The following is a 57,671-nucleotide window of genomic DNA, read 5'->3' on the forward strand; positions in this document are numbered from 1 at the left end:
AAGTACTATACCTCGAAAAATTAGTTTCTGAAACACTCAATAATTCAGAACTAAAAAATCAATTTGTTGATGACATTTTACGCGAAAGCAACGCAAATGTCAATGGTGCTGGAAAAGCATTAAAAGAATATTTATTGTCATTCTCAACCCCAGATATGGTTGATAAAATCATGAGCGGTGTCCTCAAAAAGGAAATCGAAACGAGCAAGAAGACCCGTTTATACGAGTTAATGGAAGACCATTATCCATTTTATTTGGATCCAATGCCAAACCTTTATTTCACTCGTGACCCTGCAGCAAGTATGGGCAATGGTTTAACGATTAATAAAATGCGTGAGCCTGCACGCCGCCGTGAATCTTTATTTATGGAATATATTATTAAACATCATCCAAGATTTGCCGGTCATGATGTTCCAGTTTGGCTAGATCGTGATTATGAATTCCCAATTGAAGGTGGAGACGAACTTATTTTAAGTAATGAAGTCATTGCTATTGGGGTTTCTGCACGTACATCTGCAAGAGCAATTGAAAAACTGGCTCTTAATCTATTTAAAAAGAACAGCTCCTTCAAGAAAGTTCTAGCTGTTGAGATTCCTAAGAGCCGTGCCTTCATGCACCTAGATACCGTCTTTACAATGGTAGACTATGACAAGTTTACGATTCACCCAGCTATTCAAGGACCAGAAGGCAACATGAACGTATACATCCTTGAAAAAGGTCCGGATGAAGACCATGTTAATATCACACATCGCAACAACCTTCAAGAAGCTTTAAAAGAAGCTCTTGGACTCAGCGAGCTGATCCTTATCCCTTGCGGTGGCGGTGATGAAATTGCTGCTGCCCGTGAACAATGGAATGACGGTTCCAACACATTGGCCATTGCCCCAGGTGTTGTTGTGACATATGACCGCAACTACATTTCGAATCAATTGTTACGTGAGCACGGAATTGAGGTCATTGAAGTCTTAAGCTCGGAATTATCCCGTGGCCGTGGGGGCCCTCGCTGCATGAGCATGCCAATTGTTCGTGAGGATCTTCGTAAGTAATTTGTTTGATAGGAGAGATTAAATATGGAAGCAACTGTATCTAAATTACACGGAAGAAGCTTTCTTCGTGAAATGGATTTTACAAAAGAAGAATTTGTATCTTTTATCGATTTAGCAATGAAATTAAAAGACGAGAAAAAACGGGGCATCAAACACCGTTATTTAGAAGGTAAAAATATTGCATTGTTATTTGAAAAACCATCTACTCGTACACGCTGTGCCTTCACAGTTGCTTGTATTGATCTTGGTGCACATCCTGAATATTTAGGAAAAGACGATATCCAATTAGGTAAAAAAGAATCAATCGAAGACACAGCAAAAGTATTAGGCCGCATGTTTGATGGGATTGAATTCCGTGGCTTTGAACACAAAAAGGTAGAAATGCTGGCTGAACATTCCGGCGTTCCGGTTTGGAATGGTTTGACTGACCAATGGCATCCAACCCAAACACTTGCTGACTTCTTAACAGTAAAAGAAAACTTTGGCCATCTTGAAGGCATCAAGTTTGTCTATGTTGGCGACGGCCGTAACAACGTTGCTAACAGCTTGCTTGTTGGCGGTGCCCTTGTTGGAATGGACGTACGGATTTGTTCTCCTGAGTCATTATTCCCAGCTAATGACATTGTGGAATTAGCAGAAAACTTAGCAAAACAATCTGGCGGTCGTGTAACCATCACCAGCGATGTTGCAGAAGGCGTTGCTGATGCCGATGTAATTTATACTGACGTATGGGTATCTATGGGTGAAGAAGATAAATTTGCTGAAAGAATTGCGCTTCTATCTCCATATCAAGTCAACATGGAAATGATCAAAAAGACAGGCAATGACAATGTAATTTTCTTACACTGCCTACCTGCTTTCCATGATCTAGAAACAAAGTATGGCCGTGATATTCATGAAAAACATGGTCTTCCTGAAATGGAAGTAACTGATGAAGTATTCCGCAGCAAACATTCAAAAGTATTTGACCAAGCTGAAAACAGAATGCATACCATCAAAGCCGTCATGGCCGCAACTCTTGGCAAATTAGATTAATTTCTTTAATGCAGGAGAAGGAGTCTGTCTCCCTCTCCTTTCTTTAGTTATCTATAAAATATTGTTTCTGAAGGAACATCCCTTCCTTCTTATCAGTATATTTACGACCCGGAGGTTTATACTATGAAAAATAAAAAAGTTGTTATTGCCTTAGGCGGAAATGCCATCCAATCCGGAGATGCAACCGCTGCTGCCCAACAACAGGCACTTGAAAAAACTGCGAGACAATTAGTTGATTTTATCGCTCAGGGAATTGATATCATTATTTCCCACGGTAACGGCCCTCAGGTCGGAAATATTTTACTACAGCAGGCTGCCGCTGATTCTGTTAAAAACCCAGCTATGCCGCTTGATACATGTGGTGCGATGAGCCAAGGCATGATTGGGTACTGGATGCAAAATGCAATGGAAAAAGCATTAAAAGAGCGCGGTATCCAAAAGGATGTAGCAACCGTTGTTACTCGTGTCGTTGTCGATCAAAAGGATCAGGCATTCAGCAATCCAACAAAGCCAATTGGGCCATTCTACAGTGAAGAAGAAGCTAAAAGAATTGCTGAAGAAACCGGTGCCAGCTTTAAAGAAGATGCCGGTCGCGGCTGGAGAAGAGTTGTTCCTTCACCTAAACCTGTCAGCATAAAAGAACATGCCGTTATCAATTCTCTCGTTGAACAGGGACATATTGTTATTTCTGTCGGCGGCGGCGGCATTCCTGTGATTGAAACGGAAGCTGGAGTTACTGGCGTTGAGGCTGTTATTGATAAAGACTTTGCTTCCGAAAAGCTTGCTGAGCTTGTTGGTGCAGATGCGTTAATCATTTTAACAGCAGTTGATAATGTTTATATCGATTTTAATAAACCAACTCAAAAGAAACTTGAAGATGTCACCATTGATGAATTAAATGCTTACATCGAGGCTGGTCATTTTGCAGCCGGCAGCATGCTTCCGAAGGTTGAAGCAGCGATCCAATTTGCGAAAACCAACCCTGAACGCAAAACCATCATTACTTCATTAGATCAAGCATTTAACGCGCTAAACGGCACAGCTGGAACAGTCGTTTCCATGCATGGGGCCCCAGTTATCGCTTAAAATTATTGATTTGGAGTAGTCATTCCAATCGAGCTCCATTTACTTCGGAGCTCCTTGGATACTCCTTTCCATAAACAAATATTATAATCATCAAAGCAGTAATAGCGGCTACGCTATCGTAAGCGCTGACTATTCCCTGTGGTATCAGACACCTTCAAATTGTCACAATAAATGAAAACTCGCCTATTGGCGGGCCCTTAAGGACGAAGACAGAGCACAATTGAATTTATCCATCCTATTAGCTTAAAGAAGGACAGACATCATGGGGATGGCAGCATAACTTCCTTAAAGAAATGAAGGTGTTCACTTGGAAAATGAAAAAAAACTTGGTTTGATTTCGCTCATTGCCTTGGTCATTGGTTCGATGATCGGCGGTGGAGCGTTTAATATCGCTTCTGATATGGCCTCAGGGGCCAGTGCCGGAGCGGTCATACTTGGCTGGATTATCACTGGAATCGGGATGATCACCTTAGGGTTTTCATTTCAGAATTTAACCAATAAACGGCCTGATTTAGAAGGCGGTGTCTTTAGTTATGCCAAAGCAGGTTTCGGTAATTATTGGGGATTCAATTCAGCCTGGGGGTATTGGTTGTCAGCATGGCTAGGTAATATTGCATTTTTAACACTTTTATTTAGTGGAATTGGCTATTTTATACCGATATTTAACGGAGGAAATGTTGCTTCGATTATCGGCGCTTCCATAATTCTTTGGCTCATGCACTTTCTCATCTTACGGGGCGTTCAATCAGCAGCACTGGTAAATCTAGTTGTTACCATTGGTAAGCTTGTGCCGATTTTCCTCTTCATCATCATTGTCATTTTTGCCTTTAATATCGATACCTTTAGCCTCGATTTCTGGGGGAAGAATGGTTTTCATCTTTCCGATGTATTGAGTCAAACAAAGAGTACCATGCTTGTTACCCTTTGGGTGTTTATTGGGATCGAAGGGGCAGTTGTTCTGTCAAGTAGAGCCCAGAATATGAAAGATGTCGGAAAAGCGACGGTCATTGGTTTACTTTCCACCTTGGTTATTTACGTGTTGATTTCCTTGTTATCCTATGGAATTATGTCACAGGCAGAACTGGCAAATTTAAAGAGCCCTTCTATGGCTTATGTATTAAAAGAAGTTGTCGGCCCTTGGGGAGCAGCGATCGTCAATTTAGGGTTAATCGTTTCCCTCTTAGGTGCTTTATTAGGGTGGACACTATTGGCTGCTGAGTTGCCTTATGTCGCAGCAAAAGATGGAATTTTACCAAAATATTTTGCTAAAGAAAATAAGAATAAGGCACCAGTAAATTCGTTAATTATTACCAATGTGTTGGTGCAATTATTCTTGCTTACTTTGTTAATTTCCGACAAACCATACCAATTCGCCTATTCGTTAGCCAGTTCGGCAATTTTAGTACCCTATCTTTTCTCTGCTCTCTATCAAGTGAAATATAGCAGCCAGCAAAAGGATACCAAGCAAATGGTCATTGGTATTATTGCTTCCATCTATGGGGTATGGCTGTTATATGCAGCAGGGCTTAGTTATTTAGTGCTAACTTCATTGTTGTATGCAATTGGAATCTTGGTCTTTCGATATGCCCAAAAGGAAAATGGCCAGAAGACATTTAAAACCTTTGAACTGGTCTGGGCGATTATTTTCATCATCCTTGCGATTGTCGCTATTATCATGTTAGCAACAGGACAAATCAATATTTAGGACCAGAAAAGCGGAAGCGCCTTGGTCAGCGGCGTATGGCCTCCTCGAAAAAGCTATCGCTTTTCCTTCGTGCGATGCAAATGCTGTCGAAGCCTTCCTTGTGGAGCGCTCCAACTGAGATAAAGGAAACACGAAGAGCCAAGTAACTACCTGAAAATGCTTCCTAGGCTTTGCGACGAGCTGAACATCAGCTTCGTTGAATAAGCTTTGGCGCAGAAGCAGGAGGCGATTCGATGTTGACTTATCGTAGGGCGGAGAGCGAAGGACACTAGCCGCTAGGCGCTGAAGCTGGACAATAAGAAAACCGGGCGAAAAACCGCCCGGTCCTTCTAGGATAAAGGAATTTCCTCTTTTACATAACACATCAAACAAACACCTAGCTGAGGAAAACCTTGGGTGATATATTTCCTTTCCTGCCATTAACATTCTGATTGAAATGGAGAGAAAATGGTAACCCTAAAAACATTACTTTCTTTTTTGCATATAACCTTTTGTTGTGAATTAAAAAAATATAGTGAATCCTTGAAATTATTAATTTTGCCATCGTGAGAATGTTCACAATTTATTCATGTGAATTATTAGATAGCTATACTAAAATGAAGGCGAATACGCAACTATATGAATGGAGAAATGTGATTACAGCTTATTACTCAATTGATCTCTTTCCTATCTTGAAGAAAACTCGCCGATTGGCGTGCCTCTAGACGAAGACAGAGACGTAGTTGCACTTATGCCTCATAGGAAAGATTATCCTTTCCTATCGGCTAAAAAAATTTTTCTAAAGGAGGCTGAAAGATCACAATGAGCTTAGATAACTTAATTCCTGAACTGCGCAAAGTTGAATCAGATTTTCATCAGGCACTGACAGAGCTAATCGCCATTCCTAGTGTTATTGATGAAAATGAAAGGGATTTCGCATTTGGAAAACAAATTGACCTAGCTCTTAAAAAAGCATTAGAGATCTGTCAGCAGTTAGGCTTTCGTACTTACTATGATCCAAAAGGTTATTACGGCTACGCTGAAATTGGTGAAGGAGAAGAAATGGTTGGCATCTTGGGTCACCTTGATGTTGTCCCGGCTGGAAGCCTCGATGAATGGCAGACATCACCATTTGAAGCGGTCATAAAAGACGGAATTATGTATGGGCGCGGTACCCAGGATGATAAGGGACCGACTCTTGCTGCCCTCTTTGCCGTAAAAGCGCTAATGAATCTCGGTGTTACCTTTAATAAGCGCGTTCGCTTCATTTTTGGAACCGATGAGGAAACCTTATGGCGCGACATGAAACGCTACTGCGAAATCGAAGAAATTCCGACAATGGGCTTTACACCGGACTCGACATTTCCATTAGTTTATGCCGAAAAAGGTCTGCTACAGCTTCATTTACAAGGAAAAAATGAAACAAGCTTGCGGCTGCAATCCGGCAGTGCCTTTAATGCGGTGCCTGACTCTGCCCACTATAGCGGTGAAAAGCAAACTGAATTAGCAGCTGCTTTGGATGAACTGGGATTTTCCTATGAACAAAAAGGCCAGGAAATTGTCGTTTTAGGGAAAGCGGTTCATGCTCAAGTAACCGAAGAAGGAATCAATGCGATTAACCGACTATTAATGGCATTGAAAAAAATCGGTTTTACATCAAAAACAATCGAATTTATTAATGATTTAGTTCAGAAAGATCCGTTTGCCGTGAAAATTTTCGGTGAATGTGAAGATGAAGTTTCCGGAAAACTGAAATTCAATGTTGGAAAGATTGCCATAACCGATGAGATGGAACAACTTTCGATTGATATGCGTATTCCTGTTACGGCTAACAAGGATGAGGTTGTCCGCCAATTAGCCGATGCAGCCAAGAAATATGGCTTGGAATACAAAGAATTTGACTTTTTACGTTCGATTTATGTTCCAAAAGATCATTTTCTAATTAAAACATTGATGAAGGTTTATCAGGAAGTTACTGGTGATCTCGTATCAGAGCCGATTTCTTCAGGTGGTGCCACTTATGCCCGAGCAATGGAAAACTTTGTGGCATTCGGTGCTATTTTCCCTAATCAAGCGAAAACTGAACATCAGCCAAACGAACATGTTGAATTAAAAGAATTGTTCAGGGCGATGGAGATTTACGCAAGAGCTGTTTACGAGTTAACCCACTAGATTTAAATATCTTATATAATGGGGGGAATTATCATGAAAAAAAAGTTTAAAATGCCCACAGCTTACACGTTATTATTCTTAATTATTGTTGTCATCGCCGCTTTAACCTGGGTTGTTCCAGGCGGTAAGTACGATACAAAAGTAGACAAAGCGACAGGTGAAGAAATTCCAATCGCTGGGACTTATCATCAGCTGCCCGTTGATAAGCAAACTCCGCAAGGACTCTGGGAGGTTCTCAATGCCCCAATCAATGGATTCTTTGATGCCGTCGATATTGCCTTATTCGTTCTTGTAATCGGAGGGTTCCTCGGTATTATTATGAAAACGGGTGCGATTGATGCCGGAATTACCAGAGTTATCCGGAAATTAAAAGGACGAGAGCAGTGGCTGATACCCATTTTGATGACGTTGTTTGCGATCGGCGGGACAACCTACGGTATGGCGGAAGAAACAATTGCTTTCTATCCAATCTTAATTCCAGTTCTAATTGCCGCTGGTTATGATGCATTAACAGCAGTCTCCATTATCGCCATCGGGGCTGGAATTGGCTGCTTAGGTTCAACCGTTAACCCGTTTGCTACAGGGATTGCTTCTGGATTTGCCGGCGTATCCATTGGTGATGGTATAGGATTACGTGTGATTATTCTGGTTGTTACCTTAATCATTTCGATCCTGTTTGTGATGCGCTATGCCAAAAAGGTGAAAGACGACCCTTCCAAATCACTGATTGCCAATATGAAAGAAGATAATGAAAAGCATTTCTTATCTCAACAAACAGGAGACGTTGAATTTACCAGCCGTCATAAAGCTGTTTTAACAGTGTTTGGCTTAACCTTTGTGGTCATGATTTTAGGGGTTATTCCATGGGCTGCAAAATTCCACGTTACCATTTTTGAAGATTTGGTCAATTGGCTTGGAAAGATTCCGTTCATCGGAAAATTATTGGGCGGGATGATTCCGCTTGGCGACTGGTGGTTTGGTGAATTAACGATGTTATTCCTCGTTTCTTCGATCATCATTGCCTTTATCTATAAAATGGGCGAGGAAGAATATACCAGCACGTTTATGAGAGGCGCTGCTGATTTATTAGGTGTAGCCATTATTATCGGTATTTCCCGCGGGATTACCGTTGTTATGAATGCTGGTGGAATGACAGCAACTGTGCTTCACTGGGGCGAAGGTGCACTGGAACATTTAGGTTCAGTGGCGTTTACGAATATTTCATTCTTATTCTACCTGCCGTTATCTTTCTTGGTACCTTCAACATCCGGTTTGGCAACCTTATCAATGCCAATTATGGCACCTTTAGCAGACTTTGCTCATGTCGGCCGCGACTTGGTGATCACTGCTTATCAAAGTGCCTCAGGTGTCATCAACTTAGTTACACCAACGAGTGCTGTTATCATGGGTGCTCTGGCAATTGCCCGGATTCCATACAGCACCTATCTAAGACATGTTTGGAAATTAGTTGTCGTCATTTCCGTTGTGATCATGGTTATTTTAAGTGCTGCAGCAATGATGAGCTAATAAAGGCGATTATTTGTTCAAAGACCGCTGTCATATGAAGCATTAAACCGTAAATTAGCTATCCTTTCAGCAAGAAGGGATAGCTAATTTATTTTTTGTATTTCTTCTTCCATCCAAGCTCAAAGGTAAATTCAAAACGCTGAATGACTCCGTCAAAGTATCTAGGTTGATTTTGTATTAGTATTACCTATTACCAGGAGCGGCTTTATCTACGCCTGTTACATGATGGCGGTGGCCGTCGTCCTCACTTGTATAAAAGTCATAATAATGGACATGCATCCCATTTCCTACAGGAATGGCCGGCCCCGAGTAGGCTTTGTAATGATGAGTATGGCCGTCTTCAAACACAACATAGCCCTCCGTATAATGAATATGACTGCCATCCTGTGTCGGTATCGGTGGAGACGTTACATCTAAACATTGATGAACATGCCCTGCTTCCATTGAAGTGTAATCCACCGAACCGTGATTATGATGCGGTACAAACCCAGTAACAAAATCATCCTTCCCAACCTTCGCCAAATCCCTTCACTCCTTGTCATTTTATCTTTGATGGATTCCCTTCCCTGTCTCTTACTGAACAGACGCTGCGAGTCCCCCGGCTTTATTACCATGATATTAATGAGGAGTAAAAATATGTTAGGAAACAGACAGCTTCCGTAAACTCATCCAAAAATACAAGAAGATTGATCTATTGATACTTGATGAATGGTTATTAACTGAGCTTTTAGAGGAGAATGCCCTTCACGTCTTGGAAATTATTGAGGCAAAAATAAAGAGAACTTCTACTATATTCTGTTCCCAATTCTCGCCCGAACGGTGGCACTCTAGGCTGGGACAGGCACAGATAGCAGATGCGATTCTTGACCGCATTGTTCGCCATGCTCAAAAATTATGACAGCACAAATGCTGTCATAATTGCGCATATAATCACAAATAAAATATGCAGACGAAAGTAAGCTAATACAACTGCAACAAACCCACCAATTAATCCTACGAAAGGTTTGTGTTCATTTACTGTAAGTATTCCAGGATAGATTAAGGCAGCCAAAGCTGCATAAGGAACGCATTTTAACCAATTTTCAAGCCAATTGGGTATAGTAAACCGCCCTATAATAAATGCAGGGGCAAGGCGAGAAATGTACGTAACAATGGCCATTCCTATAATAGTAATCATTACCCACATCTTTTAATCCTCCTCCATTTTAAAAACCATTCCTAATGCGCTTCCTAAAATTGTAGCAATAACTATTGGCCACCCACCCTTTAAAAACAAACCAAATAAATAACTTAATAGAGCACTAGGTATTACAATTAAAATAAGCTTCCAAGAGTTACGAATTGCTGGAACTAATAATCCGATAAACATGGCATACAAAGAGATTGACATTATGGAACTAATCGATAAAGGTATAAAATGGGCTAACAATTCTCCAATTAAAGTACCTAAAACCCAAGTTGCATAGGAAGTAAACATAAGCCCACGCTAATTTGAATAAAAAGCCGATATTCCCTAAGGTATTATCGGACTGTTATGGATTTTATTCCTTAATAACTTCATAATAAAAAAGTCGATTTCTTATATCCTTAGCGTACGATTTTTTAAAATGCTGACGGGTTCCCAACATCTGAAGATCATGGTGGTTTTAATCTTTTGCTGGGAGTTCAAAATTCCGTAATAGACGTTTTTGCAAGATTCCCCCATTTCTTGCAAAAGCCGGTTACATAGAGAAAGGAGCGTTTAGATGCCGAACCAGCTAATTTAAACCCTGTTATTCACTTAAATTTGAGTAAATAATGGGGGATTGGCATGTTTAAAAATAAAAACTATTTACGTCTGTTACTCGGGCAAACAGCAGCAAATTTAGGAGATATCTTTTATATTGTTGCAATCATCAGCCTTGTTTATAATACAACCGGTTCGGCCTTCTATGCTTCATGGATACCTTTTGTCATGACCTTTTCACTTTTTGCGGCCGGGGTAGTGACACCACTTGTTTTGGCAAAAATTCACATCAATTTGTTGTTAACGATCACTCAGTTCGTTAAAACAATCTTATTAACGATGGTTTGGCTGATTGTCATCATGACTCATCATCCATCGATCTTCGTTCTGCTGCTTTTCATTATTTGTATTTCTTTCTTGGATGGGTTTGCGAATCCACTAAAGCAAAGTATGATTCCGCAGTATGTAGCTGAATTGGAGCTTATGAAGGCGAATAGTATAGCCGAATCCATTGACCAGGTAATGCAAATTGCCAGCTGGATGATCGGAGGTTCCCTGCTGCTTTGGCTTTCAGCTGAAAATGTTATCTTGTTCTCCGTTTGCCTATATGGAATTGCAGCTACTGCCTTTTTCTTTTTGGCTAAAATTCAAGTTGAAAAAGAAGAAAATCGTTCTCTTTTCAAACAAGTAACCGAAGGATTTCAGATTATTTTTCAAAGTAAGCTGCAAAGAAGCTTTTTATGGATTGATCTGTTTGAAAGTGCGGCATCAGCTGTCTGGGTATCAGCGATTTTACTTGTCTATGTGAAAGAAGTATTAGGACAATCAAGCGCTTGGTGGGGCTTCATTAATGCGGCATTTTTTGCGGGAATGATCGGAATCAGTTTATTAATGATTCGCTTTGATGCTTGGGTACAGCAACGAATGAAGGATGTCGTATTGGGCGGGGCGATACTATCAGCTGGAGCAACATTCATATTTGGTTATACAAGTGTAGGACTGATCGCACTTGTATGTTCCTTCTTTGTCGGGGTTGGTTCTCAGTTGAAAGGGATACCGTTGCAAACCTTGTTCCAAAAAGTAACCCCCAAAGAACAGTTAGCCATTGTCTATGCTGCTTTTCATACGATTTATACCCCAGTTTTCGGGATCTCGACCTTGGTTGTTGGTTTTTTATCGGAACAAATGGGTGTTTCTTCAGTGTTTTTCTTCTCTGCAGCTTGTTTACTTGTCGTTTGTATTTTATCCAAGCGCCTTTTACGAATAAGTCATGGAGTAGAAACTAGATGTTCCAGTAAGTAAATTTATAAGGGCTGTCCAAAAATACACTTTTGGCAGCCCTTTACTTTATACTTAGTGTTTTCATATAGTTTATTATCCTTTTTAAGTACCTTTGGACACCTCTTAATGATCTTTCCCTGGTCTATAGTAATAAGGATTATGTTGATGCTCTTGAATCTCATTATGATCAATAAATAGCTTGCCGTTTTCTTGAAAGGTGGCCAAGATAATATTTTCTACCTTTTGCCCTGCTGTTTTAACCTCCTGTAAAAGCCAGTCTAAGTCCAGGTTGAGGTATTTTAAATTATGAGAGATAATTTGTCCGTCCATGATTAAGGGAATCGGCAGATATTCTTGCTTTACTTGTAATTGAAGATCATTCGGTTGCACCGGTCTGTATTCAGACTTAGGAATGACACTGATCTCCCCTGTCTCCTCCATCACCGCCAGAGCAATATTTTGCGTATCGGAATACCCTTTGACCCGTAAATGCCCCAATAATTCAGCCACCGGCATCCGCACCGTTTTCAGTCCCTTCCGATCAATGTCCCCATTGCGAATCAAGACCGTAGGACTGTCATACATAATCCATCTAAGTTTGTTATGTAAAGATAAACGAACGATTAGTTTATAAATCATCACGGTGATGGCAGCATACATAATCGCTTTTCCAAGGCTAGCGACCTCCACCGGCGTACTAATAATATTCGTAAGAACAAAAATATACAATAAGTCGAAAGAGTGCATTTCGGCTACGGCTTTTTTTCCTGTCAGCCGCAAAAATAAAAATCCGACCATAAAGACGGTTACTGCACGGTAAATCAGTTCCAAACGGGTTTCACCTCTGAGAAGATTCCAATTCGCAATATTTGCTATCGTTAGTATGGGAATGATCAGCTATATCTAAACCAAGGGAAATACGTTTGTTAAAAAAAGTGAAAATTATGTAAAACGTATCACAATGTTGTCCGGTTTCTTTTTTTGGTAATAATAGTATGTTAAGATGTTTAATTGTAAGCTCAATTTTCGAAAATAAAAACACAAAGGATTAACAGAGAGATTCCCTTGTGTTGTATCAAATTTATATCTTATTAAAATGTCATTATTGAGTAATTTTTTTCTTTTGTTGATATAGATTAATTTCAACCTTCTGCTTGCGTTCCGCCGATGATTTTATCGCTGTTATCACTTTTAATGTTTCAAGTCCATCTTCTCCAGTCACAAATGGCTCTGCCTTTCCATTTAATATATTTATAAAATGCAGCAGTTCAGCCATCATTGGGTCATTATCAACTACTTCAACTTTACTCTTCTGTAATTTATGTTCCCAGCCAAAATGATTTTCATCATAAGTGTAAATTTCAAAACTTGGGAAGGCGATGCTTGCCTTTGTCCCAAATATTTTATAACAATTTTCTTCATACTGGGCAAATTTAGGATTTTCCTTAGCGGTTGAGTCATATGACCACGGGGAAGGTGTTCCGTCAGAGAGGAAATAATTAATAATTGGCCCTTCTACTGTTTCGAGTATAATCGCAGCAGTATCCTCTACAGGATTATTTCTAATTTTGTTTTGCATAACTGTATAGGCACTTTTAATCGTTAAACCTGTCACAAATAATAAAGTGTCAATATCATGAATCCCATTAATCAGCATCGGACCTCCCCCTTGGGTCAGCCTCCATTTTTCGGAAAAGTAAGAATGATCCTTTGCAAGCATATATAACATATTGACACCCGTTAATTCTCCGAGAGCGCCTGATGAAATAATCTCTCTTAACTTTATTAATTTGTTCGAAAAACGGCGGTGATGGCCGACGAGCAATTTAATTTGATTTTTTCTCGCTGCATTTACCATTGCCTCCGCATCCTCAACAGTTGCAGCAATCGGTTTTTCCACTAAAACATGAATCCCCTTTTCTGCGCATAGTTCAACTACTTCACGATGTAAACCATTTGGAAGGGTAATGATTATACCATCTAAGTCCTGGCATTCTTCAATCAGCTCTTGATAATTTTTATAAAGCGGGACCTCCAGTTCTTGTGCTCTCCTTTCGGCCTGCTCATTATTCCCTGCCACAGCGACAAGTTCAACCCCTGGAATGGTTAAGGCATCCTTGGCAAATTTATATCCTTGATTCATTCCTAAAACGGCAATTCTAATATTTTTCACTTTTTTTCCTCCAATAATTTAAGAAACATGATAATTGTTTAAAAAATGAAAGATCCCATTATCTTCATTTGACGAAGTAGAATATTTACTTACTTGTTTAAGAATGGGGAGGGCATTCTCCATTGCCACTCCTATGCCAACATTTTTTATTAAATCAATATCATTTACACCGTCCCCGAACGCAATCACGTCTCTTACATGAATCCCATATTGTTTGATAACCGAATGGAAACTGGTCCACTTTGTGACAGACTGGCTTGTCACTTCAAACCAATCCCCCCAGTTTGAAACCTGTAAGACCGGGGTAAACTTGTTCACTATGTACGAGGCAAAGCTTTTACTGTTGAACATGATTTTCATTTTTAGAAATGGTTCGTCATTTCCCGGCATGACCCCTGCTTTTTCCACAGGCCAATATCGTTCGATCTGTTCACCAATTAAGTTTATAAGCTGATAATTTGATTGAAAAGTTTGACAAACCATTGCTTTTGCATTATCCATTACGGTCTCTTTTACAAGATTGATAAGTTCAAATGAAATAGGGGCCTGGCTTAATACCTTTTGTTTTAAGCGATCATAAACAACAGCCCCGTTTAAACAAATCAGCGGTGTTTCCAAATCAAGTTCTTGGTGGTATGGTAAAGAAGTACTAATTGGGCGCCCTGTTGCCAAGAAGATTTTTATCCCCTTATCTTTTAATTTCAGCAGAATGTTTTTCGTTTTGTTTGAGATTTTTCCATCTTTTGTTAACAGTGTACCATCCATATCAAGTACAATTGCTTTAAATGTTTGCATGTATTTCATTCTCTCCTAATTTGTGAAGGGATATAAAGCCCTGTAGCTCCAAACATGTACTACACCTTTTTTGAATTACATTCCAAGATAGATTTCCCTAACCTGATTATTGTTTTTCAGCTCCTGTTCACTGCCCTCAAGTGCTATTCTTCCTGTTTCTAGGACATATGCACGATCAGATATGGTTAAAGCATGAAAAGCATTCTGCTCAACCAAAAGAATGGTCATCCCTTCCTTCCGTAACTGCCCAATAATCTGAAAAATCTGACCCACCACACTTGGCGCCAGACCCATAGAGGGCTCATCCAAAATAAGGAACTTGGGTTTTGTCATCAGTGCCCTGCCGATTGCCAGCATTTGCTGCTGTCCCCCGCTAAGATTTCCTCCCAATACTTTACTTTTCGTTTTTAAAATAGGAAAGTACTCATAGATCCGTTCCAAATCCGCAGCAATTCCTGCCCGATCTTTACGATGATAAGCACCCGCCATTAGGTTTTCCTTTACGGTTAAAAGCGGATAAATTTTCCGTCCTTCAGGAACATACCCTAATCCTTGTTTGACTAGTTTATGGGGCTTCATATTCAAAATATCCTTGCTATTTAAATAAATTTGTCCTCCCGCTGCCTTTGTAATACCGCAGATTGCCTTAAGAATGCTGGTTTTACCAGCCCCATTGGCCCCTAATATGGAGACAAGTTCACCCTCTTCTACTGATAAATTAACCCCTTTAACAGCATGGACTTTCCCATAATAAATGTCCAAATCTCGGATATCCAGCATATTACCATTCCCCCCCTAAATAGGCCGAGATGACTTGTTTATCGTTCGAAACGACTTCCGGTGTACCCTCTATTAACAGATGACCTTCATTAAGGACCGTTATCGTTTCACAAATCGACATAACCATTTTCATATCATGTTCAATTAAGACAACCGTAATGCCTAAATCATCCCGGATATGTTTAATAATACCTGATAATTCATCAGTTTCTGTATGATTTAAACCGGCCGCCGGCTCATCCAGCAAGAGCAATTTCGGATTTGTTGCAAGTGCCCTTGCAATTTCCATTCTTTTTTGAACCCCATAGGGTAGACTATCTGCTTGGACATTCCACCATTCACTTAAATTAAAATCCTCCAACAACTTCTCGGCCTTTAAGACCGTTTCCTTTTCAATCCGCAAAACCCGATTTAGAAAAAGGAAATAATCCAAAATACGAACCCCTGATGATTCGTCCAAAACGGCACAAATATTTTCTAGAACCGTCATTTGTTTAAACAGTCGCAGATTTTGAAAGGTCCGGGCTAGACCGGCTCTACAGATTTTATATGGTGGCAGCTTATGGATTGGCTTATTTTCAAACCACACTTCACCGCTGGTCGGTTTATAGTGACCGCTGACTACGTTGAAAAGAGTTGTTTTTCCGGAACCATTTGGGCCAATTACCCCATGAATCGCTCCTTTTTTAACAGAAAAAGACACATCATCTATAGCCTTCAGTCCCCCAAATTCTCTGGAAACCTTGGCGATTTTTAGTAGTTCCATCGGCTATCTCCTTTTAAGTTTTGTGTAAATTTATTATTTGCATTAGGACGAACCTGCCTTTTTTCGTCTCTGAAAAAGCGATTTAATACTAACTAATCCGCCTGGCATAAATACCACTAAAGCCACAATCATTGCCCCGTATAAAACCTGCTGCCAATTTTCAAATTGTAGCAACCATTCCCGCAAGATTAGCAGAATAACAGCACCTGCAATGGAACCGTAAATATTACCGAGTCCGCCAATAACGACAATGGTTAAAATGAACATCATTTCATTAAATGTAAACGTATCCGGGCTGACATATGAAAGCATGTGAGCATATAAAACCCCGCCAACCCCGGCAAATAAACCGGAAAAAGCAAAGGCCAAAATTTGTTGTTTGGCAACATTTATTCCTAGGGATTGGGCGGCAATATGATCATCACGTACAGCTCTGAAACTGCGTCCGATACCATGTTTCACGACCAGCCTTGAGAATAAGAACAACAGTAGTGTAAAAGCAAAAACTAAATAATAGTAACTATATTCGGTGATAAGCAAAATACCGAAAAAAGAAGGCTTCGGGATTCCTGTAATTCCTACGGGCCCGCCTGTGATAGTATCCAAATTCACTATGGTTTCATTCACCGCAATGGAAAGACCTAACGTAGCAATCGCCAAATAATGCGTTCGAACCCTTAATGAGGGAAGGCCAATTAATACACCTAAAAACACGCTGACTAAAATTGATATCGGTAAAGCTAACCAAAAATTAAATTGGTAGGTAGTTGTAAGAATCGCTGATGTATAAGCGCCTGCAGCATAAAAGGCAACATGTGCCAGATTTAATTGTCCGCAATAGCCCATTGTTAAATTCAATCCAATGGCCAGCATAATATATAAAACTACCAAATTAAGTATATGAATTTGGTAAGTATTCGCTGCAAATGGCAACAAAAGTCCCACGCCAACTGCAAATGCAATCCAATAATTGGCTTTGCTTTTGGAATTAGTTAGCTTCCGTTCGTTTAAACTAAAGGTTAATTCAGCCTGGTTATCCATTCGCTCGTTTGCTGTTTTATCTACAGCCACTTTGTTTAAGGTCAAATTTTATCCACCACTCTTTCTCCAACGATGCCAGATGGCTTAATGATTAAGACAAAAACAAAAATAACAAAGGCAATTACTTGACTCCACTCTGAAACCTGGGTTGCCACCATTGTTTGCAGGACACCAAACGTGAGTCCACCAATAATGGCCCCTGGTATACTTCCAAATCCACCCAAAATGGCTGCAGCAAAACCAATTATTCCTACGGAACTACTCATATCCGGGCTTACATAGAAAACTGGACCTACCATCACCCCCGCTATTGCAGCTAGTACCGATCCCAAACCTAGGGTTAATGCGTTCATCAGGTTTACATTCATTCCTAAGACTAACGACATTTCCTTTTCTTGGGCAGATGAACGCATTGCTAAACCGAGTTTTGTCTTATGGAGGAAAAACTGCAACGCTAATACTACTGTTGCTGAAGCACAAATAATAACTAGCGTATAAGGAGAAATGGAAATGTTTCCAATAACCCAGGGCTCATTTTTAATTGGGTATTGAACAGCAATTCCATCAGTTCCCCAAATAATGATGGCTAAATTTTGCAACACAATCCCGATCCCTAATGTCCCAAGCATCATATAGATAAGATCCATTTTGCCGAGTGGCCTAAGTATTCTTTCCATTACCATTCCTAGAATACCTATTAAAATGGAGGAGATAATAATGGCGATAATAAAGTTGGTATGCATCGAGACATAAAAAACTGTCCCGATGTACGCCCCAACCATCAGAATATTTCCATGAGCAAAATTTGCTAATCCCATTGTCCGATAAACTAGAGAGTAGCCGATAGCAACTAATGCATAGATACTGCCAATACCTAATCCGCCAATTAAACTTTGAATCAATACTGTTCCATTCATCGGTTGGCTCCTTTTTTATCGTTTATTGAAGTAGTGTAGCTTTGCCGTCCTTAATAACAGCCATTTGTGCTTTATCCGTACCTTCTCCTGTTTCATCAAATTTGTAGTCTCCAGTAATTCCGCTATAGTTTAATTTTCTTAATTCTTTAGCAACTGTTTCTCCATCTAAATTGGGGTAGGCGTTTTTTAAGGCTTCTACAAGCATCATTGCTCCATCGTAAGCCTTGGCAATATGAAACTCTCCTTCAATTCCATATTTCGCCTTAACTGCTTCGTTAAATTCTTTCGTTTTTTCATCTGCATCTGGAATATATTGAGTTGTAAAAATGGTTCCTTCGGCATTTTCGACACCGGCTGTTTTTACGAAAATCGGGTCTGCAGCAGATCCCCCAGCCCTTTGAGCTTTTAATCCTAAGGCGATAGCTTGCTTGGTTATTAAGCCCATTTGAATATTTTCTGTCCCCATATAGAGTACTTCCGGATTCTTTGCCTTAATGTTAGTTAACTGTGCCGTAAAGTCTTTTGCATCTGGAGTTACGACTTCATCTGCTATAGGTTCAACACCAAACTCTTTTAAAGCTTTTGTGAAAGAATCTCTTTCCCCTTTACCATAAGCACCGGAATTCGTTATGATAGCTATTTTTTTCTTTCCTAATTTGTTAACAATATAGTCTGCGGCTGTTTTTGTATAAGCAGCACTGTTGGCATTATAACGGAAAATATACTTGCTTCCTTTTGTCGTAATGGACGTATCCTGCCCAGCTGTCAATTGTGGAATCTTTGCTTGATCAAATACTTGCAATGTAGCAAGAGTGCCGGTGCTCAATGGAGTGGCAAATGCAGCTACAATATTTTGATTGACAACTTTTTGTGCGGCATTAACAGCAACCGTTGGATTAGCTTGATCATCAATCTTGATTACTTCAATTTTCTTTCCATGGATACCGCCATTTTTATTCACTTCATCCACTACCAACATAATTCCTTGGTTATCCCAATTTCCAAATGATGCAGCATTTCCACTAAAAGGTCCAATTTGAGCAATTTTGATCACCTTACTGTCCTTTGTAGACGATCCAGAACTTTTTGAAGTGTTGCTTTTACCCTGAGAATTACATGCCGTCAATGCTAATACTGCAAGCGTACTTAGAATCATTCCTTTAAAAATGCTTTTTCTTTTATTTTTCATATACTTGACCACCTTTATATCATTTTTAATTGTTAGCGGTTGCAAAAATTTGCTGTTTCACATCTTCTATCGGCATTTCCTGTCCTGTCCAAATTCTGAACTGTTCTGCCCCCTGCCATAACAGCATTCCTAGTCCGTTAATGGTTTTACAGCCAATAGCTATGGCCTGCTCCAGCAGTTTTGTTCTGTCAGGAAAATAAATAATATCTGTCACTATCTGACTTGGGTGTAACCACGATGGATCGGGCAGCAGGCTCTGACCTTCTAAGTGTTTCATTCCTACATCTGTTGCATTTGTAAGTATCTGGCTTGTGGTAATTTCCTCTTTCAATCTAGCTAAATCTTCAAGAGGATAAACTCTTGCAATACAATTAGTATCCTTCATTTTTTTATTAATGATTTCAGCATTCCTTAAAGCATTGGGAAAAAACTGGTCTTCACGATTAAAAATAGAAATTTCAGCTACTCCTTCTAAGGCGGCTTGAATGGTAATCGCTGTAGCTGCACCGCCTGCCCCTAAAATGGTCATCTTTTTTCCTTTATAATTCACGCCTGCTGCAGCTAAAGAATGCATATAGCCAATTCCATCTGTGTTATACCCAATCAATTGACCGTTATGATTCACTACTGTATTTACCGCGCCAATTAATTCTGCTGCAGGCGATAACCCGTCTAAAAGAGGCAAGATATCTATTTTGTTCGGCATGGATACACTAAAGCCTTGAATATTTAATGCTCGAATACCTGTTATTGCATCAGCAAGTTGTTCATTTCCCACCTCAAACGCCATAAACGCATAATTAAGATTCAGCTTTCGGAAGGCGGCATTATGAATGGCTGGAGACTTAGAATGTCCAGCAGGCTTTGCTAAAAAACCAATTAACTTCGTTTTACCATCAATACGTCCTAAATCAGCCATTTTCCTCACATCCTCTGTGATTTTACAATGTAAAACTTATAAAACCCTATCCTCTTAATCTGGAATCAATATTCTCATAATTAAGAATGTGGAAACTAAACGTGTTCTAAAAATCGTTTTTTGACAACTTCTAAAACTTCATCGCCAGGTTGATCCCATAATTGTTGATTAAAGATTTCTACTTCAATCGGCCCGGTATACCCGGCAGCATCTACCGCTTTTCTAATCCGGCGAATCTCAATTATGCCATCACCCATCATCCCTCTTCCTTTGAGCATATCCGGAGTTGGTATAAGCCAATCAGATACATGAAAACCTATAATATGCTCTCCTGTGTAAGAAATTTGATTATATAAATCCGGATCCCACCAAACATGGTAAACATCTATAACCACGCCTACATCGTTAGGATGGTAGGATTTAGCTATCTCATTCGCCTGAGCTAATGTCACAACAACTGATCTATCGGCTGCAAACATTGGATGAAGCGGCTCAATCCCTAACTTAACTCCATGGGTTTGTGCGAAAGGTACCAATTCTGCGATACCCTCTTTAAACTGTTTTCTGGCGTAATCCAGGTCTTTATTAGGTAACCCACCGCCGACCATCACAAGTGCGTTGGCACCTAATTCTGCCGTTTCCTCGATAGCACGCCGATTCTCATCGATGATCCTTTGCCACTCTCCGACTGAAGCGGATGGGAACATGCCCCCTTTAATGATGCCGGACACTTTTAATCCAACATCCCGAACCAGTTTACTGCTCTCTTTCAGGCCTATTTCGGCAATCTTATCACGCCATAATCCAATCCAAGGAATTTCAGCGCGGGCGCAGCCATCAACTGCCTCCCGAAGGTTCCATCTCTGTGTTGTCGCTTGGTTTAAACTTAAACGATCAAATGATTGGAAGTTTTCCATTATTCTCCTCCACTAGAATGAGGTAATGCGATTGCTTGTAAAGCCATTTCATACCCAAATGCCCCAAAACCGGTAATTTGACCAATGGCAATGTCAGCCATAACTGAAATTCGAAAGCTTTCCCTTGCATGTAGATTGGATAAATGAACCTCTATAAAAGGTATATTTATTGAAGACAATGCATCCCTTATGGCATAGCTGTAATGGGTAAAAGCACCAGGATTAATGATGATACCATCAATCACATCTTTTGCTTCATGAATACAATCAATCAGACTTCCTTCGTGATTGGATTGAAAAAATTCTATTGAAATTCCTAAATCTTTAGCCAATTTCTTTAGCCTATTTTCAATTTCATCAAGTGTTACTGTCCCATAGATTTCTGGCTCACGAGTTCCCAACAGATTTAAATTAGGTCCATTTATAACCAAATATTTCCTCATCATCCACCAACCTATTTAATTTCCATTTAGAGATTTCTATTGTTTCATTAAGATGCTGCCAATCAGCATACGTTGTACCTGATTTGTACCATCGACAATTTGATAAATTTTCGCGTCTCTCATTAATCGTTCGACTGGATAATCTTTTATATATCCATATCCCCCAAAGATTTGAACAGCATCAGTTGTCACTTTCATGGCTACATCGGTTGCAAAACACTTTGACATCGATACCATAGCAGAGGTATATGCTGAAATGTTGGGGTACTCCTCGTCAACCCTTTTATTTGTTTCATAGACTAGGCAGCGGGCGGCTTCTAATTGGGTAGCACAATCGGCCAGCATAAAACGGATTCCTTGAAAATCCCCAATTCGTTTATTAAATTGTTTGCGTTCCTTTGCATATTCAACCGCATGATCTAAGGCGCTTTGAGCAATTCCTAATCCAATAGCAGCGGCGCCCCAGGAACGCAGCATACTGGTTCCAACTTTAGTTAACATTTCCCAGCCTTCTCCTGGTTTCCCCAGTAAGGAATCATCATCAACCCAGCAATCTTCCAAAATTACGTCCCCTGTAGAGCTTCCATGGAGCCCCATTTTATCTTCAATTTTTCCGAATCTTAATCCGGGACTGTCTTTATGGACAAGAAATGCTGAAATTTCATCTGCTTCTGTCTTCGCAAAAACTAGATAGTATTCAGACACTTGAGACAGTGTGGCAAAAATCTTTGTTCCGTTCAAAATATAACCACCATTAGGATCCTTTTTCGCTGTTGTACTTAATGCCTTGGCATCAGACCCGGCATTTGATTCTGTTAAACAAAAACAGCAAAGCTTATGACCGTTGGCTAAATTCGAATAAAATTTATCCAATTGAGTAGGATTTGCCAACAATGCAACCATACGTATTACAGAATGCGTAGATAATAATGTCGTTCCTATGGTGGCCATTCCTTTGCTGACTTCCTCTATCACTTTTGCCAGCAATAAGCTATTCGCTTCTATACCACCATATTTTTCTGGTAAAGTCATTGTTAATAGACCATTTTCACCTAATATCTTTACGATATCATGCGGAAATTCATCTGTACGGTCTATTTCAGCCGCACGCGGCATAATTTGTTCCTTTGTAATCCGTTTTACTATCTGAAGTAATTCATCATGGAATGTAAGTGTCTCAACCATTTTTTTCATCCTTTATAATTAATTTCATCAAACTTAATTCCGATTATTTAAAATTAACAGAAAATACTTTTGAGACTATACCTTTTCAAAACAAATCGATGATACTCCCCCTTTAATAAGTAATATTCAACAAAAATACGAATAAATTAACTTGTAACTTTGTCTACTGTTTATAATGCAAATATCGTGCCAAATAACAAAAGCAATATATTTGGTTTTGTACGAAGTAATTGTTCATATATAAAACTATTCATTTATTTGTTGTTCATTTTTTAAACGAAAGGTTCCGTGATTGATAAAGTGAAACTTCCATCAGTGGGGGATTTCTTTTTTGAAGATCATACGTTTAATGAATTTCCCATTTGATTTTAGGTCTTGTCAAATTGTTCTCCCCTTTATAAAAGATTTTTCAATAACAGCATGGCAATATCTTAATTTGCAAAACACGTGCCAAAAGGAAAAAATTTCACTTTAACATATAAAGTGAAATCGAAATGTTAGTATCCAAAATGGGATTTGAGTCCTACCTACATTGTATTTCATACTCCATGAATATCAGAAAATACTATAAATTTAACAATTTCAAAATAACTTTTATTCAAAATAACCCTTTTGGCGTTCACTTTTGCATCATCTCTTTTTTTGCAAATGTTCAATTTGCGGACGTACCAGTTCCGATCTGTGTTTAGGCAAAGTAATCCTTGGCTTTCTGCAAGCAACGTCGTGCATACTCCTCATAGCCTATTTCGCGTACAAGATCAGAATGAGGTATTTCTAATGAATAAGGGATTTCTGGCATGTGACTGATAATGGATTTTATATCAATTTCCCCTTCCCCCAAATAAAGCCGCTCTTGTCGTGCTGTATGAATAAGTCCCTCTGTAGTATTTGGAATTTCTCCTGACGCATCGCAAACATGGGCATAATGGAGCCATTCCCTTGGTACATCAAGCAATTCATTTAAACCAATTTTTGAGCGATGAAAATGGAGTGTATCAATTAGTATTCCACCGTTGTCGCAGTTCGCTTTTCCAACGATTTCTTTAGCATCGGCTAATGTTGCGCAATGATACCAAGTTATAAATTCCAAATCAATCGTTAAGCCATATGGCTTAGCCAGCTCACAAATTTCGGCAAAACATTCAACCGCAAACGGACGATTATTTGTTAAAACAGTTGTAAGCACGTGCTTGCCTCCTAATTCAGCAGCTGCTTCAAAGTCAGGTTCATAGATTTTTGGATTGACACCATCATAAATTCGGACCATTTCTATATCCAAAAGCTCAATCCCAGTATTCTGTAGAGCCTGTTTTGTTTCACGAAGCATTTCTTTCTTTTCCGCTAAGGGATATTGTGGTTCATTGACCGTCCCTAGAGGGATGGTTCGAAAACTAACATAATCATACCCTGTTTTTGCAGCCATATAAGTCATTTCTGCAGGACTATATTCCAACACGGTCAGATGAGCTAATGAAAATCTTTTTGTCATTTTGATTGTCCGTCCTTTCATAAACTTGCATCGATTAAGTGGGATACAAAATATCAAACTAGGAAAAAAGAATGGCAAATAATTTAGAAATCGGCATGGCAATGATTAGTGCTGGAAGCATGTTGCCGATCGGAAATGATTTAATTCCGCTGATCCGAAAGCCTGTAGCTAACATAATCAGACCGCCGACTGCCGAAAAGTCATTAATCATATATGGCTCTGTAAGCGGCAGAATGGTGCCTGCGCTAAAAAATAACGTAATCATAACCAGAAATTGGGGGATAGCAATTGTCATGACCAAATAGCCTAGAGTCGTGGCAAATATGGCAGCCGTAAATAAATCAAGAAAGGCTTTCGAAATCAACAGGGAAGCCTCCCCGGTAATTCCTTCATTTAAAGCACCAAAAATTCCTGTTCCGCTCGTACAAAAAAGGACCACAATGGCAATAAACTTTTCCATGACATCCTCATTCACATTACTTGAGCGGTCTTTGAAGAAAAACCACTCCGTCGGCGTCCGAATTTTATTGACACACCATTCAATTCCTTTTTCTAGCTTAATAATTTCCCCAATAGCACTCCCGATTAATAACGACAAAATTACCGGTGGAAGTGAATCGATTTTAATAATTGAATTAACTCCCATTCCCATGGAAGCCACGCCAAAAGTTAACGGCATTACTTTACATAAACGATTGGGAATTTTATTTTGGAAAAATGCGCCTAAAAAGCCGCCTAAAATAATCGCTAAACCATTGATTATTGGACCGATTGGCATAAGCTCTCTCCTTTATGTCTAAAAACGTATGTAAAATGATCCACTTTCTCTGTTAGAGCTAAAAGAAGAGATAGGCGCTAACATTCCTATCCCTCCCTTATTATCAGAGAATTATAAAGGCACACTTACGTGTGATTTTTTCTCATTTGGCGAATAAATATCATTAATATTCCAATGGCCGTTTGTTGGTGTAGGAACATTCACCATGGATACATCAATGACACATGGTTTATTGGAGGCAATCGCCTTTTCCAGTGCCGGTTTAAATTCAGCCGCCGATTCAATTTTAATCCCTTCGACACCAAATGACCGGGCCATTGCGGCAAAGTCTGGAGTATAAGGTTTTCCATCCTTATAAAAGATCGTTCCAAAGGTCGTGTCAAAATGGGCCTTTTCCAGTCCCGCAATAACCCCATAGGAGCTGTTGTTCATAATGACCCATATAACACCAATATTTTCTTCTGCAGCCGTTGCCAGCACGGCAGGATTTTGTCCAAAGCCCCCATCGCCGACTAATGAAACAACCACCCGATCAGGCTTTGCCACCTTCACACCGACAGCTGCCGGTGAACCGAATCCCATTGTGGCAAATCCCCCTGGGGTAAGCACGGTTCCTGCTTCATAAATAGGGAATCTTTGGGCAACACCATTTTTGTTCCAGCCAACATCTGTTGTAATAAAGGCATCTTTGGGCAACGCTTCCCGAACTTCTTGTAAAATCCTTTCCGGCCTCATTGGGAAGCTTTCGTCCTTAACATGCTGCTCATTGTCTTTCGTAAATCCTTCTTTAAAATCCTTAATTTCCTGCTTTAAATCTTCATTGGAAAGTCCTGCTGGTACTAATCGTTTGGCTACTTTGTTTAGCACTTTTAATGCTTCTTTAATATCGGCAACAACACCGATTTCAACCGGATAATTCCGGCCAATCTCATTTGGATCAATATCAATATGAATTAATTTAGTGGGCGGAAAATTAAACGTATACTCCTCTTCCCAAGAGCTGCTGTCAGCCTCTGAAAATCTGGTACCAATTGCTAAAATATAATCCGCTTGTTTGGTTTTTTCATTGGTGAGTTTCGAGCCCCAATAACCAGCCAAACCTAGCGATAATGGGTGATCATCCGATACAACCCCTTTACCCTTCATACTGTTAGCCACTGGAAGATTGAGATGATCAACCAACTCCCTTACTTCTTCAGCCGCATCAGCAATTACTATTCCACCGCCAACATATAGCAGTGGATTATCGGCATTGATCAAAGTCAGAATGATTTTCTCTGCTGTTTCCACATCAATGGTCGGTTTGGTTAACTTTTTGGTATGATGTTTAAGTCTCTCAAACAAGCTCGTATCGATTTCCTTTGAAAAAATATCCATAGGAACAGATACTAAAACCGGTCCCCGGCGCCCGCTTTCCGCTAATTGAAAGGCCTTCTCGATAATTTCAGGGAATAATTCGGGCCGCTCCACCCGCCATGCCCGTTTGACAATCGGCCGAAAGATTTCAAATTGAGAGGCATCTGAGTGCAAATTCACTTCTTGGAAAGCATTTTTTCCATAGTAATGGCTTGGAACATCCCCCGCAATGACAACCATCGGGATGGAATCTAATGCCGCAGTACCAATTGCCGTTGCCGTATTCGTCAGTCCCGGTCCAATATGGGATAGAACAACTGATGCCTTTTTTGTTACTCTGGCATACCCATCTGCCATATGTCCGGCAACCTGTTCATGGCGGGTATTGATAAATTTAATCGAACTTTTCTCTAACTCAGCTAAAACGGCAATATTGGTGTGTCCGCAAAGTCCAAAAATATGTTCAATTCCGCGGTGTTCTAAGTATTTCACTAATTGTCTAGATACTAACTCTTTCACGTATTTTTAATGCCTCCTTAATAGAATGCTAGTTTCCAGTAAATACTGGTTTTCGTTTTTCTAAGAATGCGTTAATTCCTTCCCGGTGGTCTTCTGTACCCCTCAGAATTGTGTGGATTTCATTTTCCTTTGCCAGAATATCTTCAAATTTAAACTGTGCGGACTGATTGATGATTAATTTGGAGTATACTAATGCTTGAAATGGACCTTCGCAAATTTCGTTAGCTAATTCAACAGCCTTGTCAATCTGCTGCCCTTTTGGAACAATTTCCATCGAAAATCCGTATTTTACGGCTTCCTCTACCGTAATCTTCATCCCTTTCCAAATCCATTCTTTGGCTTTCCATTCTCCTACAATCCTAGGCAAATGATAATGAATTCCCAAATCCGGAGTTAAACCCACATTCTTAAAGGATAAGATCAATTTGGTATTTTCTTCAGCAACAATTAGATCCGATGCCAAGGCTAGACTAAATCCAGCCCCGGCAGCATAGCCGTGTATGGCGGAAATTATAACTTTTGGCATTTTTCGCAAACGTTCGATAATACTCGAGGAAAGATCCATCTTCTGCTTAATCAGAGCCGGGCTGAACCCTTCCGCTTCTGCCATCCCTTTTATATCCCCGCCGGTACAAAAGGCTCTCCCCTTACCTGCAAGAATAATCACTTTAATGTTCGGGTCGAACTCCAGCTCATTTACAATTTTCATTAAATTTCCTTTTAAATTAGAACTTAAAGCGTTTAAGCTCTCTGGTTCGTTTAAATATATTTGAGCGATACCATTGTTTTTCTCTAGCAGGATGCTTTCTTCCATGTGGTGCCCCCTAACCGAAATACAAGATATTAATCTACGATTTGATAAACGATCATTTTCATCTCCGTCATCTCTTCAATTGCATAGCGTGGGCCCTCACGGCCAATACCACTATACTTCACGCCCCCGTAAGGCCAATGATCCAGTCTGAAATTAGAAGTTCCGTTTATCACAACTCCCCCTACTTCAAGGGCCTGAGCAAATTTATAAGCTAAATCCATTTGGTTGGTGAAGATTCCCGCTTGGAGGCCAAATTCTGAATTGTTCGTTGCTTCAATGGCCTCTTCGATTGTTTTGTATGGGATCACACTGACAATCGGTCCAAATACTTCGTCACAAACGACTTTACTATGATGAGGTGGCCTTAAAAGGACTGTTGGTTTAACAATCGCCCCGTCTCTCTGGCCGCCGCTGAGAACTTCGGCTCCCATACTTACTGCCTCGTCAATCCAATCCATAATTCTTTTTGCGTTAGCTTCATCCACCATACTTCCGACATCTGTATCAGGTAAAAGAGGATCACCGACTTTTAATGCCTCTACTTCTTCTTTAAATAACCTAGTAAACTCGGAAATAACTGATTCGTGCACATAAACTCGCTGGACAGAAATACAGCTTTGCCCCGAATTGCTGTATCCTGTTCTTGCACACATTTTGGCAGCACGGGCTATATCGGCATCTTCATGGACAATGGTGGAGGCGTTCCCGCCCAGTTCTAAAAGAACCTTCTTAATGCCTGCAAGCTGGCAAATATTTTTACTGGCCACAAGACCACCGGTAAAAGAAATCACATTTACTCGGTCGTCTTTGACAATTTGCTGTACGGCATCCCGTCTTCCAAGAACCATGTTAATAGATGTTTTAGGAAAACCTGCTTCTAATAGCAGTTTCACAAATTCGGTTGCAATTAATGTTGCGGGGGTAGCCGGTTTTAAGATGACACTATTTCCCCCGGCAAAGGCCGGACCTATCTTATGGGCAACTAAATTTAGCGGCGCATTAAAAGGGCTGATCGCCGCAACGACACCAACCGGAACACGAAATGTTGCCGCAATTGCCTTTGTTCCCCGTGACGATGTATCACCAGGTAGCGTTTCCCCAAATAGCCTTTTGGCTTCCTCCGCTGATAACTCCAGCGTTTCTACTGAACGGGTTACTTCATCTAACGTATAGCGTAACGGTTTACCCAACTCTTGAGATATAATTTTGGCAAATTGCTCTTTTCGCTCCTCAAGTAACTGCGCAGCCTTCTTCAAGGTTGCTGCCCGTTCATGTGCCGGAATACTTGCAACTTCTTTTTTGGCAGCATATGCGGAAGCGATGGCATTTTCAACATCCGCTTCTGATGCCTGAAACTGCTTTCCTATTTCTTCCTTCGTATAAGGATTATAGATTGATAAAGAGTTATCTTCATTTTCCAGCCATTTTCCATTCACATAGGATTGTGCCAGCATCTGTTAACCTCCATTTCAATTTCTATTGTTGTTCCATTATTATCTATTCCCTCTTAACCGCTTTTCTAAGGCGTTCATATCAGGAATTTACAGTTCTGCTTTAAAAAGAACTTTGCCAGCTTCTTTATTTTTCATTAATTCAAAAGCTTTGAGCGCATCATTGAAACCTAATGTATGGGTGACCATTTTGTCAATCTTTACAACACCATTTTCAAGCCATCTGTTAGCCGTTTCATAATGACGCGGTAAACTTCCAACTACCCCTTTAATCGTTAAGTTTTGCCGAACAACCTGTGTCAGCGGCTTAATTGTGGACTCTTTACCAAAGCCCATTAAATACACTTCGCCTGCACCTTTTGCCATGGCAATGGCTTGCTCAATTGATGTTCCAGTTCCTCCAGCTTCAATCACTACATCAGCACCCAGCCCGTTTGTCAATTCTTTTACGGTTTCAGCTGCATGGCTGTCACCATTATTTAAAACTATATCAGCACCTAATCCTTTGGCAATTTGCAAGCGCTTTTCATCCACTGAAGTCCCTACAACGATGATTTTTCCCGCTCCTGCTGCTTTAGCTGCTTGAATCGAAAACAATCCAAGCGGCCCTGGACCTACTACGGCCACTGTATCTCCAGCCGTGATTGGATTGGATTCCAACGCATGGACAACAATGGAGATTGGTTCAAGGAACGCCGCTTCTTCATATGAAATGTTGTCTGGCAGCACATGGACGCCAATAGCCGGAAAGGCGATGTATTCGGCGTAAGTCCCATCGAAATCAATCCCGAGATGATCCCAATCTGGACATAAGTTGATATTTCCCTGTCGGCAATAATGACAGTGACCACAGCCTAATAACGCCTCCATACCAACCCGGTCACCAATCTTTACATGTTTTACATTTGCACCAACTTCGACAATTTCACCTGCCCCTTCATGACCAAGTATAATCGGTGGATTTACCGGACTTCTGCCGACATATTTCCAGTCAGCAAGTAAAATATCGGTTCCACATACTCCGGTTGCATGGATTTTAACGAGGACCTCATCTGGTTTAATTTTTGGAATCGGTACTTCTTTAATTTCGACAAATCCTGGTTCTGGCCTTGTTTTTACAACGGCTTTCATTCTCAAACACTCCTTAAAGGTAATAATAGATTTTAGATTGAAATAATTCTTCTAGTAAACAGATCGGCCGCCACTTAAGTCATAGCATTGTGCTGTTACATATGCCGCTTCATCGGAAACAAGGAAATTCACTACGTTTGCAACCTCCTCCGGTTTCCCAAGACGCCCCATCGGAATCTTCGCTAGCAATGATTGGAAATATTCTTCGGTCATGTTGTTCACCATTTCACCTTCAATCATGGTTGGCGTTACGCAGTTTACCGTTACACCTGTTTTAGCAATCTCTTTTCCAATTGATTTCGTCAGTGCGATTACCCCTGCCTTTGCGGATACATATGGGGCTAACCTTGGATTTCCTTCCTTTGCAGAAACGGAAGATATATTTACAATTCGGCCGTAACCTTGCTCCATCATGCCGCCGACTACCGCTTGGCAACAAAGGTAGGTTCCTTTCAAGTTAACAGCTATCACCTTATCCCAATCCGATTCAGCTATTTCCTTAAAAGGAACGGAAGGGCCCAGTATTCCGGCAACATTGACAAGAATATCAATCCTGCCAAAATGTTCGACACTTTTATTTACCATTTCGTCAACTTCTTCTTTTACTGCCACATTCACATACTGGGGCATGGCTTTGAATCCTGCTTCATTAAGCTCTCTTGCAACTAGCTCGGCATTTCCTAAGTTTATATCAGCAACCACAACCGCAGCTCCTTCTTTTGCCAACCTGAATGCAACTGCTTTCCCGATGTTTTGTCCTGCTCCGGTAACAATGGCTGTTTTACCGGCTAGCTTCATTTCGCCCATTGTTTTAATACCTCCCTGGAAATGACAATTTGCTGAATCTGATTCGTACCTTCGAAAATTTGTGTTAGTTTGGCATCACGGAAATAGCGTTCGACATTGTAATCTTTACAATAACCATATCCACCGTGGATCTGGATCGCATTTGTTGTATGCTTCATAACCGCTTCCGTTGCAAACCATTTCGCCATCGATGCTTCGCGGGTGAACTTTTTCCCTTGATCTTTTAAATAGGCTGCACGATATGTAAGAAGGGTGGCAGCATCAAGATCAGTAGCCATTTCGGAAATCATCGCTTGGATTAATTGAAAACTGCTGATTTTTTGGCCAAATTGTTTCCGATTCTCTGCATAGTTTACACTTTCCTCCAGTGCAGCCTGCATCAGCCCGACCGCCAATGCAGCTACTTCAATCCGGCCGCTGTCAAGCGAATGCAGAGCAATTTTTATCCCTTGACCTTCTTCCCCTAACATGCAGCTTTTTGGAACCCGAACATTCTCGAACATTAATTCACATACTGGATTTCCCTTTTGCCCTAATTTGCGTTCTCGTTTTCCTACCGTAAATCCGGGGGTTCCTTTCTCAACTATAAAAGCACTGATTCCTTTGGAGCCTTTGTCCGGGTCCGTAACGGCAAAGACAATTGTAAAATCTGCAACATTGCCCATTGTGATCCACATTTTACTTCCATTGATAACATATTCATCACCGTCCAATTTGGCCTGCGTCTTAATACTTGAAGCATCAGAACCGGAACCGCTTTCAGATAAGGCAAAAGAACCAATTATTTCTCCCTTAGCCATTGCCGGTATAAATTTCTGTTTTTGTTCTTCATTCCCATAATGGTACATGCAGAACAAATGATGGCGGACGGAAGAGAAAATATTGGCCACTGCTGCAGAAGCCTTGGCAATCTCAATACTGGCAATAACGGCAGCGGTGGAATCAGCTCCGCTTCCGCCATACTTTTCCGGCATATTGATAGCAAGAAGTCCAAGTTTTCCAGCCTCTCTAAAGATATCCATGGGGAATTCGTCGGTTTCGTCAATTTCAGCAGCGTGGGGCTTCACCATTTCCTCTGCAAAACTTCTTACCATTTGCTGCATCATTTTCTGCTCTTCTGTCAATTCAAATATCATTAAATAATTCCCCTTTCAGCAAGCAACTTCAATCTTTCGTCAGAAAAATTTAATAATCCCTTATAAACTTCTTCATTATGCTGACCTAAGGACGGCGGTGGAGTTTCAATTCCCGCAGGGGTTAAGGAAAGTTTTGGTGTGATTCCGGATACTCTTAGTTTTCCGGCTATGGGATGTTCTATTTCCGGCGCCATATTTCTGGCCTTTACATGTGGATCGTTAATTAGCTGATCAACGCTATATACAGGTCCACAAATGACACCTGCTTCATTCAATAATTCCACTACATCATTCACATTTTTTTCTGCAACCCAATTCTGTGTAATACTATCCACTTCTTCGACGTTTTCGACTCTTTTGCTCGGAGAATTAAATTTTGGATCATCATAAAGCTCCGGCCTACCCAAAACTTCTACAAAACGTTTCCATAATGCATTAGAAGATACCCCAATGGCAACATAGCCATCTTTTGCTAAATAACAGTTATAAGGAGCAATACCCGGAATTCTGCTTCCCATTCTTTCGGTAATTCTTCCTAATCCGACATAGTTAGGTATGACATTTTCCAGTACAGCAATGATACTGTCGAGAAGCGCAGCATCGACATGCTGCCCAAGTCCAGTTTTTTCTCGATAATACAGCGCTGACAATGTACCATATGTCGCATATAAACCACCTAAAAAATCACCCATCGCATTTCCAGTTCGAACCGGTGGGCCATCTTTTTCTCCGGTCATGAACATCATACCGCCCATTGCTTGGGCAACAATATCTAGTCCAGGACGCTTGGAATATGGTCCTGTCTGCCCAAATCCGGAAACAGATGTCATAATAATCCCGGTATTAATTTCTCTTAGATGTTCATAACCAATATTCCATTTATCCATTGTTCCTGGACGGTTATTTTCAACCACGATATCTGAAATCTTCGCTAAATCACGAAATATTTCCTGTCCCTCCGGTGTCCGAAGATTGAGGGTAATACTCTTTTTATTTCTGTTTGAAGCTAAAAAGCATGAACCTTCACCATTTATAAGTGGAGCAAAATGTCGAGAGTCATCTCCTCCTCCCGGCAATTCAACATGCAGTACTTCAGCTCCCATATCAGCAAGTAACATTTCTACATAGGGCCCTGCAAGCATTCTTGTAGCGCCAAGAACCCTAATTCCTGATAAAGCTTTTGACAATGATCCATTCCTCCTAATTAAAAAATAAGTTTGTGTAAATATTGAATTTTCAGAATAGGGAAAGCCGTAAGATTCCACCTTAGTTCTGTAGAAAACAGGAAGGGACTTTAAAATCACCAGCTATCACTTTTAATTTATATATATGCAAAAATCATGCCAAGTCGGGGAGTGGATCTCTTACATAAATGTCCACTACTTTTTGAAATACTACTAAAATACCAAGATTTTTAATTCGTGCAATCTTCCATTATCTGCATCACTTTAATAAAAGTTAAATGTATTTTTTATAAGTGTTCAAAAATAAATCATGATGTAGAAATATCGTTAAGATATTAAACGGTGTTTCCTCAGGGCTTTTAATTAATATTCATTTAATTTCTTCCATAAAGTCGTTCGGCTAATTCCCAGCATTTCAGCTACAAGAGTACGATTGTTGTCATAACGTTCGAGCATTTGTTCAATTACTTGTTTTTCAATTTGCTCCATCGTTCCATGGTTAACAATCATTATATCTTCATTAAATACATCACTGTTTTCCTCTGTTTCTCTAATACATTCCTGAATAAATTCATTTTCATCTTTTTGATTTTTCACCCTTAACTGTAAACGTTCGACTAAGTTTTCCAATTGTCTAATATTTCCTGGCCAACTGTATGATATGAAAAAATTTTGAATGTCTTTGGAAAGATGATGGAAGGTTTTATCTGTGCCTATTTGCTTGAAGCTATTATTTACTAATGCAGGAATGTCTTCTTTTCGCTTTCTTAGAGGGGGTACCCTTAAATGCAAGACACTCAGCCGAAAATAAAGATCTGACCGAAATTTCCCTTCCTTCACCAATTCCCATAGTCTTTGATTAGTGGCTGCAATAATCCGGATATTGACAGGAGTTACCCGATCCCCTCCGACCCGCATAACCTCTTTCTCTTGAAGCACCCTTAACAAACGGGTTTGAATGTGCGGCGGAATCTCTCCTATCTCATCAAGAAAAATGGTTCCTTCATGTGCCAGTTCGAAATAACCTTGTCGCCCTCCTTTATTTGCACCTGTAAAAGCTCCTTCCGCATATCCAAATAATTCACTTTCCAATAAGGAGTCCGGCAGCGCAGCTAGGTTTACCGCGACAAAAGGGCCGTCCTTTCGTTTGCTGGCATTATGTATTCCTTGGGCAATCAATTCTTTCCCCGTACCGCTTTCGCCTAAAATGAGAACGGTTGAATCAGTATGGGCATACTCTTTAGCAACCTGAACCACATTCTCCATTTTTTGACCTGAATAAATAATGTCATCAAGTGTAAACTTTGCCACAAGACCTTTTGAGTGAAGTTCCCTGCGGACCTTACTTTCTAATTTTTGTATTTTACTAAACTCCCTGCAGGTTACAACTGTTCCTACTCTCTCATGATTGGCAATAACAGGTTCATAGGTGACAATCAGTTCCTGGAATGTAAAACTGCCTTTTTGAACGGAATTAATCTTTTTATCTTTTAATAATTGGACTATCTTTGAATCGGCTACTTCTTTGAGCTTTTTACCAATTACTGCTTCTTCCTTGACCTTAAAAATACGTTCAATCGCAGGGTTCAACGTTTCAATCTCCCCGCTTTGATTTAATAATAAAATCCCTTCTTCCGAAGCATTTATGACAGCGTTCAACTTCTCTGCCCTTTCCTTCATAATTATACGATCTTGTGCAACTTTATCAGCTAGAATCAAAGCACGCTTTATGGATCTTTCTCCAAGTGTAATGTACATGCTTTTCATGCCATGACTCCGGGCAAGATCTTTAACGCGAACTCCGCCACCAACCACAACATCCATTCCCAATCTTTTGGCTTCCTTAACTTGTTTGACTAGTTCTTCCTGTGTTTTATAAGTTAGGATTTCTACTTTAAAACCGATAATTTCAAACATGGTATCAAAATCAAATAGAAACCCCTCTTCTGGGTAGGTGATAAAGCACACTTTGTCACCCAAATTTTTAGCCCGGATAAGTGCCTGCATAATATCAGAGTTAGTTGAATCGCTATATATTACCGGTAGGTCTATTACCTTTTTAAGCGCATTCGCAGTTCCAGCTCGGCTTACAACAACTTCATATCCGCCTTTTGCAATTAGCGTTATAACTTCCCGAACGGCTTCATCCAGAATCCCCTCAACAACTGTCACCTTAAAATTTAACTCAGAAGCTACCTTTTCAATCATTTTTGTCATCTCCGGGTAACCAGAAGTCATGATCATTTTATATTTCACAACCATACCCTCCCTTTACTTTAAAAAACCAAACTCAAAATCCCCCAAAACCAATGGGATAGTGAGATACTAAGTACAAAAGATTATTAAAGCTATTTTTTTAATTGTTAAGTCTTTTTTAAAAACTTATTAAAAAATAGTTTGAAATACTATTTTAAATATTTAAAATTTTGTATTATTTTGTCTTATTATTAGTTTATAATGAAATAGTCGATATTCCAAGGAACATCGACTAGAAATAATTCTATTATTTTCATTTGATTGTGTTCAAATTTAGTTTCAAGTTATACCCTTTTCTTTTAATATTTCACTGTACTTTACCAAATAATCCATGACACTGACTACTCTTTCCGGTGTCGGATATACAGGTAGTTTTTCTTTGTTGTATAATTCCATTGCCTGCGGTGCAATGTTATCTGCCCCTAAACGTCCGATTACTAACGGTTTGTCATTTTCTTTAAAAATTTCAATTAATGACTGGGCAATGATGAAAGCACCCGGGTCTGCATTGGTCGTCAGCATGACGATGATACCATCAATATTGGGATCTTTCATGACATTTTCGACTACTTTTTTAAACATCTCTGGAACGGCAATTACCTCTGCTGTCACATCGACAGGGTTTTGGGCAGAGCCAAATGGAGGAATATATTTTTTTATTTCCTCCGATGTGTCAACTAACTCGGGTATTTCCAGCCCTTTTTCTGAACAAAGATCAGCAATAATACTGCAGGCACCACCCGAAGCGGTAATAACCCCAATTCTTTTCCCCTTTGGTAAAGGCTGCACAGTAAAGGCCCGCGAAACATCAATGATTTCATCAATCCGGTTAATTCTTAATACTCCAAATTTTTTAAAGACAGATGAATAGACTGCATCATCCCCCGCAATCGAACCTGTATGGGATTGAACGGCTCTTTTGCCAATGCTGGATCTACCAGTTTTGTATACTAACACAGGCTTTTTCGCCTTAAGCGCTCTTGCGGAAGCTAATGAAAAGGCCTTCGGATTCTTAATCCCCTCCATGAAGACGGTGATTACCTTGGTTAACTCATCCTCAATCAATACTTCCATAAAGTCACTTGTTGTTAAATCAGCTTCATTGGCTACACTAATCCAACGGCTGAAACCCGCCCCCTGCTCCCAGGCTCTGCTTAACAACGCACTACCCATCGCGCCGCTTTGGGAAACAAAGCCAATGTTTCCGGGAACCTTTACTTTTGTTTCAAGTGCTGCTCCAAAGGCTGTATAAATATTATTATTTGGGCTGGCAATCCCAATTGAATTCGGCCCAAGAACAAGGATATTCCCTTTTTTAGCAATCGCTAAAATCTGTTCCTGGAGCTTTTTCCCTTCTTCTCCAGTTTCCGCAAATCCGGAAGAATAGATGATGGCTGCCTTTACTCCCTTGGCCACACATTCTTCCATTACGTCTGGAACATGTTTGGCTGCTACAATTATGCAGGCTAATTCCACTTCATCCGGAACCTCTAAAAGACTTGGATATGCTTTATACCCTTTCACTTCCTTAGCCCCAGGATTAATCGGAAAGAGCTTACCTTTGTAACCGTTTTCTACAACATATTTAAATAACCTGCCGCCATTTTTCTTTTCATTCGTCGATGCCCCTATAACGGCAATGGATTGCGGGTTGATCATCTGCTTCAAATGACTTAAATCTTTTCTCACCAGTTCCTTTTCTTTATGTTTAGTGATTAAAATCCTTACATCACAGATATAGGCATCATTATCCGTAAATATCACTGGATTCAAATCTAGTTCCTCAATTTCAGGATGTTCCTCTATCAAGTCATTTAATGAAAGACAGATTGTATAAATTAACTGTTTATTTATGCCCTTTTTCCCTCTGTAGCCTTCAATCATTTGATAGCTTTTTAATTCTTTCAGCATTTCTTCTACATCATCAACGGAAACCGGCATCATTCTCATTGAAAAATCTTTAATGATTTCAACAAATATGCCGCCAAGGCCAATTACTAATTGATGACCAAAGGTTGGATCCTTTTTTATTCCAAAAATTAATTCCATCCCCTTTGGTACAAACTCCTGAACAAGGACACCAGCAATGTCCGCTCCTGGGTTATTCTTTAACGCGTTTTTTACAATCTCATCATAAGCAGATGTCAATTCATCTTCATTCTTAAGATTTACCTTCACAACGCCAGCATCTGATTTATGAATAATTTCTCTGGACATTCCTTTTAACACAATCGGGTAACCAATCTCTGTCGCAATTTGGCAGGCTTGCTCTTTACTCTTAGCAATCGTTGATCTTGCGATAGGCAGTTCATATTTTCGTAAAAGGTCGGCTCCTTCATGTTCCATTAAAAATGTCCCAGACTGGATATCTGTACCAAGCCCTGCGCATAAAGTTTTATTTTCTGCCAACTCATATCCTCCTAAAAACCCTATTTATTTTTTTCTTTGGCTAAATCTCATGCCAAATACATCTTCAGCAATTTTATTTTTCATCATTTCAGGGGTTCCTCCGGCAATCATCCAACCTCTTACTCTTCTAAAAATATATTCCAGTGGGTAATCAGTAGAATAGCCGTAGCCTCCAAATATTTGTACCGCCTCGTGTGCTACTTCAAATGCAGTTGTATTTACATAGGCTTTTGCAATCGAGGATTCAATTGGACTTGGTGCTCCTTTATCGGCATTTGTTGCTGCACGGTATAATAACAATCTGGCTGCATCCAATTTCATTTTCATTTCTGCCACTTTCCATTGAATTCCTTGGAATTCGGCTAACAGCTTACCAAATTGCTTGCGTTCCTTGGCATGTTCAACTGCCAAATCAAACGCAGACTGGCCAAGAGCCAATGATCTCGCTGTATTTCCCATCCTTTCGATATTAAACATCATAAACAATTTTCTAAAGCCGTCTTCTGGAACAAGGATGTTTCCTACAGGGACCTCACAATGATCAAAATATAATGCGCAATGCTCCTCCCCTGACATATGGTATTCCGTTTTTCCAACGGTGAAGCCTGGAGCATCTCTTTCCACTAAAACAGCACCAGAGGATTTCACACCCTCGCCAAACCGAACCCATACAACATAATAAGAATTGTGCGGTCCATGGGTATTAAATACTTTTGATCCATTAATAATGACTTTATCGCCTTCAATGCTGGCTCTTGTACTTAAATCGGTAACAGCCGAACCGGCATTAGGTTCTGACATGGCAACGGAAATAAGCTTTTCACCTGATAAAATGGATGGCAATACCCTTTGTTTTAATTCTTTGCTCCCATAAGCAGATAACTGACGAATGGCACCGAAATTTCCCACCTGAAACATATCAGCGGTATTTGGGCAAACCTTCGCGATTTCCTCCATTACAATGATGGCATCAATTAGTGCTGAACCTTGACCACCATCTTCTTCAGGCAGCGTCATTCCCATTAATCCATGTTCGGCAAGAATCTTGGCATTTTCCCACGGAACCTCCCCACTCTTTGCCCATGTATAAGCTTTTTCTGAAAATTTCTCTTTTGCAAAATTTCTTGCCCATTTTTGTAACTCTAGTTGATCTGCTGTTAAATTAAAGTCCATTTTTTCTCCTCCTAAGTTATATATACACTCTTCGATTCTATATCTTGCATAATTCGTGCCAACTATTTATTTTGACTCCCCCTCCATTCAAGACATCCTGCTTCCATCCAGTTATTTTTTTGTTTACATATTGAACGAGGTTGTTAATTTTCTTGACGAGGATTTATCTACTCACCTGTAAAGTAAGCATCACGTTTTTCTAAAAAGGCATTAACCCCCTCTTGTTTATCTTCGGAATTAAATAAGATCGACTGGGCCAGCTTCTCTAGCATTAGCGCAGTATTTAAATCTGTTTCAAAACCTTGATTAATCACCATTTTTGCCAGTTTAAGAGCGAACGGGCCTTTTTTGACAATATGGTTGACCTTTTCCAAAACTACTTCCCATAAGTCTTCTAATGGGACAATAGTCGAAACAAGGCCAATTTGTTCTGCCTTTTGGGCGGAAATCATTTCTCCCGTGAAAATCATATCAATCGCTCTCCCCTTACCAACAATACGAGCTAAACGCTGAGTACCACCACCACCTGGAAGGATTGATAAATCCAATTCAGGGAAGCCCATTTTGACATGATTAGCAGCAATTCGAATATCACATGCCAGCGCCAATTCGCAGCCAGCCCCAAGAGCATAGCCGTTTAGGGCAGCAACCGTTACCTTACTGCTGCTTTCAATTGTATGGCAAATGTCTTGAAGACCTGGAATGAAGGCATCTTTTGCTCGCTTATCTAGCAACTGGTTAATATCGGGTCCTGATGCAAATGTTTTTTCACCTTCGCCTGTAATAACAATCAATTTGATTCCATCATGATGTTCCCATTGCTTAATAACGTTGTGCATTTCCTGAAGAGCTATTGAATCGAGGACATTTTCACATTCGGGGTTATTCATCTTGATGATTCCCATTCCTCCATCTTTATAAGCAATAATTTTTTCATAATTCAAAATAAATCCCTCCAAAGTTTTTATTATTTGAAAATTATGCAAATTTTGTACCAAAATAATAGAAGAATCATTTGAATCTTAAAAATGAATTATTTTTTCAATTTATTAAAATAGAAGTCCTAGCACGAATTTGATTGATCATCTAATATAAATGGAAACTTGCCGATTGACGAGTCTATTAGGACGGTTCATGAGGCGTAGTTGAATTTATGTGAAATAGGAAAATTGGATGAGATTTTATTCTTTCCTAGTAGCTAAATAAAACGCTCAGTGCACTGAGCGTCAGTTTTATCGTATTTTTAATTTAAACTTTAAAATTTAGTCGTAAATTCAAGACCCTATAAACTCAGATAATATTTAAACAGTTTTAAAGAATGCTAATAAAAATTAGGTTACGGCTACACTTTTAAATTCCTCAATTAATAGGGGCACGACTTCAAATAAGTCCCCAACAATTCCATAATCAGCAATGCTGAAGATGTTTGCTTCAGGATCTTTGTTAATAGCAACAATAACCTTTGAGTTGGACATTCCTGCAATATGTTGAATTGCACCTGAAATTCCGCAAGCAATATACAGATCAGGTGTTACCACTTTTCCAGTTTGCCCGATTTGTAACGAGTAATCACAGAATTCTGCATCACAAGCTCCACGTGATGCCCCTACTGCTCCGCCAAGTACCTTTGCTAATTCTTCAAGTGGTTTAAAACCATCCTTGCTTTTTACTCCTCGTCCACCAGCAACAATAACTTTTGCCTCTGATAGATCTATTCCCCCTGAGGCTTTTTTTACTACTTCTTTAACAATTGTACGCAAATCTTTTATTTGAACATCAATGGAAGATATCTCCCCTGAACGTGATACATCCTTTTCCAATGGTAGGATATTATTGGGACGAATGGTCGCAAATATAATCCCTTCTTGAATTGCTCTCTTTTCAAAGGCCTTTCCAGAATAAATCGGACGTGTAAAGATAACTTCATCCCCTATTATGTCCACTTTTACAGTATCAGAAATTAATCCTGACTTAATTTTGGAAGCAATTCTGGGTGAAATGTCCTTACCAATCGCTGTATGACCTAATATAAATCCATCCGGCTTTTCGGCATCGATAACCTGCATAATCGCTTGTGAATATGCCTCAGGCGTATAATCTTGTAAATTGCTGTTTTCAACGACCACAACACGGTCAGTACCATGATGAATCATCGTATAAGCCAGTTCTTTAATCCTGCCACCTAATAGCAAACCTACTACTTCTCCTCCATCGGCTATTTGCTTTGCTGCAGCAATGGCTTCAAAAGAAACATTACGTAATACCCCTTCTCTTATTTCTCCTAAAACTAATAATTTTCTTGCCAAGTTTATCCCTCCTGTTATATGACTTTTGCTTCAGTCTTTAATAAAGACGCCAATTCTTTAACTTGTTCAGAAATTTCTCCCTCAAGTATCTTTCCTGCTTTCTTTACTGGTGGGAGGAAAATTTCTACGATGCTTGTTTTTGCTCTTACTTCATCTTCTTCTAAATGGAGATCATTCATATCCACTGTCTCAATCGGTTTCCTCTTGGCCTTCATTATTCCAGGCAATGATGGATATCGAGGTTCATTTAATCCTTGTTGGCAAGTAATTAATAATGGAAGTGAAACTTCTAAAATTTCACTATCCCCTTCTACATCCCGTTCAATTGTTGCTTTATCATTATCGACTGAGAGCTTTGTCACTGTAGTAACTGCAGAAATCCCTAATTCTTCTGCCAGTCGTGGACCTACCTGGCCGGAGCCGCCGTCAACCGTTACATTTCCTGCTAAAACAATGTCAACTTCCTTGTCCTTGAGATATGTAGATAATATCTTTGCTGTAGAAAATGCATCCCAATCATCAAGATCCTCATTTTCAATTAATACAGCTTTATCTGCACCCATTGCCAAAGCTGTACGGAGCTCTTTTTCTGCCTCTTCTTCACCTATTGTTACAATAGTAACTTCTCCACCATGTTTTTCACGTAATTTCAAAGCTTCTTCAATCGCATATTCATCGTATGGGTTCACAATGAACTCTGCCCCATCATTATTGATTTTTCCATCTTCAAATACTATTTTTTCTTCAGTATCGAAGGTGCGTTTCATGACAACAAAAATATTCATTTCAATATCTACCTCTTTCACCAATTATTAAACTTGCAAATTCTCAACAATGGTTGAAATCCCCATTCCACCGGCAATACATAATGTTACAAGGCCATATTTTTCTCCACGACGTTCCATTTCATGAAGAAGCTTTGTCATAAGAATGGCTCCTGACGCACCGATTGGATGTCCTAAAGCAATAGCTCCCCCATTAACATTTATCTTGCTTATATCCGTTCTCCATTCTCTCATCACCGCTAAAGATTGTGCTGAAAAAGCTTCATTGAGCTCAATTAGTCCGATGTCATCTAGTGTAAGTCCAGCAATTTGTAGCGCTTTCTTCGTTGCAGGTACAGGACCGATTCCCATGATTTCAGGCGAAACCCCTGCTGATGCCTGTGCAATAATTTTTGCCTTTGGTTTCATTGCATACCTCATTACAGCTTCTTCTGACATCACTAATAATGCTGCTGCTCCATCGTTTCTTCCACTGCTGTTTCCTGCTGTAACAGTACCATCTTTCTTAAAAACAGGCTTTAATGCAGCGAGTTTTTCTAAAGTTGTTCTCCTTGGATGCTCATCAGTATCAAATATAATCGTTTCTTTTCGATTTCGAATTTCATAGCTTACGATTTCTTTTTTGAACTTTCCGCTTTCAATCGCCTGAAGAGCCAAGATTTGGCTTCTTAAAGCGAATTCATCTTGCTCCTCACGAGAAATATGATATTTTTCTGCTAAGTTTTCAGCCGTCATTCCCATCGTTAATAAACCGTATTGGTTGATTGGCTGGGACCGGGGCTGACTTTCTGTATTAGGATCTAATAATTCTCCATTACCAGCTCCATAACCGAATCGGGCTCCTCGTAAATAATATGGTGCTGTGCTCATGCTTTCAGCCCCGCCAGCAATAATAATATCTGACAAGCCACATTGAATTTGTTGAACCGCATTATTTATGGCCTGAAGACCTGATCCGCATTGACGATGAATCGTATAGGCGGGTACTTCAACTGGAAGGCCTGCTCTTAATAAAGCAATCCTTGCCATGTTAGGAGAGTCCGTACTCTGTTTTCCCTGTCCCATGATCACTTCATCAATGATATTTTTTTCAATTCCCGTCCTTGCAATAATCTCATCAATCACCTTTGATGCTAAAAAATCAACTTCTATATTTTTTAAACTTCCGCCTAATTTACCAATACCCGTTCTTACTGAATCAACAATTACAGCCCGATGCAAAAAAAATCACTCCTACTCTTTATCATATTTATAGAAACCCGCACCAGATTTTCTTCCTAATCTTCCAGCCTTCACGTATTTTATTAATAATGGGCACGGACGATATTTTTCTCCTAATGTTTGATAGAGATATTCCATATTTCGCAGGCGTGTATCCAGACCGACTAAATCAGCTAACTCAAGCGGCCCCATTGGATGATTCAATCCTAATTTCATTGCTTTATCGATATCTTCAGCGGAGGCAACACCCTCCATTAGCATATTCATTGCTTCATTTCCAATTAAACAGTTCATTCTGCTTGTGACAAACCCAGGAAACTCATTGACTTCAACCACCTCTTTATTCATGGCTTCGGCGGCTTTTTTTGCAATTCTAAACGTTTCATCTGAAGTATCAAGCCCCCTGACAATCTCTATCAGTTTCATTTTGTGAACTGGATTAAAGAAATGCATCGCGATGCACCTTTCTGGGCGGGATGTTTGTGCCCCAATTTCGGTCGGGCTCATTGTTGAAGTATTTGTCGCAAGTATTGTCTGCGAAGGACAGATCTTATCCAATTTCTTAAAGACGTCCACTTTAATTTCCATTTTTTCAAGAACAGCTTCAATGACTAAATCAGCTTCTACGGCAGCTTCCTCCATATTTGTGGTAAAAGTAATTCGATTCAAGCTTGCCTCATCTTCACCAGGTCTTATAAACCCGTGATGTACTGATTTTCTCAATTCCGTTTCAAGATATGTCTTAGCTTTTTCTAAAGCTTCCGGATAAAGATCATGAAGGTGAACCTGGAAACCTGCTACTGTAGCGGCGTATGCGATTCCTCTGCCCATTATTCCTCCACCGATCACTGCAATTTTCTTCATAGTAAACTTCCCCATTTCATCTGTGATCATTTTGAAATGATATATTTTGATTAATCACTTTATTTACTAGCATGAATCGTGCCAAGTTTTTTCATTGATATACCCGCAATTCCTAAATATCTTCTTAAGGATACGACACCTATTTGTTAAAATATTGAACATATGTGTTTATTTTTCTTACTTCCCTTTAAAGACTGGTTCCCGCTTTTCCAGGAAAGCCTCCACTCCTTCTTTCTTATCTTCCGAGTTAAATAGAATGGCTTGTGCAAATTTCTCCAACATCAAAGCTGTCTTTAAATCTGTATCAAAGCCCTGGTTGACAACCATTTTTGCAAGTTTAAGAGCAAGTGGTCCTTTTCTTGCGATTTTATTTACATATTCCACTACTGTTTTCCACAGTTCTTCTATCGGCACAACACTCGAAACTAAGCCAATTTGTTCCGCTTTTTGAGCTGTTACAATCTCCCCAGTCAAGATCATATGAAGGGCTCTGCCTTTTCCAACGATTCTGGCAAGGCGCTGTGTTCCTCCCCCTCCTGGAATAATTGATAAATTTAGTTCTGGGAGGCCAATCTTTGCATGCTCAGCGGCAATACGAATATCACAGGAGAGAGCAAGTTCACACCCTCCTCCTAAGGCAAAACCATTGATTGCTGCAATCGTTACTTTACTGCTGTTTTCAATCTTTTGACATACTCCTGATAGACCTGGTAAAAGGGCATCATGTGCATCCTTTAGCTTAAGTTGCCTTATATCAGCACCAGCTGCAAATGACTTTTCACCCTCTCCAATAAATGCGATTGCTTTTATTTCTTCTTGTTCTTCCCACTGATTAAGTGCATCTTCAATTTCACGATGTGACCTGGCATCAAGTGCATTTCTAACCTCAGGCCTATTCATCTTAATAACTCCAATTCCTTCCTCTTGATAAACTAAAATATTTTTATAGTCCATAACATCCCCTCCAAACGAATGTAGTTGTTTTGCAAATAACTAATGCAAGTATCGGGCCAAAATTGTAACTATTCCTTCAAAAGAAAACAGTGTTCTTGTTCTCTAAATTAGAGGGGAAACCTCGGAAAATTTTGTTAATCCCCAATAATATGTACTTCTTTCTAACTCCTCAATAAGAGATTGATAAACTAAGATACTAAAATAGCCTACTGTCCTAGGTTGTTTAGAAAGTAAAAGTTCTTCAGAGGAAATTTAATAGCTAAAACAAGAGGGGCTGTCCAAATTGGCAGCCCCTCTGTTTTCCACTATTTGATTGCACACAAAATCGATCAGCTATATCAAAACCAAGGGAAATACGTTTGTTAAAAAAAGTGAAAATTATGTGAAACGTATCACAAAAGTGATTCCGTTCCTACTTTGGCTAAAACAATTGTGTTAAGATTAAGAATTGGAAGCGGTATAAAAATTACAATTTTTGTTGCCATACAGGTTGTTTGCTTTTTCAATACATATAAAGAGGGGCTAGCCAAATGAAAAATGTTCTAAAAATATTCAAAAATTTAAATGTAAAATTAGTTCTTTCCTATGCCTTAATTTTAATCATTCCCTCAGTACTTGTTGGGATCTTATCATATGATAGCGCTAAAAAGGCGGTTGAAAAACAAATATTGTCCAGTATTGATGAAAACATCGAGTTATTAGATGTATCAATTAATACTTTTATTGAGCCTAAATTAAACGATATGACCATCTACGCAAAATCGATCAAGTCAGACCAATATAAAGGTGAACAGAGCCCAGCGGTACGAAAAGTATTGAATATGTATGAACAAACACATCCGGAGGCAGAAGCCGTCTATGTCGGAACGAAAGATGGCTTGTTTATTCGCGAGCCAAATGTGGCGAAGAAAAAGGGGTATGACCCAAGAGAACGACCTTGGTATAAAAGTGCCTTAGAAAATAAAGGAACCACTGTTATTTCCGAACCTTATGTCTCTTCTACAACCGGTCAGATGGTCATTACCGTATCGAAAACATTGGATGACGATTCCGGTGTTGTGGCGGTAGATATCAACTTATCGCAATTAACGACTTTAGCCAACAAAATTAAAATCGGAGAAAAAGGGTATACCTTTATTCTCGATCGAAATAAAATGGTCATTTCCCATCCTACAGAAGATTTGGGAACCCAGGTGAAAGATAGCTTTTATCAAAAATTATATAACCAAGAAAAAGGACAATTTGCCTATCAACTTGGCGGTAAAGACAAAATGCTCAGTTTTGTAACGAATAAGACTACCGGTTGGAAGCTTGCCGGCACGTTAAATTCTTCAGAGGTGGACCAGACAGCAGCACCTATCATTCAACATACGCTGCTGATTAATGTCCTTTTCATTTTAATTGGTGCAATCTGCGTATTTTTCATTATGAAATCGATTATTAAACCGCTGAAAGAGTTAAAAAATACAGCGATCACTGTCAGTCAAGGAGATTTGACCAAGCATGTTGAGGTAAAAACGAATGATATCATTGGCCAACTGGGAGTCGCCTTTAACGAAATGCAGAAAAAGCTGCAAATGATTATTGAAAAAGTGGAACAAAGCGCGATCCAGGTGGCGGCATCAGCCGAACAGCTATCCGCAAGTGCGGAAGAAAATAGTGCCGTAACAGCCCAAGTCTCTTCTTCAATGCAAAAAGTATCCGATAATGCGGAAAAACAAACAGATCAAGTGGATAAGGCGGCTGATTCCTTAAGTGAAGTAGCGGCCACTGTTACTAGTATTGCCCATCACTCGCAGCAGGTTGCAGAGCTGACCAGCGACACAATGAATCAAGCCAGTGAAGGCGAACAAGCCGTTGCAAATACCGTTTCGCAAATGGAATCGATCCATGAGTCCGTACTGGAATCAAATACCACGATGAAATCGCTGTTTGAAAGTCTTAAAGAAGTGACCTCTATCTTGGATGTCATCACCGGGATCGCCGACCAAACCAACCTGCTTGCTTTAAATGCCGCGATTGAAGCGGCAAGAGCCGGAGAACATGGGAAAGGGTTTGCCGTAGTGGCCGACGAAGTACGTAAACTGGCGGAACAATCGCAAAGCTCCGCAAAAGAAATTCATGAGATTGTGCAAAAAATTCAAAAGGAATCGGAAAATAGCGTCAATATCATGACTCGTGTAACAAATGATGTTAAAAATGGTGTCGATATTTCCAATGAAGCGATCAAGAAGTTTACCATCATTCTTCAAAGTACAAAAGAGATCACGCCACAAATGCAAGAGGTTTCAACCATGGCTCAACAAATAGCAGCTTCGATTCAAGAAGTAACTGCGACAACCAATGAAATGGTAGAGATTGCTCAGAAGAATGCTTCCACTTCTGAAGAAGTTGCGACATCCGCAAAGGAACAATTGGCCTCCATGCGGGAAATTTCATCATCAGCCCACTTATTATCATCGATGGTGGAAGAATTAAAGAAAATGTCACAGCAATTTAAATATGAAAGATAACGTAATTAAAGCGGACTGTTACCTTTACAGCAACAGCCCGCTTTTTATCTGAAAAATGTATTGAAATCTGCAATTTTTTTATCCATCAGCTAAGAAATTTTTTAAAACCATCGATAGGCTCTAATCCATCTTTTTGTCGATGAATTATGTTAACTTTGGATTACTACATCATCAGTTGTTTTCATGTTTTCGTTTTTTTTCGGATCCCTACCTACTAATCCAGCAGCAAAATTCAGGATAAAGGTAGCCACTATAATGCCAATAAATCCTATTGTATAGGCCCCGGTCGCGTCTTTAATATAGCCCATTATATATGGGTACAAAAACCCACCTACTAAAAATCCAATTCCTAAAATAAATCCATTGGCAGTAGCAACATACTTAGTTCCCACGGATTCCACTGCTGAAGCTAATGCTACTGGCATTCCCGAATATACTCCAATGCCAACAAGTGGCATCATAAAGGCAACGAGGCCATAACTGCCATTGGCTAATGCTATTGTGAGAATGATTACAGTAAGAGTCATCCATAGGCCTGCAAGTATGATAAACGGCTTTCTTTTTCCCATTTTATCTGATACTAATCCAAGAATAATAGAAGGAACTATACCAACTAGGACATATAAGGACGTTAAAAATCCTGCAAGGCCTTCGGACCAACCAGCATCTTCGATAAGAATCGTCGGTACCCAATAGGCAATAACCGCATACAAGCCCCATTCACCAATGAAAAAGGCGGACGCCACAATGACATTTCTATCTCCGATCACTTTTAGATAGTCTTTCAAATTAAATTTTTCCCCTGATTCTTTTACAGAATTTTGACGATCCGTGATATGAGGAGGATTCTTTAATACTAAGAAAGAAATAATTAAAATAACAATGAGGAATATACCTCCAAGAGCCGATCCATTTTTCCATCCGACGGCTGTAAGAACATATGAAAATAAGTAAAGAGAAAACACTGTACCAATCCCGTCAGATGTAAACATGACCCCCATTGCAGAACCAACACCATTTGATCTTTCAAACCATTGGGCTGCCATCGTGTAAGGTCCGACAAACAATAAGCCTACACCTAAACCAATAAGTGCCCTAGAAAAAACTAGTGTTGCATAACTTGGCATATAAGCGAAAAGAATTTGCCCTACCGCACTAATCAATAGTCCCCACAATATAACATTTCGAGCCCCCCACTTATCTACCAGCACCCCAACAAAGGGTAAAGTTAAACCTCCAACTAAAGCAGTCGCGGAAGCCAACATCCCGGTCTGAGCGTAAGTAATGGATGTGTCTTTCATAATTTGAGTTATTTGAGTCGAGTATCCAATATAAGGAAGGAAACAACCTACTAACGCCAAATATGATAACCAGAGCATTGTCCATTGACCTTTTACTTTTGTATTCTCCATCGTTTAGCACCTCCTAAATGATTGAAAAACGAATCTTATGAAACACAAATATTAATTTGAAAATAAATAATATTCAGATAAATTATCTCATCATTAATGATTGTGGAAAATCACTTATAAATTATACTTTTTTAACTTTCTAACAATTGTCGATTGATTAACACCTAAGAGATTAGCCATTTCCCTTGTGTTTTTGGATTTTGTTTTTGCTTCCAATAATAGTTGTTGCTCCACTTTATCAAGATAATCAAATAATTGTGGAAACTTCCTATTCGCACTCATAATCACTCCGTTTGATAACGGTGATAAAGGTTGATCAGCAGTAAAGGAAACCTCTTGACCGGTAATAACAAATCTTTCAATGACATTTTGAAGTTCACGAACATTACCTGGCCACGAGTACCTTTTTAATCTTTCTAACATTAATTCATTTATTTCAACACTCTTATTATATTTTTGGTTATAAAATTGCAGATAATAAAATGTTAAGGCCTCTATGTCTTCTTTTCTTGCTCTAAGTGGGGGAATAGTAATGGGAACGACATTCAGTCGATAATAGAGATCTTCTCTAAAGGTTTTTTCTTTTACCATTTTTGCTAGGTCTTGATTTGTAGCTGCTATAATACGCATATCTACAGGTTTTTCTTGTAGTCCACCGATTCTTTTTAGCTTTTTTTCTTGTAAAACTCTAAGAAGTTTGACTTGAAGGTGTAAAGGCATCTCACCTATTTCGTCCAAAAATACTGTGCCATTGTTAGCTAATTCAAAAACTCCGATTTTTCCTCCCTTCCGAGCTCCAGAAAATGATCCATCCTCATAGCCAAATAATTCTGATTCCATCAGGGTCTCAGGAATAGCACCACAGTTTACGGCAATAAATGGTTTGTCATATCGATTACTTAAGCTATGGATTCTATTGGCAACCACTTCCTTGCCAACACCTGTTTCACCTAAAATAAGAACCGTGGTATCATAAGATGCGACAGATTTAATAAGATCACTTAGATTTTCCATTTCCTTACTGGCGTAAATAAAAGGTTTTGTACCCGAATGCTCTTGCTGCATGCTGATCACTTCATTTTGATAACTAGTTAAAAGGTTTTTGACCTCATGAATCTTTTCTTTTAACTCAGTAACCTCTGATGAATCTTTGGTTATCGAGATAACCCGCACAATTTTCCCGTTATTATCCTTTATTGGAACGGATTCAATTTCAAAAACTTCTCCAGATTTTGTATATTGCAATCCTTTTTCTCTTTTTCCGGTACTAAGTACTTTCGCAGTAACTGAGGGATAAAATTCTTTTTGTCTTTCTAAATCAAATACATTTTTCCCTAAATATTGCTGGTCATCTTCAGCGGTAGCAAATGTGATATTTCCATATCCATCGGTAATGAGTATATTGTGGAAAAAATTATAGAAGATTGTCTCTAATTCTTTAAGTACCCATTTATCTGAAGCAATATGATTACTTATTCGGTTACCAATCTTCCAATCAATAACACTTTCTATTTTTTCAAATTCTGTTTTTAACAAAAAGGCATTATTAATCCCTTCTGATGATTTTACTTCTCCATCACTAAGTATAGGTTTCATCACAAGTTTTTCTAAAGGAAATTTTAAAATATGATTGAAACCGAGCTCTTTTACTTTTTTAGATAAAGTAGACCGGTTTATATAGCCTATGGTCTGATCATTTTCTTGCAAAATAAACCACTGACAATCTAGTTCTAACGCTTTTAAAAGAATGGCCTCAATGGTAGTTGGCCACGAAATATAAACAGCATTGTAAATATGATATTTTCCATTATCCATATTTTTACTCCTAAAAAATCTAAAATTTGTTAGGTGCTTCATTTAGAAATGGAGACGGTTACCTATATGGTTGCGAACATTTATGCTCGCAACCATATTTTTACAACCAGATGCTAAGCTTAAATAGAGAAATCCCAAGTAACCGTGCGAAGATGTGTCATATCCAGCATTGTGTATCTGCCGCCAATACGTCCCCAGCCAGTACGAGTCCCAGCTGCGCCTCCAAACGGTACATGTGGTTCCCAATAACCTCCGTGTTCATTGATAATGGTATTGCCCGTTTTTAAGCTATTCATGTATTTGAAGGCACGTGCAGAGCTTTTTGTATACACAGCAGACTGTAATCCTAAATAGGAATCGTTCGCGATTTCAATAGCCTCTTCATCACTCTTGACCGTAATGATTGGCACAATTGGCCCAAAAGTCTCGTGCTTATTAATGAACGTATCTAAGCCAACTTTATCAATAACGGTTGGTTGGAAATAAAGATTGGTTGGACAATTTGTTTGTCTCCTGCCTCCTAAAAGAACTTCTGAACCTTTTGCAAGCGCATCTTGTACATGTGATTCCATTTTGGAGGCTGTCGCTTCATTGTTCATTGGCCCAACTTTCGTTGCCACATCAAATGGATCTCCTAATGGCCATTTTTCTGCTTCTTCCACTACACGTTCTACGAATGCATCGTGAACCTTTTCATGAACAAGGACACGTGCTGTAGCGCAGCACACTTGCCCTGCATTGAAGAATCCTCCATGAACAGATCCTTTGGCAGCTGCATCCAGATCAGCATCTTCGCAAACAATCGTTGGACCATTACCGCTTGCTTCAATAATCGACGGTTTTAACCCGGCAGCACGGACGATTTTTTCAGCAGTCGTATGAGAGCCAATAAATCCGATGGCATCAACACCTGGATGTTCAATCAGCTGCTGTCCGACCTTTCCATCACCATAGATGATGTTAAGCACGCCCGGCGGGATGTCAGCTTCGTGCATGATTTCGGTAAAGAGACTGATGATTCCCGGCGTATACTCTGAAGGTTTAAGAACGATGGTATTTCCCGCTGCAATGGCCGGAGCGACAAATTCTGCCAGCATCAGTGTTGGGAAGTTCCACGGTATAATAATTCCATAAACACCATTTGCTTTGCGGAAGGTGAAAATTCGTTTATTTTTATCTAGTGAAGGGATAATCGCTGTTTCCATCCGTTTTGCATCTTCTGCGGCAATTCTAAATAGTTCTGCTGATTCCTCAATATCTGGTAATGCTTCCGCTTCATATGGTTTGCCCTGTTCCAGCGTGAGGGCGCGACTTAATTTTTCTTTATTCCGATCGATGGCATCAGCGATGGCATAACAAACGCGGCCACGTTCCCATGCAGTAGCAGCTTCCCAGGGGACTTGGGCTTTTTTTGCGGCTGCAACCGCTGCAGCAATTTCTTCTTCAGTGGAATCTGGAGCTCGGTAAATGATTTCACCTGTAACAGGAGACACGATTTCACGTACGTTTATACTAGCGGACTCTTTCCACTCCCCATTAATAAAATTCCTCAATACAGCCGTTTTTGTTTGCATAGTGACAACTCCTTTTTCATTTTTATGGGTATTTGAATTTTAATTGATGCCTTGATCAGTTTTAAAACAAACATTTTAATAGAATAAAAGGTTCTATTACACTATAAATTTCATATATTAGATAAAATCGTTTGTGGATTTTTTTGAATTTGTTCTGTTTCACAATAAGTAGAGAGCAGTGTGATATTCTTTTGCGTTAAGTATGAAATAAACTTTGATGGGTCAATACATTGTTCAGGCGGTTTTACACCTGTTCCTTCGATTTCTTTATTTAATAGCATTTGAGCGACGATGGATGCCGGCATACTGGTAACATATGCCAATGCATTGATATTCCACTTTTCCTGCCAGCCGCATAATAATTCCAATTTGATCGAGGCTTTTTTTCCAGCTTTCGTTCCTTTTACTTCGACCATCAGTTCGTCTGTTCCCCACTTGGGGTCTTCAGAAATTGTTTCTTTAAGTAAAGACACTAGCTTTTGTCTGGCCGAGAGAGAGTTATTATGACGGTGATTATTTAACAGCCCAAATTGTTCCAGCATGTTAATTTTCTCAATTGTTGAAGGATCCCATGTATCTTTATAAGTTATTTCTTTTACTTGAGGAAAACTTAGAGGTAATGTAGCTAACTCAGAATGAAGTATGGAATAGGTTCTTTGCACACCAAGCTTTTCATGAAAAATGGTATCTTCTTCCTCACTCAGAGGTGGGATTTCATATAAATGGCCATTTCTCACCACCATAGCACTTTTGGTTGCCTCGTCTATGATGGTATCAATCGCAAAGGGAAAGGTTGCACCAGTAGTTGTGGACCCATAGCGAATATGGATTTCTTCGGCGGTATCCAATTGTTCCACTCCATATCGGCTTAGCACATTGGAAATGCCCGGGTCAGACCCCATTCCCGGAATGGAAAGAACTCCAGCCTCTTTCATGAAATCATCATATTTAAGTTGTTCTTTCGTTACATTATAGAGTCCACCTAAATCAAGTACATCTACTTTTGCATTAGCTGCCATTTTCATGACATCCATGTTAAAAATATAGTTGGTAGCATTTACGCATACTTTTGCTTTTTGTAATAATTCTGTCGTTTTCTGATGATCTCTAATATCAAGAGAGTAAACAGCCAAATTTTTGGCATTTAGCTCATTTTTTAGTTGTTGAAGCCGGTTTATATCCATGTCGGCTCCAATTACTTCCACCCCGCTTTCAACAAGATCTCTCATAATTACATTTCCAATCGTTCCGGCTGCCCCTAATACAATAACTTCCTTCAAGACCCAGCCTCCTTTCAATTGTATTTGTATGTTTTTAACATACTCACTAAAATATAAAGCAAGATTCGTGCCAACCTGTAAAGCGCTTACAACACGGCTCAACTGACCCGCCATTGTGAAATAGATGGCATCTAGCATCAAATTTGATGCTTAATAGCATCAGGATATCTAAGGTAATAGATTGATAAAAAATTGTTTATGCTTGTGATAATTATTTAATTTTCTAAATTTTCACTATAATGAATATATTATGAACCAATTATATCAATTTTTAGTAGAATATCATTAAAAATATTATTTTATTGAAGAAAGAGAACCGGGAGGAAGAAATATGTTAAAGTTGACATAAAAATCTCTTTTTGCCCACCTATCGTACGACGACATGCCAACGACTCGTCAACCGCTTCGGGATCCATATATGTATCATGTTCATCTGGATCGATCATTTCTAAATCGGGATAGGTCTTATTCTGTTCACAAAAAGATTCAAAAAGGTCGCGAATTTCTTTTTTTTTCGGATACCTGCCGCAACATACTACCCTCAACCACGATCCTTTCTACTATAAAAATATCTTCCATAGTTTATATATGGTTAAAGGGAGCAAAGGGACATGATGGTTCGATAAACTTGTGAAGGTTTTATGACAAAAATTCCGCTGGAAAATAAAAGAGTAAAGATCAATGAAAGAAAGAGGGGATTTTTAGGAGTATTTCATGCAGGATGAAGAAGTGAATTATTAAGGATAATAGATAAAATAATAGACTGCCGAATGTTTTCCGACAGCCTGAGGAGTTGCTAAGCAACGCCTAGATTACTTTCTTTTCATGTTGAACCATAAATAGGATTTGAGTGTTAATTACGGAACAAATACAATCCAAATCCTAAGGTATCCCGGCCCCATTGTAAGTAAGTCCTTCTCCATGCCCGGATTCGTTCCAGCATGACAATACAATCTGGATCATTGGGATTTTCGTGACAATAATTTTCAATCGATGAGGAATAGAGCCATTCATATTCATCCCAGTCATCTTCATTAGCCACATATGACCAAAGCGGAACTAACCCCAATTCCTCGGCAACTCTTACATTCTCATCATGATATTTTAAATCAGCCTCTTTTGCACCGCCAAGAGCTTGTAAGTAATCGTGACTTGGACGCTGTTTCCAGTAGCCCTCACCTATTAGAATGTAGCCGCTTTTGTTTACAAGACGTCTCATCTTCTTTAGTGTAGTATCTAGTCCACCTAAAGCATGAGTAGAGCCTATGCATATGCCTAAATCAAATTCATCATGTTCAAATTTCTCAATCGCCACGTTGGCATCGTCAATAATAAACTCTATGCTGCCTTCGGGAATTCTGCCTCCAGCATTTTTCTTTGCTTCTTCGATAGCTCCGCCGTACAATTCTATAGCAGTGCCTGAAATATTGTACTTTTCTACAAGACGAATCAGCAATTCACATTTTCCCGCCCCAATATCTATCACTTTATCTTCTGACTTTAATAATACCATGTCAATCATCTTCATAATTTTAGCTTCATTAATTGGATTACTAAATGCATGATTACGATGGGCAATGGCTGAAAATCTGTTTCTATCCAATTGTCAATCTCCTTATTCTATTGATAATGGCATCAAATTATTTAATTTGTCCCTAAATCAAATGTTAATGGTTATATTAATTTAATGCAACTTGGGAAAATGGCAATTAAGGATGTTATTGAACAAACCGGTCCTTAACTTAAAGAAAGATCGCAATTTGCTTCGGAATTGCGTACGATTGCGGCAGATTCTCTCTATATAAAGGGGACCAGACAGAAGTAAAGTGGCACCCATGTCAAGGACACAATAAAAAAAGAGATTAAGCAGCTAGAAGATGATTCCTATACTGAATAGGCATATAGGTTACTCTGCTTTTTATCGTTATTTTTACTCTTTATTTTTCCATTTGGATTAACTCGGTTGGACTGAAATATTCGCAATTCAACCTCTTAAAATCTTTTTTATCCCATGTTAAAACAGGCAAGGTACTCGAAGATTTGACACTTAACAAAGCATCCGCAAAATCTACGTTTTTTTCGGCATATAACCGTAAGGCTTCTATTACCGTTTCTTCTTCAGGTTCTACATTGACTGATTGAAGGATGTCCGTTAAATATTCTTTTATTAACGATTTTTCTAACTGATAAAAGGACTTTAATAACCAGCAGCACTCGGCTATTACTACCGTAGGAATAATTAATGATAATTCATGATTTTCAACTTTCTTGGCTAATTCCAACATGGTACGAAATTTATCATCATTATCTTTCACAATCAATCGAATAAGAACATTGGTATCGACAAAAAACTTATTCATTTGACTCACCAATTTCCTCTCGATAAATCTTTTGGGCGACTTGTTTTTGAGTAACTTGTCGCATATGCTCTACATCAATAGGTTCACTTACTTCCACACGACCTATGACATGACTTAACAAATTCTTTTTGACAGGTTCAATTTTGATTGTGTCCTTCTCCACTAAAAAGAGGAGCTGGTCGCCTTCTTTAACACGTAACAACTCTCGGAGTTCTTTTGGAATAGTGATTTGTCCTTTGCTTGTCATCTTTCCACTCATTAATTCCATTCTATCCCCTCCTCACATCCAAGTATTACTTTTATTATAAGTAATACTTTTTGACAATTCAATAGAACAATGAAAAAATTAATGCTTCTTCGTATTTTTCTCTTTCATCAATCAATTCACAACTATTTCAACATCACAATTAGCAAACGGAGAATATTTATCGTGTTCTTTTAACGATTTACATTTCATTCTAAGCGTGCTAAACTTAAAACTATCAAAACAATATATGGTGTAAATTTTATATAGGTACTACTAGATGTAGTTTAATAGGGAAGTTCGGTGCAATACCGACGCTGTCCCCGCAACTGTAAAGCTGACAATGATTCAATACCACTATGCATTCGCATGGGAAGGGAATCGGAGAATGAAGCAAAGCCAGGAGACCTGCCTATATAAAATAGATTGATCATTTCTTCGGGGATTGAGAAATGGAGACGTAACTATTTTTTATTGCTGAACGTTTCCATTTTAGGCTATCTCACTCGCAGAGATAGCCTTTTTATATGACGAAAAGAGGGATGACATGAAACTTTATACGAAAACAATCTGCCCTAAATGCCTCTGGGTAAAATCCGAATTACAACGTGCCAGGCTTAGAGCAGACATCATTAACATTGATCTCGATGAACAAGCAAAGCAAACCATCATGGAAGCAGGCTTTTTAAGTGTTCCTGTTCTTGAATATGAAGGGAAGTTTATCGGTGATGTAAAGGAAGTTATTTCCCAAATTGAGCTGATTGCACAATGATTGTTTATACCAGCCGCACTGGCAATGTCCGATATATTGCCTCCAAATTAACGGCGGATCCGATTGAGATTTCTAAAGAATTAATGGTGAATAAGCCCTACCTATTAATAACATACACAGATGGGTTAGGTGATATTCCTGCAAAGGTGATCCGTTTTTTAGAACAAAATGCCAAATTTTGCAAAGGTGTCGTTGTTAGTGGCAATAGCAACTTCGGTCATACAGTATTTGGCGGTGCTGGTGAGAAAATTGCAGCGACTTATCATATCCCCCTAGTGCGCAAACTAGATTTACGAGGATATCAAGCCGATTATGAAGCCATTCAAAAGTTTTATGAAACGAGGGTGAAGGAATGAAAACGTATTAAAAACTAAATAATGATGTCC

General features: G+C 39.3%; 51 protein-coding genes, 2 pseudogenes and 1 riboswitch (2 of these 54 cut by a window edge). Of the genes and pseudogenes, 12 read left to right on the forward strand and 41 right to left on the reverse strand.

The annotated features are described in order from the left end of the window. The 6 genes from arcA to JK635_RS22385 form a co-directional block, all read left to right on the forward strand. Positions 1 to 1,046, forward strand: the 3' portion of a protein-coding gene (arcA, locus tag JK635_RS22360) for an arginine deiminase (RefSeq protein WP_202656141.1). 238 nt of this gene lie to the left of the window's left edge; 1,046 of the gene's 1,284 nt are visible here — the last part of the coding sequence; its start codon lies beyond the left edge, outside the window; its stop codon occupies positions 1,044 to 1,046. Between the two features lie 24 nt (positions 1,047 to 1,070). Continuing rightward, entirely contained in the window at positions 1,071 to 2,081 is a 1,011-nt protein-coding gene (gene argF / locus JK635_RS22365; RefSeq protein ID WP_202656142.1) for an ornithine carbamoyltransferase, read from the forward strand. A 123-nt stretch (positions 2,082 to 2,204) separates the two neighbouring features. After that, positions 2,205 to 3,167 (forward strand): carbamate kinase, encoded by a 963-nt coding sequence (arcC, locus tag JK635_RS22370; RefSeq protein WP_202656143.1) that lies wholly within the window; start codon positions 2,205 to 2,207, stop codon positions 3,165 to 3,167. Between the two features lie 307 nt (positions 3,168 to 3,474). Continuing rightward, on the forward strand, positions 3,475 to 4,872 hold the full coding sequence (gene arcD / locus JK635_RS22375) for an arginine-ornithine antiporter (RefSeq protein ID WP_202656144.1): 1,398 nt from the start codon (positions 3,475 to 3,477) through the stop codon (positions 4,870 to 4,872). Positions 4,873 to 5,673: 801 nt separating this feature from the next. After that, the gene (locus tag JK635_RS22380) at positions 5,674 to 7,023 is read left to right on the forward strand and encodes a M20 family metallopeptidase (RefSeq protein WP_202656145.1); all 1,350 of its coding nucleotides are present in this window, start codon (positions 5,674 to 5,676) and stop codon (positions 7,021 to 7,023) included. A gap of 33 nt (positions 7,024 to 7,056) precedes the next feature. After that, positions 7,057 to 8,550, forward strand: coding sequence for a YfcC family protein (locus tag JK635_RS22385; protein WP_202656146.1), 1,494 nt, complete (start codon positions 7,057 to 7,059; stop codon positions 8,548 to 8,550). 183 nt (positions 8,551 to 8,733) lie between these two features. Here the strand turns inward: JK635_RS22385 and JK635_RS22390 are convergent, their stop codons facing one another. Beyond that, positions 8,734 to 9,072 (reverse strand): YmaF family protein, encoded by a 339-nt coding sequence (locus tag JK635_RS22390; protein WP_202656147.1) that lies wholly within the window; start codon positions 9,070 to 9,072, stop codon positions 8,734 to 8,736. 142 nt (positions 9,073 to 9,214) lie between these two features. On the opposite strand from JK635_RS22390, the pseudogene JK635_RS22395 reads away from it, so the two are divergent. Then, positions 9,215 to 9,448, forward strand: a pseudogene (locus JK635_RS22395) (ATP-binding protein); the annotation flags it as partial. Here JK635_RS22395 and JK635_RS22400 read toward each other — a convergent pair. Further along, on the reverse strand, positions 9,443 to 9,736 hold the full coding sequence (locus tag JK635_RS22400; RefSeq protein WP_202656148.1) for an AzlD domain-containing protein: 294 nt from the start codon (positions 9,734 to 9,736) through the stop codon (positions 9,443 to 9,445). The pseudogene JK635_RS22395 and the gene JK635_RS22400 overlap by 6 nt on opposite strands. A gap of 3 nt (positions 9,737 to 9,739) precedes the next feature. Further along, positions 9,740 to 10,027 carry an ABC transporter permease family protein gene (locus tag JK635_RS22405; protein WP_202656149.1) on the reverse strand — a complete coding sequence of 96 codons (288 nt, stop codon included), beginning with the start codon at positions 10,025 to 10,027 and terminating at the stop codon, positions 9,740 to 9,742. Positions 10,028 to 10,360: 333 nt separating this feature from the next. On the opposite strand from JK635_RS22405, the gene JK635_RS22410 reads away from it, so the two are divergent. Then, on the forward strand, positions 10,361 to 11,578 hold the full coding sequence (locus tag JK635_RS22410; protein ID WP_202656150.1) for an MFS transporter: 1,218 nt from the start codon (positions 10,361 to 10,363) through the stop codon (positions 11,576 to 11,578). A gap of 102 nt (positions 11,579 to 11,680) precedes the next feature. On the opposite strand, the gene JK635_RS22415 is transcribed toward JK635_RS22410, so the two are convergent. The 30 genes from JK635_RS22415 to JK635_RS22560 all read right to left on the reverse strand — a co-directional run bounded on the left by JK635_RS22415 (position 11,681) and on the right by JK635_RS22560 (position 45,315). Next, positions 11,681 to 12,388: a DUF421 domain-containing protein gene (locus JK635_RS22415; RefSeq protein WP_235888324.1), complete on the reverse strand. Its 708-nt coding sequence runs from the start codon at positions 12,386 to 12,388 to the stop codon at positions 11,681 to 11,683. 271 nt (positions 12,389 to 12,659) lie between these two features. Then, positions 12,660 to 13,730: a Gfo/Idh/MocA family protein gene (locus JK635_RS22420; protein ID WP_202656151.1), complete on the reverse strand. Its 1,071-nt coding sequence runs from the start codon at positions 13,728 to 13,730 to the stop codon at positions 12,660 to 12,662. Between the two features lie 18 nt (positions 13,731 to 13,748). Continuing rightward, positions 13,749 to 14,525, reverse strand: a complete 777-nt coding sequence (locus JK635_RS22425; RefSeq protein ID WP_202656152.1) for an HAD family hydrolase — start codon at positions 14,523 to 14,525, stop codon at positions 13,749 to 13,751. A 75-nt stretch (positions 14,526 to 14,600) separates the two neighbouring features. Continuing rightward, positions 14,601 to 15,305 carry an ABC transporter ATP-binding protein gene (locus JK635_RS22430; RefSeq protein ID WP_202656153.1) on the reverse strand — a complete coding sequence of 235 codons (705 nt, stop codon included), beginning with the start codon at positions 15,303 to 15,305 and terminating at the stop codon, positions 14,601 to 14,603. A 1-nt stretch (position 15,306) separates the two neighbouring features. After that, a complete protein-coding gene (locus tag JK635_RS22435) occupies positions 15,307 to 16,071 on the reverse strand; it encodes an ABC transporter ATP-binding protein (protein ID WP_202656154.1) in 765 nt (254 codons plus the stop codon). A 42-nt stretch (positions 16,072 to 16,113) separates the two neighbouring features. Continuing rightward, complete coding sequence (locus JK635_RS22440) at positions 16,114 to 17,157, reverse strand: branched-chain amino acid ABC transporter permease (protein ID WP_202656155.1); 1,044 nt, start codon at positions 17,155 to 17,157, stop codon at positions 16,114 to 16,116. Further along, positions 17,154 to 18,029: a branched-chain amino acid ABC transporter permease gene (locus JK635_RS22445; protein WP_202656156.1), complete on the reverse strand. Its 876-nt coding sequence runs from the start codon at positions 18,027 to 18,029 to the stop codon at positions 17,154 to 17,156. The genes JK635_RS22440 and JK635_RS22445 overlap by 4 nt, the downstream gene beginning before the upstream one ends. A gap of 22 nt (positions 18,030 to 18,051) precedes the next feature. Then, positions 18,052 to 19,218 (reverse strand): ABC transporter substrate-binding protein, encoded by a 1,167-nt coding sequence (locus tag JK635_RS22450; protein WP_202656157.1) that lies wholly within the window; start codon positions 19,216 to 19,218, stop codon positions 18,052 to 18,054. Between the two features lie 25 nt (positions 19,219 to 19,243). Next, complete coding sequence (gene aroE, locus JK635_RS22455) at positions 19,244 to 20,137, reverse strand: shikimate dehydrogenase (protein WP_202656158.1); 894 nt, start codon at positions 20,135 to 20,137, stop codon at positions 19,244 to 19,246. Between the two features lie 95 nt (positions 20,138 to 20,232). Next, the gene (locus JK635_RS22460) at positions 20,233 to 21,054 is read right to left on the reverse strand and encodes a sugar phosphate isomerase/epimerase family protein (protein ID WP_202656159.1); all 822 of its coding nucleotides are present in this window, start codon (positions 21,052 to 21,054) and stop codon (positions 20,233 to 20,235) included. Then, the gene (gene aroQ, locus JK635_RS22465) at positions 21,054 to 21,497 is read right to left on the reverse strand and encodes a type II 3-dehydroquinate dehydratase (RefSeq protein ID WP_202656324.1); all 444 of its coding nucleotides are present in this window, start codon (positions 21,495 to 21,497) and stop codon (positions 21,054 to 21,056) included. The genes JK635_RS22460 and aroQ overlap by 1 nt, the downstream gene beginning before the upstream one ends. A 36-nt stretch (positions 21,498 to 21,533) precedes the next feature. Then, on the reverse strand, positions 21,534 to 22,682 hold the full coding sequence (locus JK635_RS22470; RefSeq protein ID WP_202656160.1) for an acyl-CoA dehydrogenase family protein: 1,149 nt from the start codon (positions 22,680 to 22,682) through the stop codon (positions 21,534 to 21,536). Between the two features lie 685 nt (positions 22,683 to 23,367). Next, positions 23,368 to 24,171: a sugar phosphate isomerase/epimerase family protein gene (locus JK635_RS22475; protein ID WP_202656161.1), complete on the reverse strand. Its 804-nt coding sequence runs from the start codon at positions 24,169 to 24,171 to the stop codon at positions 23,368 to 23,370. 58 nt (positions 24,172 to 24,229) lie between these two features. After that, positions 24,230 to 24,949: a DUF554 domain-containing protein gene (locus JK635_RS22480; protein ID WP_202656162.1), complete on the reverse strand. Its 720-nt coding sequence runs from the start codon at positions 24,947 to 24,949 to the stop codon at positions 24,230 to 24,232. 111 nt (positions 24,950 to 25,060) lie between these two features. Then, positions 25,061 to 26,824 (reverse strand): thiamine pyrophosphate-binding protein, encoded by a 1,764-nt coding sequence (locus JK635_RS22485; protein WP_202656163.1) that lies wholly within the window; start codon positions 26,822 to 26,824, stop codon positions 25,061 to 25,063. 28 nt (positions 26,825 to 26,852) lie between these two features. Beyond that, on the reverse strand, positions 26,853 to 27,638 hold the full coding sequence (locus JK635_RS22490; protein ID WP_202656164.1) for an enoyl-CoA hydratase/isomerase family protein: 786 nt from the start codon (positions 27,636 to 27,638) through the stop codon (positions 26,853 to 26,855). 29 nt (positions 27,639 to 27,667) lie between these two features. Beyond that, on the reverse strand, positions 27,668 to 29,092 hold the full coding sequence (locus JK635_RS22495) for an aldehyde dehydrogenase family protein (protein ID WP_202656165.1): 1,425 nt from the start codon (positions 29,090 to 29,092) through the stop codon (positions 27,668 to 27,670). 87 nt (positions 29,093 to 29,179) lie between these two features. After that, positions 29,180 to 30,220, reverse strand: a complete 1,041-nt coding sequence (locus tag JK635_RS22500) for a zinc-dependent alcohol dehydrogenase (RefSeq protein ID WP_202656166.1) — start codon at positions 30,218 to 30,220, stop codon at positions 29,180 to 29,182. A gap of 51 nt (positions 30,221 to 30,271) precedes the next feature. After that, entirely contained in the window at positions 30,272 to 31,027 is a 756-nt protein-coding gene (locus tag JK635_RS22505; RefSeq protein WP_235888325.1) for an SDR family NAD(P)-dependent oxidoreductase, read from the reverse strand. Further along, the gene (locus JK635_RS22510) at positions 31,015 to 32,163 is read right to left on the reverse strand and encodes an acyl-CoA dehydrogenase family protein (RefSeq protein WP_202656167.1); all 1,149 of its coding nucleotides are present in this window, start codon (positions 32,161 to 32,163) and stop codon (positions 31,015 to 31,017) included. The genes JK635_RS22505 and JK635_RS22510 overlap by 13 nt, the downstream gene beginning before the upstream one ends. Then, complete coding sequence (locus JK635_RS22515) at positions 32,163 to 33,350, reverse strand: CaiB/BaiF CoA transferase family protein (RefSeq protein ID WP_202656168.1); 1,188 nt, start codon at positions 33,348 to 33,350, stop codon at positions 32,163 to 32,165. Before JK635_RS22515 ends, JK635_RS22510 begins: the two co-directional genes overlap by 1 nt. A 360-nt stretch (positions 33,351 to 33,710) precedes the next feature. After that, the gene (locus JK635_RS22520) at positions 33,711 to 35,603 is read right to left on the reverse strand and encodes a sigma 54-interacting transcriptional regulator (protein ID WP_202656169.1); all 1,893 of its coding nucleotides are present in this window, start codon (positions 35,601 to 35,603) and stop codon (positions 33,711 to 33,713) included. Between the two features lie 279 nt (positions 35,604 to 35,882). Further along, the gene (locus JK635_RS22525) at positions 35,883 to 38,012 is read right to left on the reverse strand and encodes an acetate--CoA ligase family protein (RefSeq protein WP_202656170.1); all 2,130 of its coding nucleotides are present in this window, start codon (positions 38,010 to 38,012) and stop codon (positions 35,883 to 35,885) included. A 24-nt stretch (positions 38,013 to 38,036) separates the two neighbouring features. Then, positions 38,037 to 39,185: an acyl-CoA dehydrogenase family protein gene (locus tag JK635_RS22530; RefSeq protein WP_202656171.1), complete on the reverse strand. Its 1,149-nt coding sequence runs from the start codon at positions 39,183 to 39,185 to the stop codon at positions 38,037 to 38,039. 167 nt (positions 39,186 to 39,352) lie between these two features. After that, positions 39,353 to 40,129, reverse strand: coding sequence for an enoyl-CoA hydratase/isomerase family protein (locus tag JK635_RS22535; protein ID WP_235888326.1), 777 nt, complete (start codon positions 40,127 to 40,129; stop codon positions 39,353 to 39,355). A gap of 387 nt (positions 40,130 to 40,516) precedes the next feature. Beyond that, positions 40,517 to 41,491 carry an electron transfer flavoprotein subunit alpha/FixB family protein gene (locus tag JK635_RS22540; protein WP_202656172.1) on the reverse strand — a complete coding sequence of 325 codons (975 nt, stop codon included), beginning with the start codon at positions 41,489 to 41,491 and terminating at the stop codon, positions 40,517 to 40,519. 14 nt (positions 41,492 to 41,505) lie between these two features. Next, a complete protein-coding gene (locus JK635_RS22545; protein ID WP_202656327.1) occupies positions 41,506 to 42,276 on the reverse strand; it encodes an electron transfer flavoprotein subunit beta/FixA family protein in 771 nt (256 codons plus the stop codon). 27 nt (positions 42,277 to 42,303) lie between these two features. After that, on the reverse strand, positions 42,304 to 43,497 hold the full coding sequence (locus JK635_RS22550) for a thiolase family protein (protein WP_202656173.1): 1,194 nt from the start codon (positions 43,495 to 43,497) through the stop codon (positions 42,304 to 42,306). A 12-nt stretch (positions 43,498 to 43,509) separates the two neighbouring features. Beyond that, on the reverse strand, positions 43,510 to 44,376 hold the full coding sequence (locus JK635_RS22555) for a 3-hydroxyacyl-CoA dehydrogenase (protein ID WP_202656174.1): 867 nt from the start codon (positions 44,374 to 44,376) through the stop codon (positions 43,510 to 43,512). 162 nt (positions 44,377 to 44,538) lie between these two features. Then, a complete protein-coding gene (locus JK635_RS22560; RefSeq protein ID WP_202656175.1) occupies positions 44,539 to 45,315 on the reverse strand; it encodes an enoyl-CoA hydratase/isomerase family protein in 777 nt (258 codons plus the stop codon). 530 nt (positions 45,316 to 45,845) lie between these two features. Here JK635_RS22560 and JK635_RS22565 point away from each other — a divergent pair. After that, complete coding sequence (locus JK635_RS22565; protein WP_202656176.1) at positions 45,846 to 47,828, forward strand: methyl-accepting chemotaxis protein; 1,983 nt, start codon at positions 45,846 to 45,848, stop codon at positions 47,826 to 47,828. A 149-nt stretch (positions 47,829 to 47,977) separates the two neighbouring features. On the opposite strand, the gene JK635_RS22570 is transcribed toward JK635_RS22565, so the two are convergent. The 8 genes from JK635_RS22570 to JK635_RS22605 all read right to left on the reverse strand — a co-directional run bounded on the left by JK635_RS22570 (position 47,978) and on the right by JK635_RS22605 (position 56,537). Beyond that, a complete protein-coding gene (locus JK635_RS22570; protein WP_202656177.1) occupies positions 47,978 to 49,240 on the reverse strand; it encodes an MFS transporter in 1,263 nt (420 codons plus the stop codon). A 114-nt stretch (positions 49,241 to 49,354) separates the two neighbouring features. Beyond that, positions 49,355 to 51,055 (reverse strand): sigma-54 interaction domain-containing protein, encoded by a 1,701-nt coding sequence (locus JK635_RS22575; protein WP_202656178.1) that lies wholly within the window; start codon positions 51,053 to 51,055, stop codon positions 49,355 to 49,357. 119 nt (positions 51,056 to 51,174) lie between these two features. After that, entirely contained in the window at positions 51,175 to 52,629 is a 1,455-nt protein-coding gene (locus JK635_RS22580; RefSeq protein ID WP_202656179.1) for an aldehyde dehydrogenase family protein, read from the reverse strand. Positions 52,630 to 52,739: 110 nt separating this feature from the next. Beyond that, a complete protein-coding gene (locus JK635_RS22585) occupies positions 52,740 to 53,909 on the reverse strand; it encodes a saccharopine dehydrogenase family protein (RefSeq protein WP_202656180.1) in 1,170 nt (389 codons plus the stop codon). 299 nt (positions 53,910 to 54,208) lie between these two features. Then, positions 54,209 to 54,454, reverse strand: coding sequence for a hypothetical protein (locus JK635_RS22590; protein ID WP_202656181.1), 246 nt, complete (start codon positions 54,452 to 54,454; stop codon positions 54,209 to 54,211). A 308-nt stretch (positions 54,455 to 54,762) separates the two neighbouring features. Next, complete coding sequence (locus JK635_RS22595; protein ID WP_202656182.1) at positions 54,763 to 55,512, reverse strand: SAM-dependent methyltransferase; 750 nt, start codon at positions 55,510 to 55,512, stop codon at positions 54,763 to 54,765. 334 nt (positions 55,513 to 55,846) lie between these two features. Then, the gene (locus JK635_RS22600; protein WP_235888340.1) at positions 55,847 to 56,269 is read right to left on the reverse strand and encodes a type II toxin-antitoxin system VapC family toxin; all 423 of its coding nucleotides are present in this window, start codon (positions 56,267 to 56,269) and stop codon (positions 55,847 to 55,849) included. Continuing rightward, entirely contained in the window at positions 56,262 to 56,537 is a 276-nt protein-coding gene (locus tag JK635_RS22605; protein ID WP_202656184.1) for an AbrB/MazE/SpoVT family DNA-binding domain-containing protein, read from the reverse strand. The genes JK635_RS22600 and JK635_RS22605 overlap by 8 nt, the downstream gene beginning before the upstream one ends. Positions 56,538 to 56,764: 227 nt before the next feature. Next, positions 56,765 to 56,943, forward strand: a riboswitch (cobalamin riboswitch). A 117-nt stretch (positions 56,944 to 57,060) separates the two neighbouring features. On the opposite strand from JK635_RS22605, the gene JK635_RS22610 reads away from it, so the two are divergent. The 3 genes and pseudogenes from JK635_RS22610 to JK635_RS22620 all read left to right on the forward strand — a co-directional run. Then, complete coding sequence (locus JK635_RS22610) at positions 57,061 to 57,285, forward strand: glutaredoxin family protein (RefSeq protein WP_202656185.1); 225 nt, start codon at positions 57,061 to 57,063, stop codon at positions 57,283 to 57,285. Beyond that, positions 57,282 to 57,641 (forward strand): class Ib ribonucleoside-diphosphate reductase assembly flavoprotein NrdI, encoded by a 360-nt coding sequence (gene nrdI / locus JK635_RS22615; RefSeq protein ID WP_202656186.1) that lies wholly within the window; start codon positions 57,282 to 57,284, stop codon positions 57,639 to 57,641. The genes JK635_RS22610 and nrdI overlap by 4 nt, the downstream gene beginning before the upstream one ends. Then, positions 57,638 to 57,671: pseudogene (locus JK635_RS22620) on the forward strand (ribonucleotide reductase barrel domain-containing protein); its annotated part runs 1,121 nt beyond the window's last position; the annotation flags it as partial. The gene nrdI and the pseudogene JK635_RS22620, both read left to right, overlap by 4 nt.

This window comes from Neobacillus paridis, assembly GCF_016765675.1.
Taxonomy (GTDB): domain Bacteria; phylum Bacillota; class Bacilli; order Bacillales; family Cytobacillaceae; genus Neobacillus; species Neobacillus paridis.

Bases quoted from the DNA above. Each gene is read 5' to 3' on its own strand.
- aroE (WP_202656158.1), bottom strand. From the start codon at position 20,137: ATGGCTGATTTAGGACGTATTGATGGTAAAACGAAGTTAATTGGTTTT.
- JK635_RS22475 (WP_202656161.1), bottom strand. From the start codon at position 24,171: ATGACAAAAAGATTTTCATTAGCTCATCTGACCGTGTTGGAATATAGT.
- JK635_RS22505 (WP_235888325.1), bottom strand. From the start codon at position 31,027: ATGGGCGAAATGAAGCTAGCCGGTAAAACAGCCATTGTTACCGGAGCA.
- JK635_RS22405 (WP_202656149.1), bottom strand. From the start codon at position 10,027: ATGTTTACTTCCTATGCAACTTGGGTTTTAGGTACTTTAATTGGAGAA.
- JK635_RS22600 (WP_235888340.1), bottom strand. From the start codon at position 56,269: ATGAATAAGTTTTTTGTCGATACCAATGTTCTTATTCGATTGATTGTG.
- JK635_RS22605 (WP_202656184.1), bottom strand. From the start codon at position 56,537: ATGGAATTAATGAGTGGAAAGATGACAAGCAAAGGACAAATCACTATT.
- JK635_RS22380 (WP_202656145.1), top strand. From the start codon at position 5,674: ATGAGCTTAGATAACTTAATTCCTGAACTGCGCAAAGTTGAATCAGAT.
- JK635_RS22510 (WP_202656167.1), bottom strand. From the start codon at position 32,163: ATGATATTTGAATTGACAGAAGAGCAGAAAATGATGCAGCAAATGGTA.
- JK635_RS22545 (WP_202656327.1), bottom strand. From the start codon at position 42,276: ATGAATATTTTTGTTGTCATGAAACGCACCTTCGATACTGAAGAAAAA.
- JK635_RS22555 (WP_202656174.1), bottom strand. From the start codon at position 44,376: ATGGGGAAGTTTACTATGAAGAAAATTGCAGTGATCGGTGGAGGAATA.
- JK635_RS22490 (WP_202656164.1), bottom strand. From the start codon at position 27,638: ATGGAAGAAAGCATCCTGCTAGAGAAAAACAATGGTATCGCTCAAATA.
- JK635_RS22580 (WP_202656179.1), bottom strand. From the start codon at position 52,629: ATGCAAACAAAAACGGCTGTATTGAGGAATTTTATTAATGGGGAGTGG.
- JK635_RS22460 (WP_202656159.1), bottom strand. From the start codon at position 21,054: ATGGAAAACTTCCAATCATTTGATCGTTTAAGTTTAAACCAAGCGACA.
- JK635_RS22500 (WP_202656166.1), bottom strand. From the start codon at position 30,220: ATGAAAGCCGTTGTAAAAACAAGGCCAGAACCAGGATTTGTCGAAATT.
- JK635_RS22575 (WP_202656178.1), bottom strand. From the start codon at position 51,055: ATGGATAATGGAAAATATCATATTTACAATGCTGTTTATATTTCGTGG.
- JK635_RS22495 (WP_202656165.1), bottom strand. From the start codon at position 29,092: ATGCTGGCACAATCCTATGTGAATGGAAAATGGCTGGAAAATGAAGAT.
- JK635_RS22480 (WP_202656162.1), bottom strand. From the start codon at position 24,949: ATGCCAATCGGTCCAATAATCAATGGTTTAGCGATTATTTTAGGCGGC.
- argF (WP_202656142.1), top strand. From the start codon at position 1,071: ATGGAAGCAACTGTATCTAAATTACACGGAAGAAGCTTTCTTCGTGAA.
- nrdI (WP_202656186.1), top strand. From the start codon at position 57,282: ATGATTGTTTATACCAGCCGCACTGGCAATGTCCGATATATTGCCTCC.
- JK635_RS22425 (WP_202656152.1), bottom strand. From the start codon at position 14,525: ATGCAAACATTTAAAGCAATTGTACTTGATATGGATGGTACACTGTTA.
- JK635_RS22445 (WP_202656156.1), bottom strand. From the start codon at position 18,029: ATGAATGGAACAGTATTGATTCAAAGTTTAATTGGCGGATTAGGTATT.
- JK635_RS22565 (WP_202656176.1), top strand. From the start codon at position 45,846: ATGAAAAATGTTCTAAAAATATTCAAAAATTTAAATGTAAAATTAGTT.
- JK635_RS22385 (WP_202656146.1), top strand. From the start codon at position 7,057: ATGAAAAAAAAGTTTAAAATGCCCACAGCTTACACGTTATTATTCTTA.
- aroQ (WP_202656324.1), bottom strand. From the start codon at position 21,497: ATGAGGAAATATTTGGTTATAAATGGACCTAATTTAAATCTGTTGGGA.
- JK635_RS22610 (WP_202656185.1), top strand. From the start codon at position 57,061: ATGAAACTTTATACGAAAACAATCTGCCCTAAATGCCTCTGGGTAAAA.
- JK635_RS22400 (WP_202656148.1), bottom strand. From the start codon at position 9,736: ATGTGGGTAATGATTACTATTATAGGAATGGCCATTGTTACGTACATT.
- arcC (WP_202656143.1), top strand. From the start codon at position 2,205: ATGAAAAATAAAAAAGTTGTTATTGCCTTAGGCGGAAATGCCATCCAA.
- JK635_RS22430 (WP_202656153.1), bottom strand. From the start codon at position 15,305: ATGCTGGATATCCGAGATTTGGACATTTATTATGGGAAAGTCCATGCT.
- JK635_RS22570 (WP_202656177.1), bottom strand. From the start codon at position 49,240: ATGGAGAATACAAAAGTAAAAGGTCAATGGACAATGCTCTGGTTATCA.
- JK635_RS22560 (WP_202656175.1), bottom strand. From the start codon at position 45,315: ATGGACTATAAAAATATTTTAGTTTATCAAGAGGAAGGAATTGGAGTT.
- JK635_RS22435 (WP_202656154.1), bottom strand. From the start codon at position 16,071: ATGGAACTACTAAAAATCGCCAAGGTTTCCAGAGAATTTGGGGGACTG.
- JK635_RS22410 (WP_202656150.1), top strand. From the start codon at position 10,361: ATGTTTAAAAATAAAAACTATTTACGTCTGTTACTCGGGCAAACAGCA.
- JK635_RS22470 (WP_202656160.1), bottom strand. From the start codon at position 22,682: ATGGTTGAGACACTTACATTCCATGATGAATTACTTCAGATAGTAAAA.
- JK635_RS22530 (WP_202656171.1), bottom strand. From the start codon at position 39,185: ATGGACTTTAATTTAACAGCAGATCAACTAGAGTTACAAAAATGGGCA.
- JK635_RS22450 (WP_202656157.1), bottom strand. From the start codon at position 19,218: ATGAAAAATAAAAGAAAAAGCATTTTTAAAGGAATGATTCTAAGTACG.